Source organism: Photobacterium carnosum (assembly GCF_002849605.1).
GTDB classification, from domain to species: Bacteria; Pseudomonadota; Gammaproteobacteria; order Enterobacterales; family Vibrionaceae; genus Photobacterium; species Photobacterium carnosum.
On record NZ_NPIB01000028.1, the window covers coordinates 1 to 57,671 of the forward strand.

A 57,671-nucleotide genomic window follows, 5' to 3' on the forward strand; every position below is an offset into this window, starting at 1 on the left:
CAACAACAAACATTGAGGTCTGCTGCTTTTAAATGATGGTGCGCGCGGGAGGATTCGAACCTCCGACCGCCTGGTTCGTAGCCAAGTACTCTATCCAGCTGAGCTACGCGCGCACTAATTCTGTTACAACAACAAACATTGAGGTCTGCTGCTTTTAAATGATGGTGCGCGCGGGAGGATTCGAACCTCCGACCGCCTGGTTCGTAGCCAAGTACTCTATCCAGCTGAGCTACGCGCGCACTGGGTTTCTTTAATTAGGAATTTATTCCCAGAAACCATTCCTTTTAGCTATAAAAGGAATTATGCAATCGCCAAATCTTACCTTTCGATAATCTTTAGAAAAAACAAAGAATGGCGGTGAAGGAGGGATTCGAACCCTCGATACGGGATAAACCATATACTCCCTTAGCAGGGGAGCGCCTTCAGCCTCTCGGCCACCTCACCACACAAATTGGTATAAGTAACACGTTAATAATCACAATTAACCTATTGCTTAAATAATGGTGCGCGCGGGAGGATTCGAACCTCCGACCGCCTGGTTCGTAGCCAAGTACTCTATCCAGCTGAGCTACGCGCGCACTGGGTGTTTCTTGCTAAAGAAAACACCATATTGATATCAACATCGTTGCCATCAATAAAGAATGGCGGTGAAGGAGGGATTCGAACCCTCGATACGGGATAAACCGTATACTCCCTTAGCAGGGGAGCGCCTTCAGCCTCTCGGCCACCTCACCACACAATTCGGTGCAAGTAACAAGTAACATTAGCTGCTAAAGGCTAACAATACTCATTGCTTAAATAATGGTGCGCGCGGGAGGATTCGAACCTCCGACCGCCTGGTTCGTAGCCAAGTACTCTATCCAGCTGAGCTACGCGCGCACTGTGCTTTATTACCGTTTCATTATCCCAAATTAAGATAATTAAATCAACAAGAAAGCGTCACAATATCCATTAAAAAATAATGGCGGTGAAGGAGGGATTCGAACCCTCGATACGGGATAAACCATATACTCCCTTAGCAGGGGAGCGCCTTCAGCCTCTCGGCCACCTCACCGTGTTGTGGAGGCACATATTACTGTTAGCCCAAAATAAGTCAAACACTTTATTGCAAAAAACCAATACTCGCCGCACGAATGAACACTTAGTAAGCAATGCGATAATTAATGCAACGTGGGCATGGAAATATTCACTTTATCAGACTAATAATCCATTCAAAGACAAACCTAAAAAACAGCATCTTTGGAATAGATTTAATTACAACTTATAGGATGTTACTTTTCTACAGGCACAAAAAAGGCCAGGATAATTATCCTAGCCCTCTTCGAATTAGTAGTTACCAGTACTCGGAGTACCAGCTTCTTTTTCTGCTTGAATTCGCATGTATATTTCTTCACGGTGAACAGATATTTCTTTAGGTGCGTTAACACCAATACGTACCTGATTTCCTTTAACACCAAGAACAGTGACAGTTACTTCGTCACCAATCATTAGAGTTTCACCTACACGACGTGTTAAAATTAGCATTCGAGTGCTCCTTGAGTAATCTCTGTCTTATAAGAATTTAACGTTTTATCCAATAAAATTCACAATTTCGTAAATAGCCGTGGCTCAAGAAACAGCAAGATGCGATAGATTACCTAAACACTGGCCATCGACCACAAATTTTTCATGGATTAAATCAACAGCAACAAGATGATCATCTTCATTAATCAATAAAGATAAACACTTATTATCGCCCTGATATGTATGCACTGTAATGCCAGCCTCATGCAGAACCATTTGGATAGACTCCAAATGTTGCTGAATATCCTTTCCAATCAAGGAAAGTATAGAGACCATACCAATATGGCGCATTTTGTTATTAAACACTAGCCTTAAACGAGCTAAATCATCATTAGAAATAACGATTTGTGACATCTCATCACTAGAATTAGTTGATAAATTCCAAGCTGTCAAACCATAGAGGTCCAACTGTTCATTAAGAACAGCCGTTGGTAGCATAATATTAACTAAAACTTGCTGCCTTTGAAGCGCAACGCCAATGATGTTCTGATTATTCATTACATCAAAATTCACTAACGTTCCCTGCCCTTCTTCAAATGAAGAAAGAACACGTAATGGAACGCGATGCTGGCACGCATACTCTACAGACTGTAATTGTAGCACTTTTGCCCCTAGGCGCGCCATGCAAGTCATGTAATCAAAGTGAATAACATCTAAACGAGCCGCACTTGGTACAATTCTTGGATCAGTAGAATACACTCCGTCAACATCTGTAAAAATCTGACATTCATCTGCATTAAGAGCACTAGCAATAGCAACCGCAGTGGTATCTGACCCGCCACGTCCCAAGGTTGTGATATTGCCATCAATATCACGCCCTTGAAAACCAGCCACGACAACAATGCTGCCTTGGCTAAGTAATGTGGTCATATTATGGGTTTCAACCTCATTGATTGTGGCATTATTAAAATTGCTATCGGTATGAATAACAACTTGATCTGCCGTCAAAGAGGTTGCGCTATGGCCTCGCTTATTCAACGCCATAGCCAATAAGGCAATTGACACTTGCTCACCAGCTGCGAGTAAAACATCTAACTCGCGAGGGGTGGGTATCGCATCAATTTGCTTAGCTAGGCCCAATAACCGATTAGTCTCACCGGCCATTGCAGACAATACAACAACAACTTGGTGGCCACACTGGCGAGCTTTTATTACTCGCTCAGCAACAGCTTCTATCCGTTCAATACTACCAACTGACGTACCACCAAATTTCTGCACTAATAGTGCCACATTACCTCTCCAGTGATTACAGTTTGTCAGCTAGCCATGGTGCAACAGTCTCTAATGCCGCAGGCAATGCTGCTGCGTCAGTACCGCCAGCTTGTGCCATATCAGGACGACCGCCGCCCTTACCACCAACTTGCAATGCCACCAAATTAACTAACTCACCCGCTTTTACTTTGCCAATTAAATCTTTAGTTACACCAGCAATTAAACCGACTTTACCTTCGCTAACATTACCTAATAACACCACACCGCTACCTAGCTGATTTTTTAACTCATCAACCATGCCACGTAATGCTTTGTTATCAGCACCATCAAGCTTCGCAATTAATACTTTAACGCCGTTAATTTCTTGCACTTGATTAATAAGACCCGCACCTTCTTGTGCCGCTAGCTTATCTTTCAATTGTTGAATTTCTTTTTCTAGTTGTTTGCTGTGGGTCACTAACGCATCCACTTTGCTAACAACAGAAGCCACGTCAGATTTCACTAAACGAGCAGTTTTCGCTAGCATCATATCTTCAGTGTGCATTGCCGCAATCGCGCCAGCACCAGTAACCGCTTCAATACGGCGAATACCCGCAGCGATACCACTTTCAGATAGGATCTTAAACAGACCGATATCACCTGTACGTGTTGCGTGAACACCACCACAAAGCTCAGTTGAGAAGTCCCCCATGCTCAATACACGTACTTCATCATCGTACTTCTCACCAAACAATGCCATTGCACCGTTTGCTTTCGCCGTGTCGATATCCATGATGTTAGTATCAATACTATGGTTAGCACGAATTTGTTCGTTAACCATATTCTCAACAGCACGTAACTGTTCAGGTTTAACTGCTTCTAGGTTTGAGAAGTCAAAACGAAGACTATCCGCTTTTACTAATGAACCTTTCTGGCCAACGTGATCACCTAAAATAGTACGCAGTGCAGCGTGCATTAAGTGAGTTGCAGAGTGGTTTGAACTAATCGCTTGACGACGCTCTGAATCAACAGCAGCAGTCAATTGTTGACCAACCGTTAATGAGCCTTCAACTAATTGACCTTTATGGCCAGATGCCGCGCCAAACTTCTGTGTATCTGCAACGTTAAACACCACGCCTTCAGCCGTTAGTAGGCCACTGTCACCACATTGACCGCCTGATTCTGCATAAAATGGTGTATTTGATAATACAACCAATGCATCTTCGCCAGCATTAATGGTGTCAACAGCATTACCATCGCGGTATAACGCAACAATCACACCTTCGCCATCCGTCGCGCTGTAACCACAGAACGTTGTTTCAGCATCAACTTTGATTACGTCATTGTAATCAACACCAAAGTTACCCGCGTCACGCGCACGTTGACGTTGAGCTGCCATTGCTGTTTCAAAACCATCTTCATCGATTGAGAAACCACGCTCACGAGCAACGTCGTTAGTTAAGTCAGCAGGGAAACCGTAAGTATCATAAAGTTTAAATACTGTTTCACCATCAAGTACATTACCGTCGATGTTGTCTAATGCTTCATTAAGAATCGTTAGACCACGATCAAGCGTACGACTGAAGTTATCTTCTTCAATCTTTAACACTTTCTCTACTAGCTCTTGCTGTGCTTTTAGATCTTCACCCGCAGAACCCATGATCTCAGCTAATGGACCAACAAGTTTGTAGAAGAATACGCCTTGTGCGCCTAGCTTGTTACCGTGACGTACTGCACGACGAATAATACGACGTAATACATAACCACGGCCTTCATTTGAAGGCATAACACCGTCAGCAATCAAGTAAGCACAAGAACGGATATGGTCAGCAACAACACGTAATGATTGGTTAGAAAGATCGTCATAACCAATAACAGCAGCGGCTTCTTTAATTAAGGTTTTGAAAATATCGATTTCGTAGTTTGAGTGTACGCCTTGCATAATTGCAGCAATACGCTCAATACCCATGCCTGTATCAACAGAAGGCTTAGGTAGCGGTTCCATTGTACCGTCAGCTTGACGGTTGAACTGCATAAATACGTTATTCCAGATCTCAATAAAGCGATCGCCATCTTCTTCTGGTGTACCTGGACGGCCACCCCAGATGTGATCACCGTGATCATAGAAAATCTCAGAACATGGACCACAAGGACCAGTATCACCCATTTGCCAGAAGTTATCTGAAGCAAATGGTGCACCTTTATTATCACCAATACGAACAATGCGATCAGCTGGAATACCAATTTCTTTATTCCAGATTTCAAACGCTTCATCATCACTTTCATAGATAGTAACAACTAAACGATCTTCAGCAAGTTTAAGCTCTTTTGTCAGAAACTCCCATGCATAACCAATAGCATCATGCTTGAAGTAATCGCCAAAACTGAAGTTACCTAACATTTCAAAGAAAGTATGGTGACGAGCAGTAAAGCCAACATTTTCAAGGTCGTTATGTTTACCACCCGCACGAACACAACGCTGAGCGCTTGTTGCACGTGTATAGTTACGCTTCTCAAGACCTAGGAATGTATCTTTAAACTGGTTCATACCTGCGTTAGTGAATAACAACGTTGGGTCATTCGCAGGTACAAGAGATGAGCTGTCCACGATCTGGTGGCCTTTGCTCTCGAAAAATGCAAGATACGCGCGGCGAATCTCATCAGTGCTCATGTACATAGGCAAATCCTGAATTAATACTTGGAATAGAAGGACAGAAAAACACCTCATGGCGATTTTCTTCGATAACTGTTCACCCCTTAAACCATAAGGAACAATGAACAATCACCATCTAATAATAAAGCTAAGATAAATTTTTTGGGGGCTATTGTAAAACAACGGTAGCTATTACGGGAAATGATATGTGGCAAAATGTATCAAATAATCCCCCGGCGCACGCCGTACAGTAATATTATTTCTTAATTTCTTTTTCTGATAGCCCTTGTACTGAATGCAATAGCGACGCCACAATCGAATCACTATCGATACTTTCGCCATTTAATAATCGAGCCAGAATATCACTCGCAAACTGTTGCGGTGAAATTACAATGTCAGGATTAACACTTTTTACTTTATTAATATTTTTACTTTCGTTCACCAATGCCACAGTACGTGCAGAACTGGCTAATTCAATTGCAGATAATACAATAAACGCGTTATCGGCATCATCATCACTCAGCGCAAGTACCGCTTTAGCATTCATAACGCCAGCTTGGGTTAAAATAGCACCATCACTATAATCACCAATCACCAATCACCACATCAAGCCCTTCTAATTGATCTTTAGCTGCTTGTTGTATTCGCGGTGAAACAATAACCGTAATGGGCTGCTTACGCTCCGTTAATTGCTTGATGGTATTAATGGCAAGGCTTGATAAGCCACAAATTATAAAATGATTTGTACGATCCATTTTTTTACTATTCCCTTTAACAAGTCGCTCAAAACCACTATGAACAACAGGACCTAACACTGACGTTGCCGATGTGGCAAAGACGGTAATACCAGACACTATAACCGAAATAGTAAATAATCGCGCAGGTTCAGAAATAGGAACAATATCACCATAGCCAACAGTAGACATGGTTTCTATCGCATAATAAAACGCGGTCAATAAACTGGTGATCTTCGGGTTAAAACCATCACCAAAATACAGCGCACCATAGGTGGAGGTTAACAATAAAGTAATCACACTGATTAACGCAAAGATACTACCGGCGGCAACACTGCTTTTAGAAAAGTATTTGCGCACCATAAATAATAAAATTAATGACGCAATACCATAGTGAATATTATGCGTTTGTTGCGGATGAATATGGGCGGTATAAAAAATATTGATCAACATTAATGTAAAACTGATCATCCATGAAATTCGTGCTCTAAAAAAGAGTCCTACCGAACTCATGACGATAAACACACCTAACATAAAATAAGGTGCATTAGTCAAAAAACTGGCATTTATTTGATCATAATCGCTAACATTAAACAACGTCCATAAGTTAATAGGTAAGCCATAAATCGTATGAAAAATAAGACCACTATTACCTAAAACAAACAAAGCCACAAAAATATGGCGAAGAGTGTAAAGCCACTTAGTAAATCGTCGAATAGTTTGTCCCATCCAACGTATCAACGATACGTGTTTTTTCATTGCAAATATGCCTACCTAATAAATACGATAACTCAATTCAATAACAAATAAATATAAAGTTAAAACTATAATCTGACATATTAAAGCAGAAAATACGGTAAATTTGTCAATTAAATTAGCCCTTTTCAATATAATCAGCACTTAAAATAAAGCCATAAAAAAACCCAGCACGAAGGCTGGGTTAATTATAGATGTACAATATAAATGAGATTGATTCGACTTTAATTAAAAAGCTTCACCATCTTCAGCATCTTTTTTTGCGGCATCTTTTGTGTCAGTTTCAGCAACAACAGGTGCTAACAGTAAATCACGCAGTTTCTTTTCAATCTCAGCAGCAATCGCAGGATTTTCAACTAAGTATTTACAAGAGTTTGCTTTACCTTGACCAATTTTATTGCCTTGGTAGCTATACCAAGCACCCGCTTTTTCAACTAATTTATTTTTTACACCAAGGTCAACCAATTCACCATTACGGTTAAAACCTTGGCCATATAGAATTTGGGTTTCAGCTTGCTTAAACGGTGCAGCAATTTTGTTCTTAACGACTTTAATACGAGTCTCGTTACCAACAACCTCATCACCATCTTTGATTGCGCCAGTACGACGAATATCAAGACGAACAGAAGCATAGAACTTCAGTGCATTACCACCGGTTGTGGTTTCTGGATTACCAAACATCACACCAATCTTCATACGAATCTGGTTAATGAAGATACACATACAGTTAGACTGTTTAAGGTTACCCGTTAATTTACGCATTGCTTGCGATAACATACGTGCTTGCAGACCCATATGAGAGTCACCCATTTCGCCTTCGATTTCAGCTTTTGGTGTTAGGGCTGCAACGGAGTCAATAACAATTACATCAACGGCACCTGAACGTGCAAGTGCATCAACAATTTCTAGAGCCTGCTCACCAGTATCAGGTTGCGACACTAATAATTCATTAATATCAACGCCTAGCTTTCCTGCATAAACGGGATCAAGAGCGTGCTCAGCATCAATAAAAGCACAGGTTTTACCATTTTTCTGAGCTGATGCGATAACTTCAAGTGTCAGTGTTGTTTTACCTGATGATTCTGGACCGTAGATTTCTACGATACGTCCCATTGGTAAACCACCAGCACCTAGCGCGATATCAAGGGACAATGAACCTGTCGAAATAGTTTCGATATCCATTGTTTTATTATCGCCCAATTTCATAATTGAACCTTTACCGAACTGCTTCTCAATCTGGCCTAACGCTGCGGCAAGAGCCTTCTGCTTGTTGTCGTCCATTTGACTCTCCAACGGATGCTAAAATAAAGTTACTGATCTGGATATGAGACTTAGTATACTGTCTATTCATACAGTGTCTAGTTCTGGTTTAATTTTTTTTGTTAAATGCGATCTTTATAAAAGAGATCACTCTTCTATTACCTTGTTTACTCGAGTAATCAAACCCGATAACGCTTCCGCTATTGCTTGTTGTCTAACCTGTTGGCGTGAACCACTGAATAAACAACATTGTGTCTGCTGCCATCCGGTTGCATCAGCCCAAGCAAACCATACTGTACCTACAGGTTTATCTTCACTACCACCATCAGGACCAGCAATACCACTGATAGCGACACTAATATCTGCACGTGAAGCCGCTAAAGCACCGCAAGCCATTTCAAAAACAACCGCCTCACTTACCGCACCAAATTCTGTCAGAGCTTGTTCACTTACACTAAGCATTTGCTTCTTAGCTTCATTGCTATAAGTAATAAATGCACGGTTAAACCATGCCGAGCTTCCTGAAATATCGGTAATAGCAAATGAAACCCCGCCACCAGTACAAGACTCAGCCGTCGTTGCGACCCACTGCTTAGTATTTAATGCTTCACCAAGTTCATAAGCCAATTGTTCAATATTTACCATTAATGCCTCCAAGCTGGTTTCTATTTATTGTCTTTTAATACATTGATGTATGTAAGCTAACTTTACGCTTGTTCAATACCATTGCAAAGATGATAAAAAAAGTTCAATGGCTACTTTGACCGATCCGCTGATTCACGTATCCTTAGACTCTATTATTTTATTGGTCGAGCTATTCCAAGTAGCCGACGTTGAACCAGCAAGAGTAGGCAATATCGTGACGATAAAAGGCTTAGAAAAACATACTCCTATGATGCAGCAGTTCCTTCGGATCAAAGCTGAAAACCCTGATATTTTATTGTTCTACCGCATGGGCGACTTCTATGAGATGTTTTTTGATGATGCCAAGCGAGCTTCACAATTACTTGATATCTCTCTGACAAAACGTGGCGCGACCAATGGTGAACCAATACCAATGGCTGGAGTACCTTACCATGCAGTTGAAGGCTACTTGGCTAAATTGGTTCAACAAGGGGTATCCGTTGCTATTTGTGAGCAAATTGGCGATCCAGCCACCAGCAAAGGCCCTGTAGAGCGGAAAGTTGTACGTATCGTCACCCCAGGTACCGTCAGTGATGAAGCTTTACTGAACGAACGTCGTGATAACCTTATTGCTGCTATTTATACTGCCAATAATAAATTTGGCTACGCAACGCTTGATATTACCTCAGGCCGCTTCATGTTAACCGAGCCGACAACTGAAGAAGAAATGCAAGCCGAGCTACAACGTACGAGCCCCGCTGAACTGCTTTATCCTGAAGATTTTACGTATCTACATTTAGTTGAACCGTTCAAAGGTAAGCGTCGTCGTCCGATTTGGGAATTTGAATTAGAAACGGCACGCCAACAACTGACATTACAATTTGGTACCCGTGATTTAGTAGGCTTTGGCGTCGAAAAAGCCAATCTTGGTTTATGTGCTGCTGGTTGTTTGATGCAATATGTCAAAGATACTCAACGCACCGCATTACCTCATATTCGTGCGATCACCCTCGATACCCAAGATCATGCAGTAATTTTAGACGCCGCCACTCGCCGTAATTTAGAATTAACCCAAAACTTAGCCGGTGGTTTTGATAACACCCTTGCCGCCGTACTCGATCATACCGCGACCCCTATGGGTAGCCGCTTACTAAAGCGCTGGTTACATCAACCCATTCGCGATCAACACCAATTAAATGGCCGTTTAAATGCTATCGAGGCGTTTAAAGACAGTGGCATGTTTGTCGATATGGCAAGTGTCTTACGTCATATGGGAGATTTAGAGCGTATCGTGGCACGATTAGCTTTACGCTCAGCTCGACCTCGTGATTTAGCGCGTATGCGCACTGCAATGCAATACTTACCTGAGCTGGCACAATTATTAGCAGAAATTCCACAAGCACGTATTGGTGAATTAGCCCAAGATTCAGCACCTATGGATGATCTGTGCCAATTGCTTGAACGCGCTATCATTGAAAACCCACCGGTTATTATTCGTGATGGCGGTGTATTAGCCCCTGGCTATAATGCTGAATTAGATGAATGGCGAGATTTAGCCGATGGTGCTAAACAATATTTAACCGACCTTGAAACTCGCGAACGTGAGCGTCACGATATTGATAGCCTTAAAGTAGGTTTTAATCAGGTTCATGGTTTCTTTATTCAGGTCAGTCGTGGTCAAAGCCACTTAGTTCCTGATCACTATATTCGCCGCCAAACGCTTAAAAATGCTGAACGCTATATTATTCCTGAATTAAAAGAGCACGAAGATAAGGTGCTAAATTCAAAATCAAAAGCATTAGCGCTTGAGAAAAAGCTGTGGGAAGAATTATTTGATCAATTATTACCGCATTTAGAACGATTACAGTTAGCAGCAAGTGCCTTATCTGAATTAGATGTACTAGCAAACTTAGCAGAACGTGCTGATAGCTTAAACTATTGCCGCCCACAATTGACGACGACAACAGGGATTAATATTACTGCGGGTCGTCACCCTGTGGTTGAGCAAGTCTTAAGTGAACCGTTTATCGCTAATCCAATTACGTTACATCAAGATCGTCGTATGTTGATTATTACTGGTCCTAACATGGGCGGTAAATCAACTTACATGCGCCAAACTGCACTGATTGCCTTACTGGCACATGTTGGATCTTTTGTTCCTGCAGAAGCGGTAACTATCGGTCCACTGGATCGTATTTTCACCCGTATTGGCGCGTCAGATGATCTTGCGTCTGGTCGTTCAACCTTTATGGTCGAAATGACAGAAACCGCTAATATTCTCCATAATGCAACCAAACACAGTTTAGTGTTAATGGATGAAATTGGCCGTGGTACCAGTACCTATGATGGCCTCTCTCTCGCGTGGGCAAGTGCAGAATGGTTAGCGGATAAAATTGCGGCAATGACATTATTTGCTACTCACTATTTTGAGCTCACCGAATTACCTTCATTACTTTCAGGTTTAGCCAATGTCCACCTTGATGCGATTGAGCATGGCGACAATATTGCATTTATGCATAGCGTTCAAGACGGTGCTGCCAGCAAATCTTATGGTTTAGCGGTTGCTAGCCTAGCGGGTGTACCAAAAGCTGTAATTAAACGCGCTAAAATAAAACTCAAGCAATTAGAGGCGCTGGGGCATCAAAAAGCCCAACCATCAGCTGAAATCACAGGGCAAGTGCCGCGAGAAGAACATCAGTTAAGTTTGATTCCAGAGCCAAGCGACGTCGAAGAAGCATTAGCAAAGGTTAATCCTGATGAATTAACCCCTCGCCAAGCATTAGATGAGCTGTATCGTCTAAAAGCGTTATTAGCGTAATCACGGCCAGATAACAGCCATTAAAAAAGGACGCTTTAGCGTCCTTTTTTATTATTAAAGAGTCTCTATTATCGATAGCGTAAAAGTGATCATTAAAAAGACGGTTATCGATGATTGATTACTACATTTCTTGATTAAATAACGATTCAATACTTAACCCTTGGTGGGTTAACATATCACGTAAACGGCGTAAGCCTTCAACCTGAATCTGACGTACTCGCTCACGCGTTAAGCCGATTTCACGACCAACATCTTCTAATGTCGATGCTTCATAACCTAACAAACCAAATCGTCGTGCCAGCACTTCACGCTGTTTAGGGTTAAGATCTTGCAACCAATGAACAATAGAATTTTTAATGTCATCATCTTGAGTGGAGGTTTCAGGACTACCGCCTTTTTCATCGGGGATTATATCTAATAGTGCTTTATCAGAATCACCACCAATCGGATTATCAACCGAACTCACTCGCTCATTAAGACGCAGCATACGGTTAACATCATCAACGGATTTTTCAAGTTGCAGTGCAATATCTTCAGCAGTTGGCTCATGATCAAGCTTTTGTGCTAATTCACGTGCAGTACGTAAATAAACATTAAGCTCTTTCACAACATGGATGGGCAAGCGAATAGTACGGGTTTGATTCATGATCGCCCGTTCAATAGTTTGACGGATCCACCATGTTGCATAAGTTGAAAAACGGAAACCTCGCTCAGGGTCAAATTTTTCAACTGCACGAATAAGACCTAAATTTCCCTCTTCAACTAAATCAAGTAAGGCTAAACCACGGTTGCTATAACGACGGGATATTTTCACGACTAACCGAAGATTACTTTCAATCATCCGTTTACGTGACACCTCATCACCGCGTAATGCCCGACGTGCATACAACACTTCTTCTTCGGCAGTGAGCAATGGAGAATATCCAATTTCACCAAGATAAAGTTGGGTTGCATCAAGTACTTTAGCGCTTGTCTCATATTTGGAGATATCAGCAGCTTCTGTCGATGCTGACGTATCAGAATTATTATCAGTGGACACCACTAAACTATTACGTTCAATGCTGTCATCTAATGTCAATGATTCAAGTTTTTTGGCTGTGCTGCTTCTACTCATAGCGCCTCCCAGATGGCGAGTTAAAGACATTACAACGTCATGATGTCATCTCTGATTTATACGTTTCTCTATTTTTATTATGGCGAACTACTTAGGAAGAAAGCGCATTGGATCGACAGACTTTCCTTTATAGCGGATTTCAAAATGCAATCGAACACTTGATGCACCAGAACTCCCCATCGTCGCTATTTCCTGACCAGCTTTAACTGATTGTTGCTCTTTAACTAATATTTTATCGTTGTGCGCATAAGCACTAAGGTAATCTTCACTGTGCTTAATGATCACTAAATTACCGTATCCTCGCAGTGCATCACCGGCATAAACCACTTTTCCAGCTGATGTTGCGCGAATTGGCGTACCACGAGCGGCAGTAATATCGATACCTTTATTGCCATTATCTGCGTTTGAGAACCCTTCAATAATTTTACCTTTCACAGGCCAAGCCCAGCCAGAACTTGAAACATGTGACGTTGGTTTTGTTACTGGCTTATTTGTTACGGGTTTGTTAACTTTTGTTTTTTCAGAGTACTCTTTTGCTTCTTGCTTAGCAACTGGTTTATTGGTTGTTTTTTGCACTACTGGTTTTTTGATGACGGGTTTATGTACGGTCTGGGTTACCGTTTTTGCAGCTGATGGTGCAATTATTGGCATTACAACGACGTTATTAGTACGCCCTTGACTATCCGCTGTTGGAATCGCCAATCTTTGCCCAGGATAAATCGTATAAGGGTAAGGTAAGCGGTTTAGCTTAACGATATCTTTAACATCACGCCCGGTCATATAAGAGATAAAATACAGCGTATCTCCTTTCTGAACAGTGTAATAACTGCCATGAAAACTGCCACGTTGCAATTGTGAATAATCTTTAGCAAGATTTGAAACAGGCGCAGGCGTATGACTACTACATGCAGATAACAGCACCACACAGGTTACTGCTAGCAAAGAAGGTTGAATTATTTTTTTTATCATACGCTCAATACTCATGATTTACGCCAAATCTCCAGCCACTAACGGCACAAATTTAACAGGTTCGATATCCGTTTCAATAAACTGTTCGCCATTGCGAACAATCAATTTTAACACTTGCTCTGAATACCCTACGGGTAATATTAATCGACCACCATCGGCAAGTTGGGTTAATAGGCTCTGGGGAACCTCACTTGGCGCGGCGGTAACAATAATAGCATCAAATGGGCCTTTACTTTCCCAACCTTGCCATCCATCACCATGTTTAGTCGAAATATTATATAATTCTAATTGTTTAAAACGTCGTTTTGCTTGCCATTGCAGGCCTTTAATTCGCTCAACAGAATAAACATGATCAGCTAATTGCGCTAACACTGACGCTTGATAACCGGATCCAGTACCAATTTCTAGCACCGATGATTGCGGCGTTAATGCTAATAGCGAGGTCATCTTTGCAACAATATAAGGTTGTGAAATCGTCTGACCACTGCCTATCGGTAACGCATTATTCTCATAAGCTTGATAAGAAAATGCTTCATCAATAAAAAATTGGCGAGGTATCGCAGCAATAGCTTGCAGCACTCGCTGATCGGTAATACCTCGATTAACTAATAACGCAATTAATTTATCAACTTGCCTCTGATAACGCATAGTTATCGAATCTCCACCGCATGCATCCAGCTTTCTAGCCCAACTATTGCATCATGCGCAGTCAGGTCGACTTGTAACGGAGTAATAGAAACTTCTCCATGTTCAATCGCAAAAAAATCAGTGCCTTCGGTAGCATCTTGTGTATCACCCGGAGGTCCTAACCAATATAATGGATTCCCACGAGGATCGGTTTTTTTAATCATACTCACAGCCCGATGACGTGCCCCTAAGCGGGTTGTTTTCCACCCTTTTAGTTGATCAAAAGGCACATCAGGAACATTAACATTAATAATTTTTTGAGTAGATGTAGATAATGGCTGCATGACCATTTTTTCAATCAAGATCTTTACAACTTGAGCAGCAGTATCAAAATGGGTATCACCCACTAATGAAACAGCAATCGCAGGTACACCTAAAAAATAACCTTCAGTCGCCGCAGCAACCGTGCCAGAATAAAGTACATCATCGCCTAAATTTGCACCATGATTAATCCCCGCCACCACAATATCGGGCAAGTTATCTAACCATTCAGTTAATGCAAAATGGACACAATCTACTGGCGTACCTTGAACCGCGACTTTATTGTCACTTTGCTGACGAATACGTAATGGGTAATCAATCGTTAATGAATTGGATGCCCCTGATCGATTACGATCAGGGGCAACTACCGTTACTTCACCAAGCTCACTTAGAACCTCAGCTAACGTATTAATACCTTCAGCAAAAATACCATCATCATTGCTGATCAGTATTCTCATCATTCATACCTTCTGATTCTAGCGGCATGATCAACTCACGCACGACCGAAGTCGCAAAACTGCCAGCAGGTAAAGCAAAAGAAAGGATCACGCCATTATCATCAAACTGCCATTGCATATCTTGTGGTAGTAATAATAATGAACGACGATCATGACGCATACGATTATCACGTACTAATGCTACAAGTGCAGGTTCTTGCTCAACAATCGCTAATTCAAATGCTTGTGCATCAGCTGTTGTAGGTAAAGCGTTATCACCTAGCAATGGGCCTGTAATTGCTACTTCACCTTGCATTACTTGTTGCTGTAATTCAGGGGTAATAGTTTCAGCAATAAACGTGCGATCATCACCAGCGGCTTGTAGGCAATCACCTAGCATAATTTCACGGGTAAGATTTTGCTCAATACGCGCAGACAATACTTGGTTAAACATCCATGAGCGTGCAGCTGATAAGTAAAAACTACGCTTGCTCTTATCACGAACACGGAATTCATTATTACCCCAAGCGCGAGCTTTAATGACGTTATTGCCGCCATAACCAAAACGTTGCTGACCAAAATAGTTTGCAACACCTTGTTGCTTTACTAACTCTAAACGTTCAGCTAATGCTTGAGGCTGATCTAAATCAGTTAAGCGCAATTGGAACCAGTTACCTTGCAAATCACCAGGGCGTAGTTTTTTATCATTGCGAGTCGTTTCAAGAATTTCAATTCCAGGGTGCTCTGCTTCAAACTGAGTTAAATCAGGATCAGCTTTACCTGGTAAATGAACACTTATCCATTGATCAGTGACTGCGTGGCGATCTTTAAGACCGGCCCAACTCACATCACGCGATTTCACACCACACGCTTTGGCTAATTCATTAACCACATATTTAGTATTTTCGCCTGTTTTGCGAATTTTAACCATTAAGTGCTCGCCAGTACCTGTAAAGGTAAAACCTAACTGCTCGTTAACGATAAAATCTTGTGGATTTGCCTTAATATTTCCATGGCAAGTTGGCTGTTCATGAAGCCACTTAAAACAATCCATTACGTTTGTTGAGATGTTATTTGTCGACATGATGTCATTATACCTTTTTAATTAAAACAACGGCTTCACAAGCAATACCTTCTTTACGTCCAGTAAATCCTAGGCGTTCAGAAGTAGTTGCTTTAACATTAATATTGGCGATATCTGTTTCCAGATCGTCAGCTATGGCTTGGCACATCGCCGTAATGTGAGGTGCCATTTTGGGTGCTTGGGCAATAATAGTGACATCGAGATTACCAAGACAATAGCCCATTGCCTTAACCTTGCTGTAGACATCACGTAATAAAAATCGACTATCGGCACCGGCCCACTCAGCGTCAGTATCAGGGAAATGACGACCAATATCACCCGCACCGATTGCCCCTAACAACGCATCACAAACAGCGTGTAAAGCGACATCACCATCAGAGTGTGCGATTAGACCTTGTTCATAAGGAACAGCAACACCACCAATAATAACGGGGCCTGCACCACCAAATTTATGCACATCAAACCCGTGACCAATTCGCATTAATGTTGTTCCTTTAATAAGAGTTGTAGATAAAACTCAGCCAAGGCTAAATCTTCTGGCTGTGTCACCTTCAGATTATCACTCCGTCCAGCAACGAGGATCGGGGTATAACCACAAAATTCTAATGCGGATGCTTCATCAGTGATCGTCGCACCTTGAGCTAAAGCTGTCGTTAATGATTGGCGTAATTGTCCAACACGAAACATTTGTGGTGTTAACGCATGCCATAAGTTTTCACGATCGACCGTATGAATAATCTGAGATTGTGTTGCTTTATTATGCCCACGTTTCATGGTGTCACGTACAGGAGCTGCTAAAATCGCACCACAATCACTATTAACAGCGGCTGTTATCAAAGCCGTTAAGTCAGTTAACCTAACACATGGCCGCGCAGCATCATGCACTAATACCCATGCATTGTTATTATCAATCGCCGCTAAACCCGCAAACACTGAATCAGCCCGTTCAGCACCACCATCGACCACGGTGATCCGTGAATCAGTCGCTAATGGTAACTGTGGAAAATAAGGATCATCTGCACTAACAGCAATTATCACCCGTGTAATTTCAGGTAAGCTCAATAGACGATCAACGGTATGCTCTAAAATCGTTTTACCTGCAATATGAAGATATTGCTTCGGACGATCAGCAGCCATTCGACTGCCAACTCCAGCCGCAGGTACTACGGCAATAAATTCTTCAGCGATCATTAGCTTTATTACTCACAACAAAAAACGCTAACGTTAGTTATTATCACCTAACACTCGAACAAAAGTTTCACCGGGTTTAATTAAACCTAAATCATTGCGCGCGCGCTCTTCTACGGCTTCTTTACCGCCATGAAGATCTTTAATTTCTGCGTACATTTGTTGGTTTCGTTGTTGTAATTCAGTATTAGCAGCTTGCTGTAAAGCAACGCTTTCTTTTACTGCGGTATATTCGTTCATACCGTTTTTACCATCCCAAAAATCGTACTGCAGCCAAGCTAAAACCACTAGCAGGATAATAATAAACAGACGCATGATTCCCCTTTAAAATTAGCGTAGATGTCAATACCAACAATATACATTCCAATCAATCACTGATCGTAAACCATTGGAATGCATGTTGCGAAAGCGTAATAATCCCATAATCAGCTTATTGTGACCACTATTATGGCTATAGAGTTGATACAGTGCTAGTTACGTGTCAATTTTGCTGTTAAATCAAACAAAAGCTGTTTATTTAGCGTTATTTACAGCAGTATCACTTTTTCAGAAAAAAAAACCGCCTCCTAAGAGACGGTTTGATTTAGGCTCATTGAGCAAGCTCAATGATAGGCTTAAAAGAATTAAGCTTGACCTTTAACTTCTTTAAGACCGTTGAAAGCAGCACGTTCACCTAGTGCTTCTTCGATACGGATAAGTTGGTTGTACTTAGCAACACGGTCAGAACGGCTCATAGAACCAGTTTTGATTTGACCTGCAGCTGTACCTACTGCTAAATCAGCAATAGTTGCGTCTTCTGTCTCGCCTGAACGGTGAGAGATAACAGCAGTATAACCAGCATCTTTAGCCATTTTAATACAAGCTAGAGTTTCAGTTAGAGAACCGATTTGGTTTAGCTTGATTAGGATTGAGTTAGTAATACCTTTCTCAATACCTTCAGCAAAGATCTTAGTGTTTGTAACGAATAGATCGTCACCTACTAGTTGAATCTTGTCACCTAGTAGTTCAGTTTGGTGCTTGAAGCCAGCCCAATCTGATTCGTCTAGACCATCTTCGATAGAAACGATAGCTGGGAACTTGTCTACTAGATCTTTAAGGAAGAAGTTAAATTCTTCTGAAGTAAATTTCTTACCTTCACCTTTAAGGTCGTAGATACCTTGTTCTTTGTTGTAGAACTCAGAAGCAGCACAGTCCATCGCTAGAGTAATATCTGTACCTAGCTCGTAACCTGCAGCTTCAACAGCTTCTTGAATTGCTTTAAGAGCAGCTTCGTTTGACTCAAGGTTTGGAGCGAAACCACCTTCGTCACCTACAGCTGTGCTCATGCCCTTAGACTTAAGAACTTTAGCTAGGCTGTGGAAGACTTCAGAACCCATACGTACAGCTTCACGAAGTGTCTTAGCACCTACAGGCTGAATCATGAATTCTTGAATATCAATAGTGTTATCTGCGTGCTCGCCACCATTGATGATGTTCATCATAGGTAGAGGCATAGAGAACTGACCAGCAGTACCGTTTAGCTCAGCAATGTGCTCGTATAAAGGCATGCCTTTAGATGCAGCAGCTGCTTTTGCGTTCGCAAGAGAAACAGCTAGGATTGCGTTAGCGCCAAAGTTAGATTTATTTTCAGTACCGTCAAGGTCGATCATAAGTTGGTCGATTGCAGCTTGATCAGTCGCGTCTTTACCCATAAGGACTTCAGCGATTGGACCGTTTGCAGCAGCAACAGCTTTAAGAACACCTTTACCAAGGAAACGAGATTTGTCGCCATCACGAAGCTCAAGAGCTTCACGAGAACCAGTAGAAGCACCAGACGGTGCAGCAGCCATACCAACGAAACCACCTTCTAGGTGAACTTCAGCTTCAATTGTTGGGTTGCCACGTGAGTCGATGATTTCACGAGCTAGAACTTTAACGATCTTAGACATTGTGTTTCCTCTGCTTTATCTTCAAATTAAAAGCTAAATAAAATAGCTGCAGCGATAACTGCTACAGCTATCAGTAATCCTTACTTATCAGATTCACCGCGGTGATATATGCCCGCAGCTTTAACAAAACCTTCAAATAATGGGTGACCATCACGAGGTGTTGAAGTGAATTCTGGATGGAACTGTGCAGCAACGAACCAAGGATGATTCGGAATTTCAATAATCTCAACTAGCTTCTTATCAGCTGATAAACCAGACACTTTTAGGCCTGCTTTTACTAGCTTCGGTAGCAAGTTGTTATTAACTTCGTAACGGTGGCGATGACGCTCATGGATTGACGCTTGAGCGTACAATTCACGTGCTTTTGAGCCTTCTTGAAGATGACATAACTGAGAACCAAGGCGCATTGTGCCACCAAGATCAGATTTTTCAGTACGCTCTTCTACGTTACCTTCGCTATCAACCCACTCAGTGATCAAGCCAACCACTGGGTGCTTAGTATCAGCGTTAAATTCAGTTGAGTGTGCATCCGCCATGTTTGCTACATTACGAGCAAAATCAATTAATGCGACTTGCATACCTAAACAAATACCTAAATAAGGAATTTTGTTTTCACGTGCATATTGCGCCGTTAGAATTTTACCTTCAATACCACGATGACCAAAGCCACCAGGTACTAAGATTGCATCAAGGTTAGCAAGCACTTCGGTGCCTTTAGACTCAACATCTTGAGAATCAATATATTTAATTTGTACTGAAATGCGATTTTTCAGACCTGCGTGTTTAAGCGCTTCGTTAACTGATTTATATGCATCAGGCAATTCAGTGTATTTACCAACCAGACCAATAGTCACTTCTGCTGTCGGATTAGCTTCTTCATAAATAACTTGTTCCCACTCAGATAAATCAGCTTCTGGTGCAGTAATACCAAAACGCTTACATACCAAGTCATCAAGGCCTTGAGCTTTAATAAGTTGTGGGATTTTGTAGATTGAATCTACATCTTTCATTGAAATAACCGCTTTTTCCTGCACATTACAGAACAGCGCAATTTTTGCACGTTCGTTTGCAGGAATAACACGATCACTACGGCATATCAAAATATCTGGTTGAATACCGATAGAAAGTAATTCTTTTACTGAGTGTTGAGTTGGCTTAGTTTTCACTTCACCAGCAGCAGCAAGGTAAGGAACTAACGTTAAGTGCATAAACAAAGTGTTTTCACGACCTTGTTGAATTGCAAGTTGACGAATAGCTTCCATGAACGGTAGTGATTCAATATCACCAACTGTGCCACCGACTTCAACAATCGCTATATCATGACCCGCAGAACCAGCAATAACACGCTCTTTAATTTCGTTCGTGATATGTGGAATAACCTGAATCGTTGCACCTAGGTAATCACCACGACGCTCTTTGCGTAATACGTCTGCGTACACACGACCAGCAGTAAAGTTATTACGCTTTGTCATTTTGGTACGAATAAAACGCTCGTAGTGACCTAAGTCAAGATCAGTCTCTGCACCGTCTTCCGTAACGAATACTTCACCGTGCTGAGTAGGGCTCATTGTGCCTGGATCAACGTTAATGTAAGGGTCTAATTTCATCATGGTCACATTAAGACCACGTGCTTCTAGAATGGCTGCTAATGATGCTGCAGCAATGCCTTTACCTAGAGAGGATACTACTCCGCCCGTAACAAAAATATAATTCGTTGTCATGTTAAACCTGGAAGATTGGTGTAGAGGAAAAAGTGTATCTGGACGGGAAATTAGTATACCAGACACCATTTATCGCCACAACGTGAAAACTATCATACACCCCTAAGATTTTTTTTGTCTCAAATCAAGGAAGTGATATGTGTGCAATTTTCACCCCATATCGCTGCTTTTAGCTGATAAGTTATCATACTACTACCGTATAACTATGCCAAGTGGGAATAATTATTTATTGCATTCATGCTGTTTTACTCTATCCCACTCAAAATCTAGCTCAGTTAATGAACATTGATTTAAAGACTTACCTTGTTCTAACACATTTTTTTCGACTTGGCGAAAACGTCGTTCAAATTTTTTATTTGCTTGTTGCAGTGCATGTTCGGGTTTGACATCAAGATGACGACTTAAATTTACTACTGAAAAGAGCAAATCTCCCATCTCTTCAGCGATTTTATGCTGATCTTGTGGCGTTTGAATGACTTCTGCCATCACTTCATCGAGTTCTTCAGTAACTTTATCAACCACTGGTCCTAACGTATCCCAATCAAAACCTTGACTGGCACAACGTTGTTGAATTTTATCAGCGCGAGTCAATGCGGGTAATGCTAGTGGGATATTAGCGAGCAAACTTTCATCTTGTAATTTTTGTGCTCGTTCTTTGGCTTTTTCAGCTTCCCAGTTTTGTTTTACCGCCATCTCATCTTCAAATTTCTCATCATTAAAGACATGCGGATGACGACGAGTTAATTTTTCACTAATGCCAGCAACGACATCATTAAAATCAAATAAATCTTGTTCTTTGGCTAATTGGCTATAAAACACCACTTGAAACAATAAATCACCGAGTTCTTCTTTTACATCAACCCAATTTTTTTGATCTATCGCATCGGCAACTTCATACGCTTCTTCAATGGTATAAGGTACGATTGAATCAAAATCTTGTTTTAGATCCCACGGACAGCCGTTCTTAGGATCACGTAACTGCGCCATAATGGTTAATAGATTATCGATATCAAGTGTGGTTTTGTTATGCATTATTATCTCCCTAAATAAAAAAATAGGTAGCCGAAGCTACCTATTGCTGTATTCGATATTATCTATCACGACTAACTATATAAACGCTTAGCTTCTGCGACGTCTTTGACTTGTTCAATACGATTTAATACTCGTCCTAAGACCTCTAAATCTGTTAATTCAAGTTCAAAATCCATGATCGACATTTGTTTTTTATAATCGACTCGGCTCTTCATACCTGCAACTTTGACTTTTTCGTTCATCAAAGTATTGGTCAATTCTTTAAGTAAACCGTTACGCTCAGAAGCGGTCACGCGAACGGTAATGGTATAATTACCAATAAAACCACCACCCCAAACCGTATCAATGATCCGTTCAAGTGCATGATGACGCAATTCTTCCAATTGCTCACAATCATTGCGATGAACAGAAATACCCCGCCCTTGAGTGACAAAACCTTGGATATCATCACCAGGAATAGGCTGACAACAACGTGCTAAATGGGTCATTAAATTATCGACTCCTTCAACCACGACAGAATCACGACGAGGCTTCTTCGAGACATGTGACGCTTTATCACTTGCTTCAGACAACTTATCAAGCAGTTGCTGATCTTCTTCTTCTGCTGTCGGTTTGTTAATCAGGGCATTAATATGATTGATAATTTGGTTTATCCGCAGATCACCACTACCAATTCCTGCATATAGCTCTTCTGGCGAATTAACATTAAAACGTTTGCTGGCGTAAGAATGAGCATCTTTTAGCGTTGCGTTGATCCTACTTAGCTCAGCTTCAAGAATTTCTTTACCCGCAATAATGTTTTTATCGCGATCTTGTTTACGGAACCACGCGTGCACTTTGGCTCGGGCACGGCTTGAGGTTACAAAACCTTGATTAGGGTTTAACCAATCACGCGAAGGATTTGGCTCTTTTTGAGTAATAATCTCAACTTGATCCCCCATCTGTAAATGGTAAGTAAACGGCACAATACGGCCTTCTACTTTTGCCCCTATACAACGATGCCCCACTTCTGAGTGAATGTGATAAGCAAAGTCTAATGGAGTTGCATTTGATGGCAAATCAACCACGTCACCTTTTGGGGTAAACGCATAAACACGATCATCAAATACTTGGCTACGTAATTCATCGAGCATTTCACCAGAATCTGACATCTCTTCTTGCCATACCAGTAACTTACGTAACCAATTTATTTTTTCATCATACGCAGACTGAGCACCACTAGACGCAGCGGGACCTTCCTTATATTTCCAGTGCGCAGCAACGCCGAGTTCAGACTCTTCATGCATTTGCTTAGTACGGATCTGAATCTCAATCGTTTTGCCTTCAGGACCCAGAACTACTGTATGAATCGATTGATAACCATTCGGTTTAGGATTAGCGACATAATCATCAAATTCTTTGGGCAAATGACGATATTTAGTATGCACTACACCTAATGCTGCATAACAATCTTGCAGCTCTTCTGCCACAATACGTACCGCACGCACATCAAAAAGCTCATCAAACTCTAAACTTTTCTTCTGCATCTTGCGCCAAATGCTATAAATATGTTTAGGTCGACCTTGCACTTCTGCGCGAATATTTGAAGCCCGCATTGCGTCAGATAAATCATCAACAAAATGCATGATGTAGCCTTCACGATCAATGCGGCGCTCTGAAAGCTGCTTGGCTATTTGCTTATAAACTTCGGGATGCTGATAACGGAAAGCGTAATCTTCAATTTCCCATTTTAATTGTCCGATGCCCAATCGGTTTGCCAATGGCGCATAAATATTGGCACACTCTTGCGCTGCAACACGACGAATCGCGTCTGGCTCATTTTTAACTTCACGTAGATTACAAATACGTTCAGCTAACTTGATAACCACGCAACGGAAATCATCAACCATCGATAGCAGCATTCGGCGAATACTATCCACTTGCGTAGATTGCGCTGTTTCTTCAGCCGTCGATTTAAGCTGATTAATGGCACACATTTGCTCAACACCTTCGACCAAATGCAGAATAGTGCCGTTGTAATCTTCTTTTACTTGCTCATGGTTATAACAACCCGCTTCAACTAATGGATATAGCATTGCCGATATTAATGTATCGGCGTCCATGCTTAACGTCACCAGAATCTCAACCATTTCACGGCCACGCCATAACAACAACGTACCGTTTTCTTGATCAACAACCAGTTCCTGACAACGTAGATAAGTTCCTTCTAAACGTCCAAACGTTTTTGCATCCAAACGTAAACTTTCGACCCATGAGGCTAACTCAAATATCGTGTTTTCTTTTAGATGTGCTCCACGTACTGCGACCATGTCTCTGTCCTGTCTTCTATTTAATGGCAATAGCAGTCATTGCTATAACTATTTTTTATGCTTTTTTTGAACCTTTACAAATAATGCCATTGATTCTAAATGCCCCGTATTTGGGAACATATCCAACATACCAAGACGCTCTAACTGATAACCTTTTTGTAATAATACTTGGCTATCACGCGCCAATGTTGCTGGATTACATGATACATAAACCACTTTATTTGGTGCTAGCTTAACCACATGATCCATCACACCAGCAGCACCAGCGCGCGCAGGATCTAATAAAATCTTATCAAATTGCTCTTGCGCCCACTCTAATTTCGTCACGTCTTGTTCTAAATTGGCTTGATAAAATGTGGCATTATATTGCGCGTTAACCTGAGCATTGTCTGTGGCGCGTAAAACCATATCATCAATACCTTCCACGCCAACCACTGCTTTAGCACGCTTAGCTAACGGCAAACTAAAGTTTCCTAAACCACAGAATAGATCTAACACCCTATCTTGAGGCTGAACATCAAGCCATTCGATAGCTTGTGCGACCATTTTAATGTTTACATCACGATTAACTTGAATAAAGTCTTTCGGTGAAAACATCAATTTAAGGCCATCAATCTCATAATAAGGTTGGTCACCATGGCTCTGAATGAGTTCATCGGTTTCTGGCGCTAAAAATAACATCACATTATGTTTGGCAGCAAATGCCTGAATAAGTGCACTATCATCCGCATTAAAAGGCGCTAAATGACGAATCAAGACTACACAGCCATTATCTGCATGGGTCAATTCAAGATGCCCAATAAAGCGACGTCCTTTTAAACTATTTAATAACTCGCGTAATGGCGCTAATAAATCATTTAATGGTTGGGCTAATACTGGGCACTCGTTAACATTAACAATGTCATTACTTTGCTTTTTACGGAAACCAAACTCCAACTGACCATTATTTTCAACGCGAACTGCAAAGCGAGCACAACGACGATAATGCCATGATTCACTGATAATCGGTGGCTGTTGAATACAATCAACTTGATCAATAACAGCAAATTTTTCCATTAATTCGCCCAGTGCTTGCTGCTTAGATACCACTTGAGCTTGATGAGATAAATGCTGTAAATTACAACCACCACACTGGTCATAGATCGCACAATGGGGTTTAATACGAGCACTGCTGTCTGAAAGGCGTTTAATCACTTTAGCACGAGCGTAATTTTTTTTATCTTCCGTCAACTGCACCACGGCGGTCTCGGTGGGAAGTAAACCATCAACAAAGACAGATTTACCGTTTAGATGACCAATACCAGCACCAAGGTGATCTAAGCGATTAATGGTGATTTCTTTATGCTTGGTGTCAGTTGTACGTTTTTGAGGCTTAAAAAAGCGTGCCATAGTGTTTTGCTCACTGTTCAGACATTGAGTATTTGTCGCATAGCCCTAGTTTATTTACACTAGGAATATAGATGGGTGCTAATTCTCCCACAGAATCGCTTGCTTGTAATTAAGAGAACCATGACCAAATATGGACTTCGTGCCAGGGTCTTTACCCTGACATTAGCACCAACACTGATAATCGGCCTGTTATTGAGCGCTTTTTTTACTATGAATCGCTATCAAGATCTCGAACATCAATTGATTTCGACAGGTACCAGCATCATAGAGCCGTTAGCGATTTCGGCAGAATATGGCATGACCGAAAAAAATCGGGAAGCCATTCGACGTCTGATTGGTTACACCCATCGTAAGCATTCCGATATTATTCGTAGTATCGCTGTTTTTACTGATCACAATAAAATTTTTGCGACCTCTAACTTTCACCGTAACTTTGCGTCTTTTATGTACCCCGATGATAAGCCGATCCCGCGCTTACTTGATACTCAACTTAATGATAATACTCTTATTTTACGCACACCCATTTTAACTGAAGGCCAATTTGGCACCAACACCAGTACCAACGCATTAGGTAAACCATTAGGCTATATCGCCATCGAGCTTGATCTCAGTTCATTACGGTTACAGCAATATCAAGAAGTCTTTACTGCCTTAATGGTGTTACTACTTGGGCTAAGCTTATCGTCCTTATTTGCTTATCGTTTAATGCAAGATGTCACTCGTCCCATTTCACATATGATCAGTGTCGTTGATAGAATTCGACGCGGCCATCTTGATATTCGTATTGAAGGTCAACTACTCGGGGAGCTAGATACGCTTAAAAATGGTATCAATGCGATGGCAATCTCGCTGTCTGAATACCATATTGAAATGCAGCAAAGTATTGATCAGGCCACTTCTGATTTACGCGAAACCTTAGAACAACTTGAAATTCAAAACGTAGAATTAGATATTGCTAAAAAACGGGCCCAAGAAGCCGCGCGGGTTAAATCCGAATTTTTAGCCAACATGTCACACGAATTACGAACACCACTTAATGGTGTGATTGGCTTTACCCGTCAAATGCTTAAAACTAAGCTCAATACTAACCAGCAAGATTACCTCCTAACAATTGAGAATTCAGCCAATAACCTATTGACGATCATCAATGACATTTTAGACTTCTCAAAATTAGAAGCGGGTAAATTATTACTGGAAAATATTCCTTTTGATTTTTCTGATGCCCTTGATGACGTGATGCGTTTACTTGCGCCAAGTGCACATGAAAAAGGCTTAGAATTAACCCTTAAAATTGATACTCGCATTCCACCAGGCTTAATTGGTGATCCACTTCGTATTCAACAAGTGGTTACTAACTTAATCGGCAATGCAGTTAAGTTCACCGAAACTGGCAATATTGATGTCTCTGTCGAACTCAAATCTGAGCATGATAATAATATTGAATTACAATTTATGGTACGTGATACCGGTATTGGTATTTCAGAACGTCAACAAGCACAATTATTTCAAGCCTTTAGCCAAGCTGATGCCAGTATCTCGCGTCGTTATGGTGGTACAGGGTTAGGACTAGTCATCACCCAAAAATTGGTTAGCCAAATGGGTGGGCAAGTCAGTCTTACCAGTCGTCTCCATCAAGGTTCCACCTTCTGGTTTAGCATTCGTATGCACAAAACGGATCTACCCGTATCGCATCTAATAGATACCTCATCATTAATGGGTAAAAAGTTACTGTTAATTGAACCTAACATGCAAGCAGCTGCAGTTGTGCAGCAACGATTAATTAATGCGGGGGTTCATGTTACTTATCGCTCAACCATGCCTGATGACATCGAACATCATGATTTTGCTTTATTGTGCTTATCTCCGTGTGAACAACCACCAACAGCAGTACTGTTTAACCATGTCTTTAAAGCTGAACAGATTGCCGATAAAGTACTGGTTTGTTTACCAACAACTGAACTTGCATTGTCGGAAAAACTCACTAATACCGGCGTTGAAATCTGTCTTGGTAAGCCGATTGCATCACGTAAATTATTTGAAGCATTATGTGATAGTGATGATGATGGGAAAGAGCCAGAATTACCTGTATTAACTACACCACCAGAACCAGTGCAACCATTAACAGTGATGGCGGTTGATGATAATCCTGCCAATTTAAAATTAATTTCAGCGTTATTAGGTGAGCGCGTTGAAACCGTTATTACTGCCACGGGTGGTAAAAAAGCAGTTGAGTATGCACATCAAAAAGCCTTTGATTTAATCTTTATGGATATTCAAATGCCAGAAATGGATGGCGTTACCGCTTGCCAAGAAATACACAAAACTAACCTTAATCATCAAACGCCAATTATTGCCGTTACTGCCCATGCGATGGCTGGCGAACGTGAACGATTAATCAATGCAGGGATGGATGATTACCTTACCAAGCCCATTGAAGAGCATATTCTGCAACAAATCTTAGCGAAGTGGGTCACTCCAACCGGTGATCAGAGTGCCATGTTAGCAACTCAATCAACGACAATAACTGAGATTATTCAATCACAACAAGACGTGCGACCAATCATTGATAATAGTATTAGTTTTGATTGGTCTTTAGCGCTTAAACAAGCCGCTGAAAAGGAAGATTTAGCGCGTGATATGCTACAAATGTTATTAGATTATATGCCAGAAGTAGAATTATTAGTCAATGAAGCGTTAGATGGAAAACAAGTAGAACTGTGGCCTTCAATCCACAAACTACATGGTAGCTGTGCTTATAGTGGTGTTCCACGTCTAAAATACCTCTGCCATACCATTGAAACTGAATTAAAAGCGAATACGTTAATAGTTGATATAGAACCCGAGCTATTAGAACTTATTGATGAAATGGATAATGTTGTTAAAGCATCAAAACAATACCGTCGTTAAAATTACGCTTATTTGACACCGCTATATTGTCACAAAAAAATAATCAAAAAAAAACGCTAGCCTTATCAGCTAGCGCTTTTTTATATAATAATCTTCATGATAACGTTAACTTTCGATGATCACTGTCGCTACCGCATAACGACGTTCATCAGCAATAGTAAGATGCACATGTTGCCCACCCATTGCAGTTAGCAATATCAAAGCTTGACCTGAAAAGGTAACGAGAGGCTTACCTCGCGCATCATTGGTAACGGTAAAATCTTGAAAAGACACCCCACAGGCAATACCAGTGCCTAACGCTTTAGAGGCGGCTTCTTTAACCGCAAACCGTTTGGCCACAAACTGCGCGCGTAATTTTAACCGATAGTATTGTTCAAGTTCAGAGGCCGATAACACTCGTTCAGCAAAACCATCACCAGCACGAACGAGTACTTTTTCAATTCGTTCAATTTCAACGATATCAGTCCCTAAACCTAAAATAGCCATTAATTACGCGCTTCCTGCATCAATAAACGCATATCAGCAACTGCTTTCTCAAGGCCATCAAACATCGCCCGTCCCATAATAGAATGGCCGATATTAAGCTCATACAGTTCGGGTAACGCTGCGATAGCTTTAACGTTATGGTAGGTTAAACCGTGTCCTGCATTAACTTTAATACCCAGACTTACAGCATACGTTGCTGCCACTGCGATTTTTTCAAGTTCAGCAGCTTGGATTTCTTCCGTTGTCGCATCAGCATAATGACCGGTATGTAATTCAATAAATGGCGCCCCCGTCGCTAGCGCAGCATCAATCTGACGTTTATCGGCATCAATAAACAACGATACTTTAATCCCTGCCGCAGCAAGTTTAGTCGTGGCCGCAGTGATTTTTTCACATTGCCCGGCAACATCTAAGCCACCTTCAGTGGTTAGTTCTGCACGTTTTTCAGGCACTAAGCATACATATTCAGGTTGAGTTTCAATTGCAATCGCCACCATTTCATCAGTGACAGCCATTTCTAAGTTCATCCGTGTTTGCAATGTTTCTCGTAAAATTCGAACATCACGATCATTAATATGACGACGATCTTCACGCAAATGTACTGTAATACCATCAGCACCAGCACGCTCTGCCACTTCTGCGGCATGCACAGGATCGGGGTAACGCGTACCACGGGCATTACGTAACGTTGCAATATGATCGATATTAATACCCAGTAGAATGTTGTTCATTTTCTGATACTCCTTGTTCGAGGGAGAAACAATTCCCGACTTTTTAATGGCTTTGAGCCAAGATACGGCTTTAAGGCCATCCTTGTAAAGCGTTTCGCCGCACGAAGTTGTTCAGGAGTTTCAAAGCATCTCGCTGCAATTGCTTTTAATTCATCACCTCGAAAAGTCAGTTGGGTTATTTTTATTGAGGCAATAAAACCATGCTGTTCGCGATAGTTATAGGTCATGCGATCATCTACCGCTAACCCACTGCCAGCGCAATGCAAAAAATCAATACCGTAACCAAGATGATGTAATAAGGCGAGTTCAAAACGACGCAATGCTGGCTCTGGATTATCCGCTTGTGCAAGCTCTCGTAACACATTCAAATAATCAAGAAACAACACCGGATAAGGGGTGTGCTTTTCTAATACTCGCGCTAAGACTTCATTAACGTACATCGCGGAATATAAAATATAGCTGCGCAGTGGCAAGCCAATACTGATAGGTTCAGCATGGGTGAGGACAGGCATACTCCCTTTACCACTCCATTTAATAAACAATGGCGTAAAAGGTTGTAATGTACCTTTGAGATTAGAACGCTTACGACGCGCTCCTTTTGCTAATAGGGTAAGACGGCCATGATCCTCGCTAAACACATCGAGGATCAGGCTCGTCTCACTATAATGACGATAATGAAGGACAAAACAACGCTGTAAGCCCTCCATTATTTTCCTTATAGATCGTCAATGTAACCTAAGCTGCGCAATGCACGTTCGTCATCTGCCCAACCTGATTTCACTTTAACCCAAAGTTCTAGATACACTTTACGTTCAAATAATTTTTCCATATCTAAACGGGCTTCACGGCCAATCACTTTGATCTTATCGCCGCCTTTGCCGATCACCATTTTCTTCTGGCCATTACGCTCAACCAGAATCAAACCATTGATATCAAAACCATTAGTTTGAGGATTGAAATCAAAACGCTCAATTTCAACCGTAACAGAATAAGGTAATTCTTCACCCGTAAAACGCATTAGCTTTTCACGAATAATTTCTGACGCCATAAAGCGTTGAGAACGATCCGTTACATACTCTTCAGGGAAGTAGTAAACACTTTCAGGTAAATGTTGACGTACAATTTTTTCAACCGCTTCTATATTCGTCCCTTTCTTTGCAGAAATAGGCACAACATCAACAAACGGCATTTTTTCAGCTAATGCCTTGAGATGAGGAAATAGATCGTGTTTTTCTTTAATATTGTCAACTTTGTTGATCAACAGTACTGTCGGTAGCCCATTTTTTATCAGCTTATTCAGTACCATCTCATCATCGGCAGTCCACATCGTGCCATCAACAAGAAATAACACAAGTTCTACATCTGTTAATGAACTGCTAGCAGCACGGTTCATTAAGCGGTTAATCACACGTTTTTCTTCAATGTGCAAACCTGGAGTATCAATATAAACAGCTTGATATCCATCACGAGTGTCAACACCCATAATACGGTGACGTGTCGTTTGCGGTTTACGTGAAGTGATAGACAGTTTTTGTCCCACTAAACGGTTAAGCAAGGTTGATTTTCCGACGTTCGGTCGACCAACGATGGCAATAAAGCCACAATGTTGTTTATCTGTCATGATTCCAACTGATTAAGTGCAATTTCTGCTGCTGCCTGCTCTGCCTTGCGCCGACTGCCGCCCTTACCGATTACAGGTTCATCCAAACCTGTGACATCACACTGTACAGTGAAGTCTTGGTTATGAGCTTCACCTTGTACCTTAGTTACAGTATATACAGGTAATGGTAAACGGCGACCTTGAAGGCATTCTTGCAAGCGTGTTTTTGGATCTTTTTGGTTGATGCCTGGTTCAATTGTATCAAGTCGTGATTTATACCAAGCCAATACGACTTGACGCACTGTCTCAACATCACTATCTAGATAAACCGCGCCAATGATTGCTTCAACACAGTCAGCCAAAATAGAATCACGGCGGAAACCGCCACTTTTCAATTCACCTGGACCTAATAGTAAGTAGTCGCCTAGTCCGAACTCACGTCCTAACTCTGCCAATGTCTTACCACGGACTAGTGTTGCGCGCATTCGGCTCATATCACCTTCATCCACAAAAGGAAAACGGTGATATAAGTCATCAGCAACAACAAAACTTAAAATAGAATCGCCTAAAAATTCTAGGCGCTCATTGTGGGTGCCATTAGCACTGCGGTGTGTCAGTGATAATGTCATCAACTCAGAGCTATTAAATTGGTAGCCCAGCTTACGCTGCAGCCTATTCGCTGGAGTTGTCATTTTCTCTCGATTATTTTATTTAATGCTACCGATACGATTAAAACGTACGCCGGTAGGGATCCAAGATGGAAGAAAACTATCAGGCTTGCGATCAAAATCAAAGCTCATCCAAATAGCAACTGCCTTGCCGACTAAATTCGCTTCTGGTACAAAACCCCAGTAACGACTATCAGCACTATTGTCACGGTTGTCACCCATAACAAAATATTCACCTTTTGGTACAATCCACTCACCAACGCCAGGGCGAGGTACGTAAGCCATACGGTTATCACGTCGTGATGGATTGATCAAAATATGATGATTTATATCACCAAGGTGTTCGTTATACTCAATCAGACGTGTCATACCTTGGGTAAAATCACTGTCTTTCATGTCCGTTAATTTTACTAGTTTACAGACAGAAGTGCCTTGCGGCTGAATGCATAATTTTTTATCTGCGCTGTAACGAATCAGATCACCGGGTAAACCAACTACACGCTTAATGTAATCAATTGTAGGGTTTGGTGGGTAACGGAATACAATTACATCACCACGTTTAGGCTTTCCAGTATTTAAGAATTTATGGTCAAAAACAGGATCTCGAAGGCCGTAAGCAAATTTTTGAACAAGAATAAAATCACCAACATACAGCGTTGGTAGCATTGATTTAGATGGGATCTGAAACGGCTCATAAATAAATGAACGGAAGATCATGATCAATGCAATCACAGGGAACATTGAGCTTGCTGACTCAACCCAACTTGGCTGAGGCGCAACACGTGCAATTATTTCAGCATCAACTTGACTACCGGCTTTTTCAGCGGCGGCTACAATTTTTAATTGTCGCTTTGGTGCCCATAGAAATTTATCTAGCGCCCAAATAATACCAGTAAAGATCGTCGCTAAGACCAGTATTATTGAAAATGTATTTGCCATGTTATCCCTTAGGTTTAACGCAACTAACACCAACGGTTAGTTTATTAGGTCTACTTTAAAACGTCTAAGTATCTAAGTATCTAAGTATCTAAGTAAAAGAAAGTGCTATTTAACGAATTAAATAAGCACTTTCTAATTATATCTCTAGACAATTATAAACAAAGAAAGATTACTTATCTTTGCCTACATGAAGAATCGCTAAGAAAGCTTCTTGTGGTAATTCAACATTACCAATTTGCTTCATGCGTTTCTTACCGTCTTTCTGTTTTTGTAATAGCTTTTTCTTACGGCTAATATCGCCACCATAACATTTTGCGATTACGTTTTTACGCAATTGCTTCACGGTTGAACGTGCAATGATATGAGCGCCAATCGCCGCTTGAATCGCAATATCAAACATTTGACGAGGAATAAATTCTTTCATTTTCTCAACAACATCACGACCACGAGTCTGTGAGTTTTCTTTATGAGTAATGATTGCTAAGGCGTCAACACGCTCGCCATTTAGCAGAATATCAACCCGAACCATCTCTGATTCTTGATAACGTTGGAAATTGTAATCAAGCGATGCATAACCGCGGGATGTTGATTTCAGACGGTCAAAGAAATCCAGTACTACTTCTGACATTGGAATGTCATAAGTCAATGCGACTTGATTACCGTGATAAATCATATCAACCTGCATACCACGCTTTTCAATACATAGCGTAATAACATTACCTAGGTATTCACTTGGTACCAGAATATTACAGCGAGCAATCGGCTCACCCATAATTTCAATATCATTTACCGCAGGCAATTTTGATGGGCTATCCACATATATCATGGTGCCATCGGTTTTCTTCACTTCATACACTACCGTAGGAGCCGTAGTGATCAAGTTAAGATCATATTCACGTTCTAGACGCTCTTGAATAATCTCCATATGGAGCATACCCAAGAAACCACAACGGAAACCGAAACCTAGTGCAGTCGAACTTTCTGGCTCATAAAATAATGACGCATCATTGAGGCTTAATTTACCTAATGCATCACGGAAGTTCTCGTAGTCATCAGATGATACAGGGAACAAACCGGCATATACCTGTGGTTTTACTTTTTCAAAGCCAGGTAATGGTGTCTCACAACCGCCTTTTGCTTGCGTTAGCGTATCACCAACAGGTGCGCCAAGGATGTCTTTAATACCACAAACAACCCAGCCAACTTCACCTGTGTTTAATTCATTGGTATCAACTCGTTTTGGTGTAAAGATACCAAGACGATCAACACCCCAAATTTGGCCGGTGTTCATTACTTTAATTTTGTCGTTTTTCTTTATTTTGCCGTTTTTAACACGGACTAAAGAAACAACACCTAAGTAATTATCAAACCATGAGTCAATAATCAGTGCTTGTAGTGGCGCATCAGGGTCACCAATAGGTGCCGGAATTGCTTCAACAATTTTTTCTAGAACCTCGTCAACACCAACACCTGTTTTTGCTGAACAACGCACAGCATCAAGAGCATCAATACCAACAATTTCTTCAATTTCTTCGGCTACACGCTCAGGATCGGCTGCTGGAAGGTCGATTTTATTTAAAATCGGCACCACTTCCAAATCCATTTCCATTGCAGTATAACAGTTAGCGAGAGTCTGAGCTTCTACGCCCTGACCCGCATCGACCACCAGTAATGCACCTTCACAAGCGGCAAGTGAACGCGATACTTCATACGAGAAGTCAACGTGTCCAGGGGTGTCGATAAAGTTTAATTGATAAGTTATACCATCTTTAGCCGTGTAATCGAGCGTCACGCTCTGGGCTTTGATGGTGATACCGCGTTCGCGTTCAAGATCCATTGAATCTAAAACCTGTGCAGCCATTTCTCGATCAGAAAGGCCGCCACAGACTTGAATTAGACGGTCGGATAAGGTCGACTTACCATGGTCGATATGTGCGATAATCGAAAAGTTACGAATGTGCTTCATGAATGGCGTGACTGCTCGTGGTTAAAATGAATGGGATCTTAAGATCAAGTTGACGGATTCTACCGAATTTAAACGCTAGTCGCTATCTTTCGATGCGGCATTTATCAGCTTATCTGCTGAAATGGGTAATCCTAGCACTCGAATAAGGCTTGGTTTGTAGGCTGAGTCCCCATCTAATCTCTTGGCATAATACCGTGCAATCATCAATCCTACCGTTGTAGCAACAGCAGCAGATACAATAACTCCGAGTTGATTACTCGCAGCTAAATCAATAAAGACATACTGGCCTATTAAACTACCAACCACTAAAAATAACAGTGGTAACATATAAACCAATAGTGCTGAACTGAGCATACTACGCTCAGACAGGCCAATTTCAACCACTTGTCCAAGCAATACTTTCTCTTTAGTGTCGATATTTATCTGATGTGAACGTCCAGGCATCGCTTTTGTAACAATACCCGTGCCACAACTGTCGCTTGAGGCACAATGGCCACAGCTGGTTTGTTGCTGACAACTCACAGTTATATGGCCAGTATCAACAGCGACAACCGTCGCTAATGTTCGCATCATGATTATTTACTCGTTTGGGTAACCTCTGCTTTAGTCTTATCAAAAGTTACGCTTTTTGCTATTTGTCGGGCCGTTTCTGGTGGTATATCACCCACAACAGTAATTTCTTTATGACCATCAACGCGAGTGGTTAATGTACGACGTCCTTGGCGAACCAATTGACCTCGGCCAACAAAATTATCAATATCAGAAACATAAACAGAAAAACTAAACAGACCATCACTGTACATACGGCTTTCAACCGCACGTTCAGTTAATAATAATCGGTGACGGTTACCAGCAATTAATGTGAAACCATTAGGTAACCAATTTACGGCCCATTGAAGTTTTTTCTGCGGCTGTTGCGGTAATTGTACCACAGCCGGTAATTTAACTTGATCTAGCTTACTGAGCATTTCAGCAACTTTAGGATTCACCACAAATGACACGACTCTAAATTGCTCAAGTAAATCACCATCACGATCCAATAAATCTGCCCGCATCACCAGATGAGAGGCTTGATCAATCCATAATAAGTAAGAATAGCGATTACCATCTTTAGGTGCGATACGAACAACATCACAAGCAACACCCGCTTCGCGAGCACGTCCCATTGCAATAAAATCATAAAAATCAGCCAATTTATCAATATTAGCTGTCGTCAATGGTAATGTTGGAGCGACCATTTTATTACTTTTAATCGTAAAAGGATCGAGCCCAGGTTCAAAGTAACTAACTTCTTCACCTCGTTGAATAACCTCTTGTGGCGGACCACTAAGAAACAACAAGTGAGCATAACTTTGACCATTTTCTAGTGCATGTCGATAACGCAATGTATCAATACTATTTTTCTTTACCCAAATATAAGACATCTCATAACTAAGATCGCGACTGGCTTGGCCCATTTGATGCAACAAAGCCTCTGTTGAAGGTTTAACCGCTTCAGCAGAGGCTTGGAGTGGCAACAATAGGCTGACCAATGCAAGCGCACCGACCAGTATTTTTTTCATTAATCCGCCACAGAATTATTAGAATGTAATCGTGAATGATCGATACTGCCATCTTCAGCATTAAAGCGAAGCTGCAGTTCATAATCTTGTAACATCGAGTTAATTCGACGTCGTTGTTCCATTAACTGTGATTCAGATGGTGTCTGATTATTATCAACCATACCCGTATTTAAACTTACAGGTTCAGCTTTACCTAAAAATGGAATAGTTTGTAGCACCGGAACATCATTGCTAGTTGTCGCCGTTAGATTGCTACCATTGCCATCATATTGTTGAACACCAACAATAACAGCTAATGACACGCATGCCGCCACTGCAACCTGACCAAACTGGGATAGCCAAACGGGTAACGTCCGTTTCGCTTTAAATGGGGTCGGTTGTTCTTCAGTAATCATTGGCTGAGCGACAGTCTCAATATGAGTGATCACAGCACTTGTATGTGCGGGTTCTGCCTCTAGCGCTAACGCGACATTTCCTGCAATATTCCATTCTTTGCATTGCGGCACATCGCCACGCATGACATCACCAATCAGGTTGAAGTCATGCCAACTTTGCTCGCTATTTTTGTCAACAGTCAGCGCATTAATAATGCTCTGATCCAAATCTTCGCCATCAAGCAATGCCGAAATTTTTTCTTTATCAGCCATTTTTTCCACCGTTGGGTGCAACATGATTATTGCTGCAGAAGAGGTCGAATGCGTTTTTCAACAATCTCTCGTGCACGGAATATACGTGAGCGAACTGTACCGACTGGGCATCCCATTACTTCAGCGATTTCTTCATAGCTTAGACCATCCAGTTCACGCAATGAAATCGCTGTTTTAAGATCGTCAGGTAACGATTCAATCGTACTAAAAACAACCCGCTTCAATTCTTCAGACAGCATTTGGTTCTCAGGGTTCGAAATTTCTTTAAGCGCATTACCACTTTCATAATATTCCGCATCTTCAGCATCAACATCGAATGCTGGCGGACGACGTCCCTGAGCAACTAAATAATTTTTAGCGGTATTAACAGCAATACGGTAAAGCCATGTATAGAATGCACTTTCACCACGAAAGGTGGGTAAGGCTCGATACGCTTTAATAAATGCTTCTTGGGCTACATCTGGTACATCACCAGAATTACTAACGTAACGAGAGACAAGATTACAAACTTTATTCTGGTACTTAATAACCAGAAGGTTGAATGCTTGCTTATCTCCCCGCTGTACTCGCTCAATTAATACCTGATCAGTTTGCTGCTCGCTCATTCGAGCGTTTACTCCCATGTCTAACTATTCGTCATATTGCATTCATCTCACGATAACCAGCACCGATAATGGCGACGATTCGTTATTGATGTGCAATGGTTTATTTAGATTATCCTGCCACTAATAAGCGTTAGTCTCACCGTAAATAAAACACTGACTTATGAAATATTTATAAGCATGAGCACTATGTAAGACCGATGGATAATGGCAAAGTTCCACCGTTAATGAAATAATTTTATCATTTCGTTATCGTTACGTTATTACCTGTAACAAATAGAAATAAATATAAAGTGTAATAACACTCATCATTTTACCTTAAATAATAACATTAACGAGGTTCTGTCATTGAAAAAAGTAAAACAATCACAAAGATATGACATAGTGCCCCTGTTGATATTTAACAGTAATACCACTAAAACATTCCATATTAGTGATATTTACACCACTAAAAGTCAAACAAACATGCGCTTTTATAACAATTTTGATAGCATGAAATAAGATTATCACATGGACATGTAATCACTATGAACCAATCACATCAATACGATAGCGATATTTTAGTCATTGGTAGTGGCGCTGCAGGATTGTCACTCGCGCTCCACTTAGCTCACCTTGGTAAAGTCACCATTTTATGTAAAGGTCCACTCAGTGAAGGCGCTACCTATTATGCTCAAGGAGGTATCGCTGCCGTTTTTGATGAATCAGACAGTATTGCGTCTCATGTTGAAGACACCTTAATTGCAGGTTCTCATCTTTGTGATCAAGATGTGGTGCAATTCATTGCTGAAAACGCCAAGCAATGTGTGCAATGGTTAATTGATGGTGGTGTTCCCTTTGATCGCGAAGCATCAGACTCAGATGATCACCCACGCTATCACCTCACACTTGAAGGTGGTCATAGTCATCGTCGTATCCTTCATGCTGCAGATGCCACTGGAATGGCAATGCAAACCTCACTCCAAGAACAAGCTCGTCATCATCCTAATATCACTATTCTTGAACGTCATAATGCACTCGATATCATTACTGAGAAAAAGATTAATCCGCAATCAGCAACCAATCGCGCCCTTGGTGCTTACGTGTGGAACCGAGATAAAGAATGTGTTGAAACCCTTGCTGCTAAATTTATCGTCTTAGCCACAGGCGGCGCATCGAAAGTCTATCAATATACCTCAAATCCTGATGTGTCATCAGGAGATGGAATCGCAATGGCATGGCGCGCAGGCTGCCGTGTTGCCAATCTCGAATTTAATCAATTTCATCCAACGTGCCTGTTCCACCCTAAAGCACAAACCTTTTTATTAAGTGAAGCTCTACGCGGTGAAGGTGCTTATTTACGTCGTCCTGATGGCAGTCGTTTTATGCTCGATTTTGATGAACGCGCTGAACTAGCCCCTCGAGACGTCGTTGCCCGTGCTATCGACTATGAAATGAAACGTCTTGGTGCAGATTGTATGTATCTCGATATTAGTCATAAGCCCGCCGATTTTGTTAAAAGTCACTTTCCAATGATCGCCGAAAAACTACATGGTTATGGCATTGATCTCACCACCGATATGATCCCAATTGTTCCAGCAGCGCATTATACCTGTGGCGGAGTCATGGTTGATAAATCGGGAAAAACAGACATTGAGGGTTTATATGCTATTGGCGAGGTGAGTTATACCGGCTTACATGGCGCTAATCGTATGGCATCGAACTCACTGCTTGAGTGCGTGGTTTATGCATGGTCGGCTTCACAGAGTATAGAACAGCAATTTAATGCCATCTTACAACCGCAACAGTTACCTTATTGGGATGACAGCCAAGTCACCAACTCTGACGAAGAAGTGGTGATCCAACATAACTGGCATGAATTACGATTATTTATGTGGGATTACGTTGGAATAGTACGCTCGACCAAACGACTAGAGCGAGCAATGCATCGAATTGAATTACTTAAACATGAAATTGATGAGTATTACAGCCATTTTCGTGTTTCAAATAATTTATTAGAATTGCGTAATTTATTGCAAGTTGCAGAGTTAATTGTTCGTTGTGCGATGGAACGAAAAGAAAGCCGAGGGCTACACTACACGCTTGATTATCCGAAGCTTGATGAACAAGCAACACCAACAATTTTAGTGCCAAATAATTATTAACCACTAACGAACAACTGTTGTTGTAGTCAATACTATGGTGCTGATTTCAATATTAGCATCATGGTTTATCAACTGAAGGATTCGGTTTTAATAACCCTAAATGGATCATCATTTTTAAGTGCCGATACTGAGCCACATCACAGCCGTCATAGCAAATAATTAACCACTGATTTCTATCGTGTGCTACTGACAATACCACCAGCCATCGTGTAACCAGTTTTACCGCGATTAACTCCCCAGCTTGATCATGCCAACGAAGATTACCGTCACTATAAAGTCGTAATGGCCCTTGTTGACGCAAATAATAATGATACGTTTGTTGCCATTCAAACAGCAGTGCTTCGGCAAAAAAATAACTTAATGGCAAAAAAACAGGGGGCGCAGACAATAATAATAGCACTGCACTAAAGTAACAAAGACTCAGTGCAGTGTTCAGTCGCGGGGATAAGTTAAGCTTTAGATCAACGTAGCTTGCTGTTGTTATGGGCAACAATTTTATCAACCATCATCGCATAAGCCGCATTATCACTGCGACCATGCTGCATCATCCATTTAAATAAATCAGGATCATCACACGTTAGTAGAGAAATAAAATCACGTTGCTGCTGTTCTGATAAATCATCAAAACACTCTTCAAAAAATGGCATCACCAACACGTCTAATTCAAGCATACCACGACGACATGCCCATTTAACGCGGGATTTCTCTTCTGCACCTAACATACATAACCTCATGTTGCGCGCCTAATGGCTCACTGATAATCGAATACTAAGCGTATTTCCGTTACAAATAGAGTAACAGTCAAGCCCCATAACGACCATGCGCTAGCACAAATAATCCCTCAAGATGAGACCTAGCCCACCATAATCGCACCCAACAAAAACATCCAATTAACCCATCGTGTAACCATAGTTAATTATTTTGTTCAGTTGGTATAACATAGCGCAATCATTACAGCATTTGTGGATACCATTATGAACACTTGGTCAACTCAACACACCTTTACCCCGTTCGCGTTAAGCACAACTGATTCGCTACCCGAGTTAGCGATGATCAACCTCAGTGATTGGGGAATGGTGACACTCGTTGGCCCTGACAGTAAGTCTTACTTACAAGGTCAATTAACGTGTGATGTGGTGTCATTAACAGCTGATAAATCAACCTTTTCAGGCCACTGTGATGCCAAAGGGAAATTACGTACAATTATGCGCGTTTTCCATTATCAAAATGGTTATGGTTTAGTACAACGTCAAAGCGTAATGGCAAGCCAACTTCCCGAATTGAAAAAGTATGCGGTATTTTCTAAAACAGAAATAACCCAAACTGCAGCAGTTGTTTTAGGACTTGCAGGTGCGCATGCTCAAGCAACCATTGATCACCATTTCAATGGCGATGCTGATGTTCGTCATAACGACACCACTACCGTAGTAAAAGTAGATAACGAACGTTGGTTAATCATTACTACAGCGGAACATGCCGATACCATTATCACAACACTGGCACCTAATGCTGTTTATGCCACCACGGAATTGTGGAATCTATACGATATTAAAACAGCGATGCCACGGATTGATAGCATCACTGAACTTGAATTCATTCCTCAAGCAGTAAACTTACAAGCGGTTGATGGCATTAGCTTTAAAAAAGGCTGCTATACCGGCCAAGAAACTGTCGCGCGAGCTAAATACCGCGGTATTAATAAACGCGCCATGTATATCGTTGCCGGTGCCGCAACACAATGCCCACAAGCAGGTGATGCCTTAGAGCGCAGCGTCGGTGAAAATTGGCGTAAAGGCGGCACTGTTATTTGCGGTTATCAATACAGTAATAATCAAGCCATTGCTCTGGTGGTGCTACCTAACGATCTTGATGACGATAGCCAATTCCGTTTTGCTGACACTCCAGAGGCACTCTGGCACAAACTCGATTTACCGTATGATCTTAATGCCGAATAATCCTATTGATATTGTGTGATCCGATGGTCGCTGATATTTATCGAGTTCAAACTTAATTAGTGATAACAATAACTAAACCTGTGACATTGATTAAAATGCCGCAGGTTTAATCAAACGGGAAAGGAAAAGGCAATGGCTAACCATCAGAATCACGATATTAATTGGCGTGGTGTCGATCTTAATTTATTAATTGCCTTTGCAGCACTAATGGACACCCGCAGTGTGACTAAAGCGGCCAATGAATTAGCAATTGGTCAGTCTGCGATGAGCCATAATTTATCGCGATTACGTAATTTATTAAATGATCCCTTGTTTGAACGTCATGGTCATCAGATGTTGCCGACTCAAACAGCATTAGAACACGCGACTACTGTTGATACGATTTTGTCATTAGTGACCAATGAACTGCTACGACCCAGTACATTTATTCCCGCTGATTTTTGTGGCACCTTTAAAATAGGCCTAACCGATTATGCCGAGTTGTTATTTGCCCCCGCACTGTATGATGCAATTCATCATCAAGCCCCGCAATGTCAACTGAGCTTTTTTAATGTTGATCGTCACAGTTATCACTCTGATTTTAATCAACATCGTATTGATGTAGTGATTGGATCAATGACCGATATGGGCAAAGACATTGAGCATCAATACCTCTATACCGAAGATCATGTTTGTCTTTATGATCGACGTGCAACAGGGCTTAATAATAACGTTACGCTAGATCAATATCGCCATCACCCACATGCACTGGTTAGCCCAGATGGAAAATTAACGACTCAGGTTGATGACCAATTACAACGACAAGGATTTGAGCGTCAAGTCGCGGTGGGATCGCATAACTTCCTCACAATTCGACACTTATTAAGCGGACGCGATTTAATTTGTGTGGTATCACGATTAATGGCGCAACTGGATATTTTCAACGACCAATTAACCCAATGTCCGCCTCCTGTAGCCATTGCGGATTTTGATATTCGATTATTATGGCTCCATCGCAACAGCAACCATCCTCGCAACCAATGGTTACGCCAAGTCGTTGCAAAAACAGTAATAACCCAAGTGGAACAACTTCGATCGGGTCAATTAAGCCAATAAATAAAGCAGAGAGCGGCAGAGCTGTTTACTCTGCCAATGGCTGTTGTATCTATACCAATGCAATTACTGCGCGCGACTATTCGGCTCTTGAATCTGATAAAGTTTGTGTTCATCGCAAGGTTCATCGCAATTACACTCTTTATCTACGCCAACATTAGCCAACCCGCCACAGCTACCACTGATTGTTTGACGTTTTACAAACCATCCAATCGCCATCGCTAAAATCACGATTAAAAAAATACCCAACGTTAATAAAAATGTGGTCATAATTTTAAGCCGCCAATCTTACCAAGACCCTTAATCATCGGAGCTAACATACCCACTTTTACAGCAGTTGGTGTTGATTTCTTCGTCCCACAACCGCAACCACACGCACCTTTTTCACGCTTACATGCTCGACCTTGCTCGGCTGTCACTAATGCTTCTTTGTTAATCCCCCCCGCTAAAAAAGCCACCAATGATGTTCTTAACGGTACACGACTAACACTAAATCCAGCTTGTAATAAACGTGCTAAAGATCGTGTACCAATATTACCTAATACAATTTCAGTCACGTTCATAGCGGCTAATTGTCGTTGTAATATTTTTTTATGTTTACAGCCTAACTCTCGACTACCACTGTTTTGAATTCGATCGATCAATTGACCTTGTTGATCATAAATAGCAAACGTAGCCGCTTTACCAAAATGGCCTGCAATTTGATCTCTTGGCGTTAACGCAATCGCAATTAACATATATTAATCCTCTGTATTATTAGTATTATCTGTTACTAATTCTAATGCCATTCCCATCACTAATGCCTGCGCAACCTTGTGCCGTCCTCGTGCAACAATATTGCCCAAAGTTTGCCGAGAAACACCTAATTGTTGCGCAGCTTCAAGTTGTTGCAAGCCTAACATATCGACCAATCTTAGCGCCTCTAACTCGTCACTTGCTAACACAATTCGAGGTAATTGCGTCATCGGTACACCATTAGGTTTAAAACAGCTATAAGCTGGACGACAACTGATCTTTCTTACAATTTTAGGTCTTGCCATGATGATAATAACCTCTCTCAATCAAGTTTCATTATTGGCGTATGCCAATAACTCGGTATTGATCTAGAATCATAAATACTGATCTAAACAATAAATTTAATAAATACATTCCGTAATGAATCGTTATCGCATTAAAAAATCAGCATAAAATATCGAAATAGTATTCAATTTATTATTAACTTTGTTGCTTATAAATAACACCAAGGGAACAAAAAACAATCATAACCAACTAACTTAACGCAAACATCTTCAAACAGGTTGCTATCATCGTAAAAAAAACACCTTTTAGAAAGTGGTCATAATATTTATAAACACAAAATAAATACCATTATCAAAATATTATTCTGAATACTGAATTTAAACTTATTCAATCTGCCGACAAATGAAATTTATCGTTTAATTTGTGCTAATAATGTCACAGAAGTGTCATGCGATTTAGCGTATACTTAATCCCGTTAATCGCCAGGATGGTCGGAGTTAAACTGTATTATGCGGATGTTCAAACGCTACTTGCCTAAACTAATCGCCAAGCATGTTAGTCGTATATTTAAAGGAAGAATTTATATTGATGGCCGTGGCGGCTATCATTTTGAGGAAGGAATATTGTTGGTGCCATTAAAAGCTCAACAACATCATTATGATACGGTTAACGAGGTTAACTTAGAAATCAAACGTCTACGTGAAGTTTATTAAGTCGATACTAAAAATCAACTAAACAAAGATAATAAAGCCCACTTCTGCATGTGGGCTTTGATATTATTCATCATCAGCAATAATCGCCAAATAATCTTCCGCACCAAGTAGCTCATCAATATCAGCTTCAACATCGATACGAATTTGAAATAACCACCCATCGCCATAAGGATCATTATTGACTAATTCAGGCGCAGCATCGAGATCATCATTAATGGCTATAATAGTGCCCGTACAAGGCGCATAAATATCAGATGCCGATTTTACTGATTCAATAATGGCACATTCTTCGCCACCATCAACAGCATCGCCACTATCGGGAAGATCAATAAAAACCATATCGCCTAATAATGCTTGAGCATGATCACTAATACCAACGGTATAGATCCCATTGCCTTCATCACGCAGCCATTCATGAGTATGGGTAAATTTTAATTCTGAGGGCACATCGCTCATTCTCACGTCCTTTTTAAGTTCACAATTAATGGGTAATTAATACTCTATTTACTGTAGGTTAAAAAAGATGTTTTGCTCAATCTGAAAACAAAAAACCGTAACAAAAAAATCATTACGGTTTAATACACCATGACCCGAACATGCAAAAAATCAAAGACTACTTATAACGTGCCAATTCAGGTAATTCACCACTTAAACCTAATGCTCGACGCATAAATTCATCTTTAACACCAGGCGCAGTATTGGCGAATAACATGCCTAAATCACGGACCAATTTCTTCGCTGGATGTGACCCATCAAATAACGATTTAAAGCCTTGCATCGCCGTTATCATTTTGGCCGCTTCTGTTTTACGCCAGCGTTCGTAATGACGTAAATTAACTTGCTTACCAATGTCTTTTTCCGCTTGCCATAAACTAATAATCTCTTGCGCTAAGGCCGCGGCATCTAATAAACCTAAGTTAACCCCTTGCCCTGCTAGCGGATGAATGGTGTGAGCGGCATCGCCGACTAAAGCCACCCGTTCACGGACAAAATCTTGGGCATAACGCATTTTTAGTGGAAATGCTTGGCGATTACCTTCCACACGGCACAACCCTAAACGGTGATCAAAAGCCGTAGTGAGATGCTGATTAAACTCTTCATCACTGATATCACAAAGCTGCAATGCTTGCTCAGGCGGTAATGACCACACAATCGAACATAAGTCTTTTTCAGCTAATGGCAAAAAAGCCAACGGGCCATCAGGACGGAAAATTTGACGTGCTATTTGCAAATGCGGCTCATCACAACGGATATTCGCCACCAGCGCACTATGACCATAATCCCAATGTGTCAGTGGAATATCTACATGCTGACGTAACCATGAATTAGCACCATCAGCACCGACGACCAATTTAGCGGTTAAATTTTTACCTGACTCCAATGTGATCCATGCTTCAGTTTCACCAAAGGCAATATTTTGGCATTTATCAGGCGCAAATAAGGTCACATTGTGTTGCTTACAGACCTGATCAAGCAACGCTAATTGAATCACTCGATTCTCAACAATATGACCTAAATCAGGTTGTGCTAATCGTTCAGCATCAAACTCAATATGAGCAAAACTGTCTTGCTCCCACACTTCCATTTTGCAGTAAGGACTCATGCGACGATCGCAAATGCCATCCCAAGCGCCAACACCACGTAAAATACGCTCACTAGCACGACTTAAAGCCGACACTCTAATATCTGGTAATGCTGCTAATTCAGGCTCAGGTAATTGACCTTCAATCACCGCCACGCGTAATTCAGTATCGGCTAACGCTGCTGCCAGCGTTAAGCCCACCATTCCACCACCGATAATGGCGACATCAACATTTTGCATCATAGCTATCGTTTTACCTGTCCCATCGCACGGCGTAATAGCGGTGCTTGAAGAGTGTTAGAAAGGCTCATTGTCATCAAGCCCAGATTACGCCCAACAATGAGCGCAGGATTATCATTAGCAAACAAATTAACCAAGCCAGCCGTCATCGCAATAGTGGCTTGTCGATCAGGTAAACGTCGTTCACGATAACGGCCTAATACCGTCGGTAAACCAATATCAGCGCCACGTTGAACCCCTGCCGTAATTTCTTCCGCCAAAGTCATGACATCGCGTAAACCAAGGTTAAATCCCTGTCCAGCAATCGGATGGAGCGTTTGGGCAGCATTACCAATAACAGCAGTACGATGTGATACTAACCGCTGCGCTTGACGTAATATTAATGGATAACAATGACGCTCACCTGCCACGGTGAGTGCCCCTAATCGCCAGCCAAACACAGTTTGCAATTCAGCTAAAAATTGTGACTCAGTTAATGCCATGATCCGCGCTTGCTGATGGGGTTCAACACACCATACCAATGAACTGCGTCCTTGAGACATCGGTAATAATGCCACTGGCCCATGCTCAGTAAACCGTTCAAAAGCTTGGCCTTGATGTGGCTCAGCCGTCGTGACATTAGCAATGATCGCCACTTGCTCAAAATCATGTTCATCACGACCGATATGCAATAATTCGCAACAATGTGAGGTCGCACCATCAGCAGCAACCACTAATTTGGTGCGTAACCGTTTACCGGTATTTAAACGCACTAATGCTTCTGATTGCGTACGTTCAATATGTTCGACTTTAGCGGGACAAAACAGATCAATTTGTGGGCGAGTCGCTAACTGGTGGTTAAAAATCTTACCCGCTTCAGCTAATTCAATCACATAACCTAACGCATCAACTGCCCGCTGTTGAGCAGACAACTCAACCATCCCTGCATGACCACGATCAGACACATGAATATGCTTAATCGCCGTAGCAACACTTGCTAATGCCGGCCACAGCTGGATTGAGTCTAATAAACGGCTCGAACCATGAGAGACAGCAATACTGCGGGCATCATAACCAGGATGCCCATGCTGATCCGCTGCCACCGCTTCAACGACCGCGATATGTAATTGATGCTGGGTTAATTCATCAAGTGCAATCGCTAAACACCCACCCACCATTGCGCCACCCGCAATAACCACATCATATTGCTTCACATTTTGTCCCTTTCGTCATCGAAACTCTTAATGAACGGTTGGCTTCTCGTCAGCATCATCATTTATAAGACGTTGACCTAATTCAGAATGACAACTCAATACACACATACGTACATGTTCAACCACTTGTTCAAATAATGCTGCTTGATCTTCAAGATCATCATCTTCATCAATACCCAGTTGTGAGATCTCTTGCAAATCAGCCAATACTTCGGTTATTTCCTCAGACAATTGATTTTTTTGTAAATCCATTAGTCCTAAACCTGAAATAAAACTGCTTACCCACTCAGTTAAAGCATCAGCACGATCAGCTAATGGCTCATCATCATCTGGCATCAATAATGAAAACTCAAATCCACCGCCAATTAACTCATCAGCTGTAGTGGTAAATAAAGTGCGCACCATCATTTTAGCACCATCAGTCATTGGCTCGCCTTGATTGGCATAATCACAAACAGGACCAGCCCAACTTTCATCATCCACAGCTAAACCACCACAAATCATGCCACTGAGTAAACCATGTAATTCAGCGGGCATAGCAGCTAAGCCTTGTTCTTTTAAGTCAGCTTCAACAGCTTGGTATGTTGGTAGGGTTATTTCACTCATGGCTTATCACCTTTTTGATTGCGCGATTTAAAATAATTTTTTATGTCGATTACTTAACAATGATGCCAGTAATTAACGTTACACTTTCTGAAATTGTACCAAACAATAATCACACTTATGGCTTAGTTAGTATAATAAATAGCAATGAGCGAATGACGGCACTGTGTTATGCTAACATTTAAGCTTAATTCGGCAAATGATAACACTGGTGATAACGTTCAATCCTTAATCAACTATTTAGAGAGTCTGATTAATATCTGTTTAGTCAGAAGATATTGAACCGAAACCGAGACATAGTCGCTTGCATCTTAGGCAGGGTTTTCCTATATTGACTTTAGTCGCAAGCGGAATGAATACCCATTCTGGCACGGAGCAAATCGAAGGTTTATGAGTACTCAGGCTGTAGAAATTCAAGTATTGGGCCGAAAATTAAAAGTTAATTGCCCAACAGGTCAAGAAGACGCATTACGTGCCGCGGCGGCAGATTTTGACCAACGCTTGAAAGATATGTCTGCGCGTAGTAACGTATCCGTAGAACAATTATTAATCTTTACTGCTCTCAACATCAGTAACGAGTTGCATTTAGAGCGACAAGAACATAATCGCAATGCTGAATTAATATCCAATAAAATCAATTCTCTAGAAGAAAACTTGGATAAAGTATTGCAAAATCAGCCAAAGCGTTGATAATGAATTGACCCTGGGGTGTACGTCAGTGAATGAATGTCCCCGAGCCGATAAGCAAATACCCAGGATTGGCTTTTTTATTAGCTATTGTGCATGCTCAGCTTGACTGAGAAGCCTGCGGCTAATGTTGCCAGTCCACCTTGAACATCTGGTTCAAGGGCCTTATTTCGCAACGGCACCTTGGGGCATCCCTCTCATGTATTTTACTTTATTTGTGCATATTACCCACTTACAATCCCTCAACACCCACGGTTCATGGATTGGATACTCAAGTGATAACGCCTCCTGCTTCTAGCTCACAACTTTTACGCCAGCAATTACGACAACAAGTTCGTTATGCTAGACAACAACTATCACCTCAGCAACAACAACACGCAGCTCAACAATTATCCCTACGTTTACAAGCCTTACCTCTGATTCAACATAGCCAACATATTGCTATTTATCTCGCCAATGACGGTGAAATTGATCCACAACCGTTCATCGAATGGTTATGGCTCCAAGGAAAATCAGTTTACTTACCCGTATTGCATCCTTTTAGTAAAGGGCATTTATTGTTTCTGCACTACGACGCAACAACCCCAATGACCACTAACCGCTACCATATTAGGGAGCCAAAATTAGATGTCCGTCGAGTGAAACCTATCGCAGAGCTTGATATCATTTGTACGCCATTAGTCGCCTTTGATGGTACAGGTCAACGGCTTGGTATGGGCGGTGGTTATTATGATCGAACCCTGAGTCAATGGCATCAACACCGCCAAGGGCCTTATCCAATCGGTATCGGCCATGATTGCCAATATCTTTCACAACTACCCAATGAAAAATGGGATGTACCCTTACCCCTAGTTATCACCCCTAACCATCAATTTATCGAAGCATAGCCCCTTTTACGCAAACGTTTGGCTTTGTATTAAAAAAAACTGAATGTAATTGTATGTTATTCAAAAAGTTATATTTTTAGTTTTAAATTTGCACACTTTAACCATAGAATCCAACTGACGAAATCACTTCGGTTCGTTATAATCACCTTTCGCATAATTGAGGTCATTACGAGGATAGCAGCATGACACAAGATGAAATGAAAAAAGCAGCGGGATGGGCAGCACTTGAGTACGTAACGAAAGACAGTATTGTTGGTGTCGGTACTGGTTCAACCGTTAATCACTTCATCGATGCCTTGGCAACCCGTAAAGAAGAGATCAAAGGTGCAGTATCAAGCTCTGTTGCTTCAACTGAACGTCTAGAACAAATTGGCATTACGGTTTTTGATGCTAACGAGGTTGCTAGCCTTGATATTTATGTTGATGGTGCAGACGAAGTTAATGCTCAGTTTGATATGATCAAAGGCGGCGGTGCGGCATTAACTCGTGAAAAAATTGTCGCAGCAATTGCAGAAAAATTTATCTGTATTGTTGATAACACCAAACAAGTTGATGTCTTAGGTCAGTTCCCATTACCAGTAGAAGTCATTCCAATGGCACGATCTTTTATTGGGCGTGAACTTGTAAAACTTGGTGGTGATCCAGTCTACCGTGAAGGTGTTATTACGGATAACGGCAATATCATTATTGACGTTTATAATATGGCGATCACAGATCCAAAAGCAATGGAAGACAGCATTAATGCTCTACCTGGCGTAGTCACTGTCGGCCTATTTGCTCATCGTGGCGCAGATGTATTACTTGTCGGCTCACCTGAAGGTACTAAAATCATCGAAAAATAATGATTAGTTCGTTATTTGATTACAAAACGGCAGCTATTGATCGCTCACAAATCATTAGCTGCCGTTTTTTATTGGCTTTTCTGTAATATTCTTACCCATAATGGTTAATTTTTGATACTTTATTAAACGAACAGCATCAAACATTTAACTATTTAGCTACTGAAAGACAATATTTATCGCAGCCAAACTAAGGCAATATTGTCATTATCAGTCGCCACGTTTTTAAGGATAAGAACTTATGGCAACCGTATCACTCAATAAAGAAAAGATAAAAATCCTCCTCCTTGAAGGTCTCCATCCTTCAACAATAGAAGTCTTGCAGCAAGCTGGCTATAGCAATATTGAATATCACAAAGGCTCTCTCGATGGCGAACAACTATTAGAAGCAGTCAAAGATGTTCACTTTATTGGTATTCGCTCGCGCACTCAATTAACACCAGAAGTCTTTGCGGCCGCTAAAAAACTAACCGCAGTTGGTTGTTTTTGCATTGGTACTAACCAAGTTGATATCAAAGAAGCAATGATACGTGGCATCCCTGTTTTCAATGCCCCTTTTTCAAATACTCGTAGTGTTGCTGAGCTTGTTCTGGGTGAAATTCTATTATTATTACGAGGTATCCCTGAAAAAAATGCCAAAGCGCATCGTGGCGAATGGTTCAAATCAGCTGATCATTCATTTGAAGCTCGCGGGAAAACACTCGGTATTATTGGTTATGGGCATATTGGTACTCAATTAGGTATTTTAGCTGAGAACCTTGGAATGCGAGTTTGTTTTTATGATATTGAAAGCAAGCTATCGCTAGGTAATGCCACTCAAGTGAGTTCTTTATCTAAATTACTCAATAAAGCCGACGTAGTGAGCTTACATGTACCAGAAACACAAGGTACGGCTAATCTCATGGGCGTCGAAGAATTTGCACGTATGAAGCCTGGCGCTATTTTTATTAATGCCGCTCGTGGAACAGTCGTTGATATTGATGCGTTATGTAGTGCATTAGAAAGTAAGCATATTGCAGGTGCTGCAATTGATGTATTCCCTATTGAACCACAAACCAATAACAATCCCTTTAAATCACCATTGATGCAGTTTGATAATGTATTGTTGACCCCACACATTGGCGGTTCAACTCACGAAGCACAACAAAATATCGGCGTTGAAGTTGCAGGAAAATTAGTAAAATACTCTGACAATGGCTCAACCTTATCAGCGGTAGGTTTTCCTGAAGTGTCACTGCCAGAACATCATCGTGGTTGTTCTCGATTACTGCATATTCACTACAACCGTCCAGGCGTATTAAATCAAATCACCACAATTTTTGCATCGGAAGGGATTAACATCGCCGCCCAATTCTTACAAACGGGTGCAGAAGTCGGTTATGTCGTCATTGATGTTGAAACTGAGCGTTCAAAAGAAGCACTACAACAACTGAAATCCATTGATGGTACGATTCGTGCGCGTATCCTGCACTAATTGTTAACCGTTTAACAACGACAAAGGAGAGCATCATGCTCTCCTTTTTATGACCATTGAATCTATATCGGTATTATTTTTATATTTAGATTATTTTTCAGCTAATTTAAAAATCACATTCACGCTGTCTTTAATAATAATGCTGTTATCCGTATAGCTTTGATCAACAGATCCTTTGCTCATGCTGCTATACATCACCGCATCATTACTACGACGGTATGGCATCGGTTGGCTATTGGTATTGTAATCAATCTGCCATACTCCATCGATCTTATTACCAAATCCTTGCGCTAATGATGCTGCTACTTGCTTGGCATTTTCAATCGCTTTTTGACGCGCTTGCTGTTGGTACTTTTCAGTATCTGAGACCTTTAAATCAATATTATTAATTTGATTAATACCATCACCCAATGCGTCATCTAAATACGTATTTAGCATCGTTAGTTTATGTACCGTGACAACAACATTACGGCTGGCTTTAAAGCCTGACAACACGGGTTTTTTATCTTTAGGATAAGCGTACTGTGCCGACAATGAAATATTGGCGCTATTAATGTCTTTTTTATCAACACCAGCTGTTTGTAAACGTTCAATAAACTTTGTAACCGCTTGATCGGTTGCTCTCTTAGCATCAACGGCAGTCTTTTTAGTTTCGACCACATTGACGGAAAATACTGCCATATCAGGCTGTACGACAACTTCGCCACGACCGGTTGTTTCTAAGTGAGGAAATGGAATATCTGCCGCCATTGCAGCAGTTGAAACAAACGCACTAGCGCCAAGTACCATCATCGCTAAACATTGTTTTTTCATTATTCATCCTTTTTATTAAACGCACAACAGAGGGTATTTATTTATATAAACATCAATAACCATATCAATAAATACAGAATTGTTTATCTGTAAATTATGGCTCTATGCTAACAAACCTTTATTATAATGAACACTGTTTTTTAGCGGTGCTTCAGTAACCATTCAGTAACAGTAGCGTGTTATAAATATGATTACTGCGGCCATTAGCTGTCTTTCAAATAAAAAAAAGAAGCCCGTAGGCTTCTTTTTTAGTGTCATACAATTAAAGATTGAGCGAATTAAGCAGCAGCTTTATTTACATGAACATCCATCTGTGGGAATGGAATTTCGATACCTTCTTTATCAAGCTCTTCTTTGATCGCTTGGTTAAGATCGAAATATACAGCCCAGTAATCAGGCGTATTAACCCATGGACGTACCACAAAGTTAACAGAAGAATCAGCAAGCGCAACCACACCAATAGTTGGTTCAGGATCTTGAAGTACGCGAGCGTCAGCGGTTACTACACGGTGCAAGACTTCTTTAGTTTTCTGTAAATCAGCATTGTAAGAAACACCAATCACTAAATCGATACGACGGGTATCATTACGAGAATAGTTAGTAATTGGGTTACCAATAATATGTGCGTTTGGTACGATAACCGTTTTATTATCAGGCGTACGTAATTCAGTAGAGAAGATCTGAATAGATTCAACTGCACCAGCAACACCAGCTACTTCAACATAGTCGCCAGATTTGAATGGGCGGAAACTAACAATCAACACACCTGCTGCAAAGTTTGATAATGACCCTTGAAGTGCAAGACCAATAGCAAGACCTGCGGCACCAATAACCGCAACCACTGATGCAGTTTGAACACCAATACGACTTAATGCTGCAATTAGAACAATAACAAATAATACATAACGTACTAAACCATGAACAAATTCAACAACGGCATTATCCATGTCTTTTTTGCGTAAAACTTTCGCAATCGTACCAGCGATCATTTTAACAATGATATTACCAATAAATAAGATCAGTAATGCTGAAACGATATTTACTGCATATTGAACCAATAGATCTTGGTTTTTAGTGATCCAATTCCCTGCGTGCAATACACCATTCGTTAACGAATTATCGGATATATGTTCAACAACCTTATCGGCAACGCTTTCTGTCATGAAGGTATCTCTCTCAAAATATAATAATAATAAAATGTTGCTTAATGCGCAGATCATACCAAAAATGGAAAAAATAACACCTATGCAACATATTTGAAATTAGATCACAATAACTGACAATATTATAATTAATATAAGAATCAGCATTGATAATGCTAACATCAAAGAAACAGTGCATTATTAATCTTTTATTAGCTAAATGGCTAGTAAAAACAATCGAACAATCATAAAAAAATATAAATCAGGGCGAACTAATACCAATACCATTAATTAATGGGCCATATTAAAAAGTATACATTCCCTATCTCGTTAGTAACCTCATGATAAGGAACGATGAAAGAGGACTTAAATTAAGTCATCAACTTATAAAGATTAATATAAAACAGAGAATAAGCCGCTAACTGTTTATAAAAGACAAAAAAAAGCCCACCGAAGTGGGCTTTTCACATTTTATCTAGTGACGAAATCGAAATTATAGAACGTCGATTGCGTTTAGGTCAGAGAATGCTTTCTCTAGACGCTCAACCATAGATACTTGACCTGCACGTAACCATACGCGTGGATCGTAGTATTTTTTGTTTGGCGCTGACTCACCTGTTGGGTTGCCGATTTGACCTTGTAGGTAATCGTGGTTAGCAGCTTCGTAACGACGGATACCATCCCATGAAGCCCACTGTGTATCAGTATCAATGTTCATTTTAACAACACCGTAACCGATTGACTCTTGGATTTCAGCTTCAGAAGAACCTGAACCACCGTGGAATACGAAGTTTAGAGTGTTAGTCGGTAGACCAAACTTCTCTGAAACGTATGTTTGAGAATCACGTAGGATAGTTGGAGTAAGTACAACGTTACCCGCTTGGTAAACACCGTGTACGTTACCGAAAGATGCAGCGATAGTGAAACGTGGGCTAACTGCGTTTAGTTTCTCATATGCGTATGCAACATCTTCAGGTGAAGTGTATAGGTCAGATGCGTCCATGTGAGAGTTATCAACGCCGTCTTCTTCGCCACCAGTACAACCTAATTCGATTTCTAGTGTCATGTTCATCTTAGCCATACGCGCAAGGTATTTAGCTGAGATTTCGATGTTTTCTTCTAGAGGCTCTTCAGAAAGGTCAAGCATGTGAGAAGAGAATAGAGGCTTACCAGTTTGAGCGAAGAACTCTTCACCAGCATCTAGTAGACCGTCGATCCAAGGAAGAAGTTTCTTAGCTGCGTGGTCAGTGTGAAGAATTACAGGAACGCCGTAAGACTCAGCAACCGCGTGAACGTATTTAGCACCAGCGATAGCACCAAGAATTTGAGGGCCTTGACCTTCAAGTTTAAGGCCTTTACCGCCGAAGAATTGTGCGCCACCGTTAGAGAACTGAACAATAACTGGTGCTTTAACTTTAGCAGCAGCTTCAAGAACAGCGTTTACTGAATCAGTACCGATACAGTTAACAGCAGGTAGAGCAAATTTGTTTTCTTTTGCTACAGCGAATACTTTCTGTACGTCGTCGCCAGAAATAACACCAGGTTTTACAAAATCGAAGATCTTAGACATAACAATAGTCCTATATTTACTTTGTTGTCTGTGGAAAAATTCTTGTGCAAACGTTTGCGATAAGCGGCTATTTTACGGAAACATAAGCGCTATCACAAACATTTAAACGCGGAAACTATCACTATTATGATAAATACATCCAGTTTCCACGCCAAATAAATTATGCTTTAGAGCGAGCTTCTAACATTTCAACAGCAGGCAATTTTTTGCCTTCAACGAACTCAAGGAAAGCACCACCACCAGTTGAGATGTAAGATACTTTGTCTTTGATGCCGTATTTGTCGATAGCTGCTAGTGTGTCACCGCCGCCGGCAACAGAGAAACCTGCAGATGCTGCGATAGCGTTAGCTACAACTTCAGTACCTTTACCGAATTGCTCAATCTCAAACACGCCAACAGGACCATTCCAAAGAATAGTTTTTGCGTTCATGATGATATCTGCAAGTGCTTGAGCTGAATCAGGACCAAGGTCAAGAACCATGTCGTCATCTGCGATATCTGTTGATGCTTTGATAGTTGCAACAGCAGTATCAGAAAACTCTTTTGCACATACAACATCAGTTGCTACTGGAATAGCAGTGTTTGCCATCAGTGCTTTTGCTGTTGGGATAAGATCAGCTTCGTAAAGTGATTTACCTACATTGTTGCCTTCAGCAGCAATGAATGTGTTAGCAATACCACCACCAACAACGATTTGGTCAGCAATTTTAGCTAGTGACTCAAGAACGGTTAGTTTAGTTGATACTTTAGAACCACCAACGATAGCAACCATTGGACGTGCTGGGTTATCCATTGCTTTACCTAGCGCTTCTAGTTCGCCAGCTAGCAGTGGACCTGCACATGCTACAGGTGCAAACATACCAACACCGTAAGTAGATGCTTGTGCACGGTGAGCCGTACCGAATGCATCCATTACGAATACGTCACAAAGTGCAGCGTATTTTTTAGATAGTTCGTCTTCGTTCTTCTTCTCGCCCTTGTTAAAACGTACGTTTTCAAGAACAACAAGCTCGCCTGTGTTTAGCTCAAGACCATCAAGGTAATCTTTTGCTAATTTAACGTCACAATCTAGTGCGTCGTTTAAGTAGTTAACTACAGGCTGTAGAGAGAATTCTTCTGCGTATTCGCCTTCCGTTGGACGACCTAGGTGAGAAGTAACCATTACTTTAGCGCCAGCTTCTAAGCAGCGTTGAATAGTAGGTAGAGATGCTAGGATACGTGCATCTGAAGTTACTTTACCGTCTTTTACTGGCACATTTAGGTCAGCACGAATAAATACACGCTTACCAGCTAGATCCAGATCAGTCATCTTGATTACAGACATTTTTTGCCCTCTCAACATTATTTAAAATAAAAGTTCATAAATTTCACGGCCCGGCGTCACTGCCAAACCCAATAATTCTTACTACTTATTTTTGCAGCGTCGCAGCAGAGTTATCTGTTGCCGCCATTGCTAACGCAGTATCTAACATGCGATTTGCAAATCCCCATTCATTATCACACCACACCAACATTTTTATTAAATGCTGACCACTCACTCGGGTTTGGGTGCCATCAACAATCGCGCTATGAGGATCGTGATTGAAGTCTATCGATACCAAAGGTGCTTCGGTATAAGTCACTATACCCTGTAATGTACAACGAGACGCATTCAATAATGCTTGATTTACGTCATTAACTTTCACGTTTGTTGTAACAGTAACCGTTAAATCCATGGCGGTGACATTTATTGTGGGCACCCTCACAGAAATAGCTTCAAATTTGTCAGAAAACTTCGGAAAAATACGACCGATACCTAAATGTAGTTTGGTATCTACTGGAATAATGGATTGGCTAGCAGCACGCGTTCGGCGTAAATCAGGATGATAAGCATCAATAACTTGCTGATCAT

55 protein-coding genes, 7 tRNA genes and 1 other RNA gene (1 of these 63 running past the window's edge) are annotated in these 57,671 nt (G+C 41.1%); 11 read left to right on the forward strand and 52 right to left on the reverse strand.

Features of this window, described 5'->3' with window-relative positions; all coding sequences use genetic code 11:
• Nucleotides 1-36: 36 nt before the first annotated feature.
• From CIK00_RS17660 to pncC, 14 genes are all read right to left on the reverse strand, one after another.
• Nucleotides 37-113, reverse strand: a tRNA-Arg gene (locus tag CIK00_RS17660).
• A gap of 49 nt (nucleotides 114-162) precedes the next feature.
• Nucleotides 163-239, reverse strand: a tRNA-Arg gene (locus CIK00_RS17665).
• Between the two features lie 113 nt (nucleotides 240-352).
• A tRNA-Ser gene (locus CIK00_RS17670) sits at nucleotides 353-444 on the reverse strand.
• Between the two features lie 57 nt (nucleotides 445-501).
• Nucleotides 502-578, reverse strand: a tRNA-Arg gene (locus CIK00_RS17675).
• 64 nt (nucleotides 579-642) lie between these two features.
• Nucleotides 643-734 (reverse strand) — tRNA-Ser (locus CIK00_RS17680).
• A gap of 68 nt (nucleotides 735-802) precedes the next feature.
• Nucleotides 803-879 (reverse strand) — tRNA-Arg (locus CIK00_RS17685).
• 83 nt (nucleotides 880-962) lie between these two features.
• Nucleotides 963-1,054 (reverse strand) — tRNA-Ser (locus CIK00_RS17690).
• Nucleotides 1,055-1,326: 272 nt separating this feature from the next.
• Nucleotides 1,327-1,524, reverse strand: coding sequence for a carbon storage regulator CsrA (csrA, locus tag CIK00_RS17695; protein ID WP_101769952.1), 198 nt, complete (start codon nucleotides 1,522-1,524; stop codon nucleotides 1,327-1,329).
• Between the two features lie 84 nt (nucleotides 1,525-1,608).
• The gene (locus CIK00_RS17700; protein WP_101769953.1) at nucleotides 1,609-2,793 is read right to left on the reverse strand and encodes an aspartate kinase; all 1,185 of its coding nucleotides are present in this window, start codon (nucleotides 2,791-2,793) and stop codon (nucleotides 1,609-1,611) included.
• A 16-nt stretch (nucleotides 2,794-2,809) separates the two neighbouring features.
• Entirely contained in the window at nucleotides 2,810-5,431 is a 2,622-nt protein-coding gene (alaS, locus tag CIK00_RS17705) for an alanine--tRNA ligase (protein WP_101769954.1), read from the reverse strand.
• Between the two features lie 232 nt (nucleotides 5,432-5,663).
• On the reverse strand, nucleotides 5,664-6,002 hold the full coding sequence (locus tag CIK00_RS21565; protein WP_233426575.1) for an NAD-binding protein: 339 nt from the start codon (nucleotides 6,000-6,002) through the stop codon (nucleotides 5,664-5,666).
• Nucleotides 5,992-6,900 (reverse strand): ion channel, encoded by a 909-nt coding sequence (locus tag CIK00_RS17710; RefSeq protein ID WP_233426576.1) that lies wholly within the window; start codon nucleotides 6,898-6,900, stop codon nucleotides 5,992-5,994. The genes CIK00_RS21565 and CIK00_RS17710 overlap by 11 nt, the downstream gene beginning before the upstream one ends.
• Nucleotides 6,901-7,125: 225 nt before the next feature.
• Complete coding sequence (recA, locus tag CIK00_RS17715) at nucleotides 7,126-8,178, reverse strand: recombinase RecA (RefSeq protein ID WP_101769955.1); 1,053 nt, start codon at nucleotides 8,176-8,178, stop codon at nucleotides 7,126-7,128.
• Between the two features lie 126 nt (nucleotides 8,179-8,304).
• Nucleotides 8,305-8,802, reverse strand: a complete 498-nt coding sequence (gene pncC, locus CIK00_RS17720) for a nicotinamide-nucleotide amidase (protein ID WP_101769956.1) — start codon at nucleotides 8,800-8,802, stop codon at nucleotides 8,305-8,307.
• Nucleotides 8,803-9,016: 214 nt separating this feature from the next.
• On the opposite strand from pncC, the gene mutS reads away from it, so the two are divergent.
• Nucleotides 9,017-11,599, forward strand: a complete 2,583-nt coding sequence (mutS, locus tag CIK00_RS17725; protein ID WP_101770005.1) for a DNA mismatch repair protein MutS — start codon at nucleotides 9,017-9,019, stop codon at nucleotides 11,597-11,599.
• A 121-nt stretch (nucleotides 11,600-11,720) separates the two neighbouring features.
• Here mutS and rpoS read toward each other — a convergent pair whose 3' ends face one another.
• The 13 genes from rpoS to rlmD all read right to left on the reverse strand — a co-directional run bounded on the left by rpoS (nucleotide 11,721) and on the right by rlmD (nucleotide 25,718).
• On the reverse strand, nucleotides 11,721-12,713 hold the full coding sequence (gene rpoS / locus CIK00_RS17730; protein WP_101769957.1) for an RNA polymerase sigma factor RpoS: 993 nt from the start codon (nucleotides 12,711-12,713) through the stop codon (nucleotides 11,721-11,723).
• Between the two features lie 87 nt (nucleotides 12,714-12,800).
• Nucleotides 12,801-13,697 carry a peptidoglycan DD-metalloendopeptidase family protein gene (locus tag CIK00_RS17735; RefSeq protein ID WP_101769958.1) on the reverse strand — a complete coding sequence of 299 codons (897 nt, stop codon included), beginning with the start codon at nucleotides 13,695-13,697 and terminating at the stop codon, nucleotides 12,801-12,803.
• Nucleotides 13,698-13,700: 3 nt separating this feature from the next.
• Complete coding sequence (locus CIK00_RS17740) at nucleotides 13,701-14,330, reverse strand: protein-L-isoaspartate(D-aspartate) O-methyltransferase (RefSeq protein ID WP_101769959.1); 630 nt, start codon at nucleotides 14,328-14,330, stop codon at nucleotides 13,701-13,703.
• A gap of 2 nt (nucleotides 14,331-14,332) precedes the next feature.
• Nucleotides 14,333-15,088, reverse strand: a complete 756-nt coding sequence (gene surE, locus CIK00_RS17745) for a 5'/3'-nucleotidase SurE (protein WP_101769960.1) — start codon at nucleotides 15,086-15,088, stop codon at nucleotides 14,333-14,335.
• Complete coding sequence (gene truD, locus CIK00_RS17750; protein ID WP_101770006.1) at nucleotides 15,066-16,121, reverse strand: tRNA pseudouridine(13) synthase TruD; 1,056 nt, start codon at nucleotides 16,119-16,121, stop codon at nucleotides 15,066-15,068. The genes surE and truD overlap by 23 nt, the downstream gene beginning before the upstream one ends.
• A gap of 37 nt (nucleotides 16,122-16,158) precedes the next feature.
• Nucleotides 16,159-16,632 (reverse strand): 2-C-methyl-D-erythritol 2,4-cyclodiphosphate synthase, encoded by a 474-nt coding sequence (ispF, locus tag CIK00_RS17755; RefSeq protein ID WP_101769961.1) that lies wholly within the window; start codon nucleotides 16,630-16,632, stop codon nucleotides 16,159-16,161.
• Nucleotides 16,632-17,342 carry a 2-C-methyl-D-erythritol 4-phosphate cytidylyltransferase gene (ispD, locus tag CIK00_RS17760; protein ID WP_193435486.1) on the reverse strand — a complete coding sequence of 237 codons (711 nt, stop codon included), beginning with the start codon at nucleotides 17,340-17,342 and terminating at the stop codon, nucleotides 16,632-16,634. The genes ispF and ispD overlap by 1 nt, the downstream gene beginning before the upstream one ends.
• A gap of 33 nt (nucleotides 17,343-17,375) precedes the next feature.
• A complete protein-coding gene (ftsB, locus tag CIK00_RS17765; protein WP_036793329.1) occupies nucleotides 17,376-17,654 on the reverse strand; it encodes a cell division protein FtsB in 279 nt (92 codons plus the stop codon).
• A 308-nt stretch (nucleotides 17,655-17,962) separates the two neighbouring features.
• A complete protein-coding gene (gene eno / locus CIK00_RS17770; RefSeq protein WP_101769962.1) occupies nucleotides 17,963-19,267 on the reverse strand; it encodes a phosphopyruvate hydratase in 1,305 nt (434 codons plus the stop codon).
• An 80-nt stretch (nucleotides 19,268-19,347) separates the two neighbouring features.
• Nucleotides 19,348-20,988: a CTP synthase gene (locus CIK00_RS17775; RefSeq protein WP_101769963.1), complete on the reverse strand. Its 1,641-nt coding sequence runs from the start codon at nucleotides 20,986-20,988 to the stop codon at nucleotides 19,348-19,350.
• Nucleotides 20,989-21,210: 222 nt separating this feature from the next.
• The gene (gene mazG / locus CIK00_RS17780; protein ID WP_101769964.1) at nucleotides 21,211-22,020 is read right to left on the reverse strand and encodes a nucleoside triphosphate pyrophosphohydrolase; all 810 of its coding nucleotides are present in this window, start codon (nucleotides 22,018-22,020) and stop codon (nucleotides 21,211-21,213) included.
• A gap of 71 nt (nucleotides 22,021-22,091) precedes the next feature.
• On the reverse strand, nucleotides 22,092-24,329 hold the full coding sequence (gene relA, locus CIK00_RS17785) for a GTP diphosphokinase (RefSeq protein ID WP_101769965.1): 2,238 nt from the start codon (nucleotides 24,327-24,329) through the stop codon (nucleotides 22,092-22,094).
• A gap of 48 nt (nucleotides 24,330-24,377) precedes the next feature.
• A complete protein-coding gene (rlmD, locus tag CIK00_RS17790; RefSeq protein ID WP_101769966.1) occupies nucleotides 24,378-25,718 on the reverse strand; it encodes a 23S rRNA (uracil(1939)-C(5))-methyltransferase RlmD in 1,341 nt (446 codons plus the stop codon).
• 120 nt (nucleotides 25,719-25,838) lie between these two features.
• On the opposite strand from rlmD, the gene barA reads away from it, so the two are divergent.
• Nucleotides 25,839-28,625 carry a two-component sensor histidine kinase BarA gene (gene barA, locus CIK00_RS17795; RefSeq protein WP_101769967.1) on the forward strand — a complete coding sequence of 929 codons (2,787 nt, stop codon included), beginning with the start codon at nucleotides 25,839-25,841 and terminating at the stop codon, nucleotides 28,623-28,625.
• 105 nt (nucleotides 28,626-28,730) lie between these two features.
• On the opposite strand, the gene acpS is transcribed toward barA, so the two are convergent.
• The 11 genes from acpS to rpoE form a co-directional block, all read right to left on the reverse strand.
• Complete coding sequence (gene acpS, locus CIK00_RS17800) at nucleotides 28,731-29,111, reverse strand: holo-ACP synthase (protein WP_101769968.1); 381 nt, start codon at nucleotides 29,109-29,111, stop codon at nucleotides 28,731-28,733.
• Complete coding sequence (gene pdxJ, locus CIK00_RS17805; protein ID WP_101769969.1) at nucleotides 29,111-29,842, reverse strand: pyridoxine 5'-phosphate synthase; 732 nt, start codon at nucleotides 29,840-29,842, stop codon at nucleotides 29,111-29,113. The genes acpS and pdxJ overlap by 1 nt, the downstream gene beginning before the upstream one ends.
• A complete protein-coding gene (gene recO / locus CIK00_RS17810) occupies nucleotides 29,839-30,552 on the reverse strand; it encodes a DNA repair protein RecO (protein ID WP_193435488.1) in 714 nt (237 codons plus the stop codon). The genes pdxJ and recO overlap by 4 nt, the downstream gene beginning before the upstream one ends.
• 5 nt (nucleotides 30,553-30,557) lie before the next feature.
• The gene (gene era, locus CIK00_RS17815) at nucleotides 30,558-31,463 is read right to left on the reverse strand and encodes a GTPase Era (RefSeq protein ID WP_101769971.1); all 906 of its coding nucleotides are present in this window, start codon (nucleotides 31,461-31,463) and stop codon (nucleotides 30,558-30,560) included.
• Nucleotides 31,460-32,134, reverse strand: coding sequence for a ribonuclease III (gene rnc / locus CIK00_RS17820; RefSeq protein ID WP_101769972.1), 675 nt, complete (start codon nucleotides 32,132-32,134; stop codon nucleotides 31,460-31,462). The genes era and rnc overlap by 4 nt, the downstream gene beginning before the upstream one ends.
• A gap of 15 nt (nucleotides 32,135-32,149) precedes the next feature.
• On the reverse strand, nucleotides 32,150-33,049 hold the full coding sequence (lepB, locus tag CIK00_RS17825) for a signal peptidase I (RefSeq protein WP_101769973.1): 900 nt from the start codon (nucleotides 33,047-33,049) through the stop codon (nucleotides 32,150-32,152).
• Between the two features lie 169 nt (nucleotides 33,050-33,218).
• A complete protein-coding gene (gene lepA / locus CIK00_RS17830; RefSeq protein WP_101769974.1) occupies nucleotides 33,219-35,015 on the reverse strand; it encodes a translation elongation factor 4 in 1,797 nt (598 codons plus the stop codon).
• A 75-nt stretch (nucleotides 35,016-35,090) separates the two neighbouring features.
• On the reverse strand, nucleotides 35,091-35,588 hold the full coding sequence (locus CIK00_RS17835) for a SoxR reducing system RseC family protein (protein WP_101769975.1): 498 nt from the start codon (nucleotides 35,586-35,588) through the stop codon (nucleotides 35,091-35,093).
• Between the two features lie 2 nt (nucleotides 35,589-35,590).
• Complete coding sequence (gene rseB / locus CIK00_RS17840) at nucleotides 35,591-36,577, reverse strand: sigma-E factor regulatory protein RseB (protein WP_101769976.1); 987 nt, start codon at nucleotides 36,575-36,577, stop codon at nucleotides 35,591-35,593.
• Nucleotides 36,577-37,224: an RseA family anti-sigma factor gene (locus CIK00_RS17845; RefSeq protein ID WP_167388581.1), complete on the reverse strand. Its 648-nt coding sequence runs from the start codon at nucleotides 37,222-37,224 to the stop codon at nucleotides 36,577-36,579. The genes rseB and CIK00_RS17845 overlap by 1 nt, the downstream gene beginning before the upstream one ends.
• Nucleotides 37,225-37,250: 26 nt before the next feature.
• Entirely contained in the window at nucleotides 37,251-37,829 is a 579-nt protein-coding gene (gene rpoE, locus CIK00_RS17850; RefSeq protein WP_101769978.1) for an RNA polymerase sigma factor RpoE, read from the reverse strand.
• 524 nt (nucleotides 37,830-38,353) lie between these two features.
• On the opposite strand from rpoE, the gene nadB reads away from it, so the two are divergent.
• Nucleotides 38,354-39,970 carry an L-aspartate oxidase gene (gene nadB / locus CIK00_RS17855; protein ID WP_101769979.1) on the forward strand — a complete coding sequence of 539 codons (1,617 nt, stop codon included), beginning with the start codon at nucleotides 38,354-38,356 and terminating at the stop codon, nucleotides 39,968-39,970.
• Between the two features lie 58 nt (nucleotides 39,971-40,028).
• On the opposite strand, the gene CIK00_RS17860 is transcribed toward nadB, so the two are convergent.
• Nucleotides 40,029-40,463 carry a protein YgfX gene (locus tag CIK00_RS17860; RefSeq protein WP_167388582.1) on the reverse strand — a complete coding sequence of 145 codons (435 nt, stop codon included), beginning with the start codon at nucleotides 40,461-40,463 and terminating at the stop codon, nucleotides 40,029-40,031.
• Nucleotides 40,432-40,692, reverse strand: a complete 261-nt coding sequence (locus CIK00_RS17865) for an FAD assembly factor SdhE (protein ID WP_045040230.1) — start codon at nucleotides 40,690-40,692, stop codon at nucleotides 40,432-40,434. Before CIK00_RS17865 ends, CIK00_RS17860 begins: the two co-directional genes overlap by 32 nt.
• 252 nt (nucleotides 40,693-40,944) lie before the next feature.
• On the opposite strand from CIK00_RS17865, the gene ygfZ reads away from it, so the two are divergent.
• Together ygfZ and CIK00_RS17875 are read left to right on the forward strand one after the other, a co-directional pair.
• Nucleotides 40,945-41,925, forward strand: a complete 981-nt coding sequence (gene ygfZ / locus CIK00_RS17870; protein ID WP_101769981.1) for a tRNA-modifying protein YgfZ — start codon at nucleotides 40,945-40,947, stop codon at nucleotides 41,923-41,925.
• A gap of 132 nt (nucleotides 41,926-42,057) precedes the next feature.
• Nucleotides 42,058-43,020, forward strand: a complete 963-nt coding sequence (locus tag CIK00_RS17875; protein ID WP_101769982.1) for a LysR family transcriptional regulator — start codon at nucleotides 42,058-42,060, stop codon at nucleotides 43,018-43,020.
• Nucleotides 43,021-43,083: 63 nt separating this feature from the next.
• On the opposite strand, the gene nqrM is transcribed toward CIK00_RS17875, so the two are convergent.
• The 3 genes from nqrM to CIK00_RS17890 are packed head-to-tail and all read right to left on the reverse strand — an operon-like array spanning nucleotide 43,084 to nucleotide 44,057.
• Nucleotides 43,084-43,287 carry a (Na+)-NQR maturation NqrM gene (gene nqrM, locus CIK00_RS17880; protein ID WP_045037826.1) on the reverse strand — a complete coding sequence of 68 codons (204 nt, stop codon included), beginning with the start codon at nucleotides 43,285-43,287 and terminating at the stop codon, nucleotides 43,084-43,086.
• Nucleotides 43,284-43,754 (reverse strand): NifB/NifX family molybdenum-iron cluster-binding protein, encoded by a 471-nt coding sequence (locus CIK00_RS17885; protein ID WP_101769983.1) that lies wholly within the window; start codon nucleotides 43,752-43,754, stop codon nucleotides 43,284-43,286. Before CIK00_RS17885 ends, nqrM begins: the two co-directional genes overlap by 4 nt.
• Nucleotides 43,755-43,757: 3 nt before the next feature.
• Nucleotides 43,758-44,057 carry a DUF134 domain-containing protein gene (locus CIK00_RS17890; protein ID WP_101769984.1) on the reverse strand — a complete coding sequence of 100 codons (300 nt, stop codon included), beginning with the start codon at nucleotides 44,055-44,057 and terminating at the stop codon, nucleotides 43,758-43,760.
• 489 nt (nucleotides 44,058-44,546) lie between these two features.
• Between CIK00_RS17890 and CIK00_RS17895 the strand changes: the two genes are divergently transcribed.
• A complete protein-coding gene (locus CIK00_RS17895; RefSeq protein ID WP_101769985.1) occupies nucleotides 44,547-44,750 on the forward strand; it encodes a DUF1107 domain-containing protein in 204 nt (67 codons plus the stop codon).
• 63 nt (nucleotides 44,751-44,813) lie between these two features.
• On the opposite strand, the gene gcvH is transcribed toward CIK00_RS17895, so the two are convergent.
• From gcvH to CIK00_RS17915, 4 genes are all read right to left on the reverse strand, one after another.
• Nucleotides 44,814-45,206, reverse strand: a complete 393-nt coding sequence (gene gcvH / locus CIK00_RS17900) for a glycine cleavage system protein GcvH (RefSeq protein ID WP_101769986.1) — start codon at nucleotides 45,204-45,206, stop codon at nucleotides 44,814-44,816.
• A 157-nt stretch (nucleotides 45,207-45,363) separates the two neighbouring features.
• On the reverse strand, nucleotides 45,364-46,575 hold the full coding sequence (locus tag CIK00_RS17905) for an FAD-dependent 2-octaprenylphenol hydroxylase (protein WP_193435487.1): 1,212 nt from the start codon (nucleotides 46,573-46,575) through the stop codon (nucleotides 45,364-45,366).
• A 2-nt stretch (nucleotides 46,576-46,577) separates the two neighbouring features.
• The gene (gene ubiH, locus CIK00_RS17910; protein ID WP_101769987.1) at nucleotides 46,578-47,765 is read right to left on the reverse strand and encodes a 2-octaprenyl-6-methoxyphenyl hydroxylase; all 1,188 of its coding nucleotides are present in this window, start codon (nucleotides 47,763-47,765) and stop codon (nucleotides 46,578-46,580) included.
• Nucleotides 47,766-47,792: 27 nt separating this feature from the next.
• On the reverse strand, nucleotides 47,793-48,371 hold the full coding sequence (locus tag CIK00_RS17915) for a YecA/YgfB family protein (RefSeq protein ID WP_101769988.1): 579 nt from the start codon (nucleotides 48,369-48,371) through the stop codon (nucleotides 47,793-47,795).
• A 387-nt stretch (nucleotides 48,372-48,758) separates the two neighbouring features.
• Between CIK00_RS17915 and CIK00_RS17920 the strand changes: the two genes are divergently transcribed.
• The 5 genes from CIK00_RS17920 (at nucleotide 48,759) to serA (ending at nucleotide 52,255) form a co-directional block, all read left to right on the forward strand.
• Entirely contained in the window at nucleotides 48,759-49,058 is a 300-nt protein-coding gene (locus tag CIK00_RS17920; protein WP_045037820.1) for a cell division protein ZapA, read from the forward strand.
• A 7-nt stretch (nucleotides 49,059-49,065) separates the two neighbouring features.
• Nucleotides 49,066-49,249, forward strand: a non-coding RNA gene (gene ssrS / locus CIK00_RS17925) — 6S RNA.
• Between the two features lie 69 nt (nucleotides 49,250-49,318).
• Complete coding sequence (locus CIK00_RS17930) at nucleotides 49,319-49,942, forward strand: 5-formyltetrahydrofolate cyclo-ligase (protein ID WP_232603141.1); 624 nt, start codon at nucleotides 49,319-49,321, stop codon at nucleotides 49,940-49,942.
• A 182-nt stretch (nucleotides 49,943-50,124) separates the two neighbouring features.
• Complete coding sequence (rpiA, locus tag CIK00_RS17935; protein WP_101769989.1) at nucleotides 50,125-50,784, forward strand: ribose-5-phosphate isomerase RpiA; 660 nt, start codon at nucleotides 50,125-50,127, stop codon at nucleotides 50,782-50,784.
• Between the two features lie 238 nt (nucleotides 50,785-51,022).
• The gene (serA, locus tag CIK00_RS17940; RefSeq protein ID WP_101769990.1) at nucleotides 51,023-52,255 is read left to right on the forward strand and encodes a phosphoglycerate dehydrogenase; all 1,233 of its coding nucleotides are present in this window, start codon (nucleotides 51,023-51,025) and stop codon (nucleotides 52,253-52,255) included.
• Nucleotides 52,256-52,345: 90 nt separating this feature from the next.
• Here the strand turns inward: serA and CIK00_RS17945 are convergent, their stop codons facing one another.
• The 5 genes from CIK00_RS17945 to epd all read right to left on the reverse strand — a co-directional run.
• Entirely contained in the window at nucleotides 52,346-53,068 is a 723-nt protein-coding gene (locus CIK00_RS17945; RefSeq protein WP_101769991.1) for an oxidative stress defense protein, read from the reverse strand.
• Nucleotides 53,069-53,346: 278 nt separating this feature from the next.
• The gene (mscS, locus tag CIK00_RS17950) at nucleotides 53,347-54,231 is read right to left on the reverse strand and encodes a small-conductance mechanosensitive channel MscS (protein ID WP_101769992.1); all 885 of its coding nucleotides are present in this window, start codon (nucleotides 54,229-54,231) and stop codon (nucleotides 53,347-53,349) included.
• 472 nt (nucleotides 54,232-54,703) lie between these two features.
• Complete coding sequence (gene fbaA / locus CIK00_RS17955; protein ID WP_101769993.1) at nucleotides 54,704-55,780, reverse strand: class II fructose-bisphosphate aldolase; 1,077 nt, start codon at nucleotides 55,778-55,780, stop codon at nucleotides 54,704-54,706.
• 160 nt (nucleotides 55,781-55,940) lie between these two features.
• A complete protein-coding gene (locus CIK00_RS17960) occupies nucleotides 55,941-57,104 on the reverse strand; it encodes a phosphoglycerate kinase (RefSeq protein ID WP_101769994.1) in 1,164 nt (387 codons plus the stop codon).
• 85 nt (nucleotides 57,105-57,189) lie between these two features.
• A protein-coding gene (gene epd / locus CIK00_RS17965; RefSeq protein ID WP_101769995.1) for an erythrose-4-phosphate dehydrogenase crosses the window boundary here: on the reverse strand, nucleotides 57,190-57,671 show its 3' end. Its footprint extends 571 nt past the window's final position; only the last 482 of its 1,053 coding nucleotides appear in the window; its start codon lies beyond the right edge, outside the window; the stop codon is at nucleotides 57,190-57,192.

What these genes read in the sequence shown, in the direction of transcription:
- csrA (WP_101769952.1), bottom strand. Translation starts at nt 1,524, where the DNA reads ATGCTAATTTTAACACGTCGTGTAGGTGAAACTCTAATGATTGGTGAC.
- alaS (WP_101769954.1), bottom strand. Translation starts at nt 5,431, where the DNA reads ATGTACATGAGCACTGATGAGATTCGCCGCGCGTATCTTGCATTTTTC.
- CIK00_RS17710 (WP_233426576.1), bottom strand. Translation starts at nt 6,900, where the DNA reads ATGAAAAAACACGTATCGTTGATACGTTGGATGGGACAAACTATTCGA.
- recA (WP_101769955.1), bottom strand. Translation starts at nt 8,178, where the DNA reads ATGGACGACAACAAGCAGAAGGCTCTTGCCGCAGCGTTAGGCCAGATT.
- pncC (WP_101769956.1), bottom strand. Translation starts at nt 8,802, where the DNA reads ATGGTAAATATTGAACAATTGGCTTATGAACTTGGTGAAGCATTAAAT.
- rpoS (WP_101769957.1), bottom strand. Translation starts at nt 12,713, where the DNA reads ATGAGTAGAAGCAGCACAGCCAAAAAACTTGAATCATTGACATTAGAT.
- CIK00_RS17735 (WP_101769958.1), bottom strand. Translation starts at nt 13,697, where the DNA reads ATGAGTATTGAGCGTATGATAAAAAAAATAATTCAACCTTCTTTGCTA.
- CIK00_RS17740 (WP_101769959.1), bottom strand. Translation starts at nt 14,330, where the DNA reads ATGCGTTATCAGAGGCAAGTTGATAAATTAATTGCGTTATTAGTTAAT.
- surE (WP_101769960.1), bottom strand. Translation starts at nt 15,088, where the DNA reads ATGAGAATACTGATCAGCAATGATGATGGTATTTTTGCTGAAGGTATT.
- truD (WP_101770006.1), bottom strand. Translation starts at nt 16,121, where the DNA reads ATGGATTGTTTTAAGTGGCTTCATGAACAGCCAACTTGCCATGGAAAT.
- ispF (WP_101769961.1), bottom strand. Translation starts at nt 16,632, where the DNA reads ATGCGAATTGGTCACGGGTTTGATGTGCATAAATTTGGTGGTGCAGGC.
- ispD (WP_193435486.1), bottom strand. Translation starts at nt 17,342, where the DNA reads ATGATCGCTGAAGAATTTATTGCCGTAGTACCTGCGGCTGGAGTTGGC.
- ftsB (WP_036793329.1), bottom strand. Translation starts at nt 17,654, where the DNA reads ATGCGTCTGTTTATTATTATCCTGCTAGTGGTTTTAGCTTGGCTGCAG.
- eno (WP_101769962.1), bottom strand. Translation starts at nt 19,267, where the DNA reads ATGTCTAAGATCGTTAAAGTTCTAGCTCGTGAAATCATCGACTCACGT.
- CIK00_RS17775 (WP_101769963.1), bottom strand. Translation starts at nt 20,988, where the DNA reads ATGACAACGAATTATATTTTTGTTACGGGCGGAGTAGTATCCTCTCTA.
- mazG (WP_101769964.1), bottom strand. Translation starts at nt 22,020, where the DNA reads ATGCATAACAAAACCACACTTGATATCGATAATCTATTAACCATTATG.
- relA (WP_101769965.1), bottom strand. Translation starts at nt 24,329, where the DNA reads ATGGTCGCAGTACGTGGAGCACATCTAAAAGAAAACACGATATTTGAG.
- rlmD (WP_101769966.1), bottom strand. Translation starts at nt 25,718, where the DNA reads ATGGCACGCTTTTTTAAGCCTCAAAAACGTACAACTGACACCAAGCAT.
- barA (WP_101769967.1), top strand. Translation starts at nt 25,839, where the DNA reads ATGACCAAATATGGACTTCGTGCCAGGGTCTTTACCCTGACATTAGCA.
- acpS (WP_101769968.1), bottom strand. Translation starts at nt 29,111, where the DNA reads ATGGCTATTTTAGGTTTAGGGACTGATATCGTTGAAATTGAACGAATT.
- pdxJ (WP_101769969.1), bottom strand. Translation starts at nt 29,842, where the DNA reads ATGAACAACATTCTACTGGGTATTAATATCGATCATATTGCAACGTTA.
- era (WP_101769971.1), bottom strand. Translation starts at nt 31,463, where the DNA reads ATGACAGATAAACAACATTGTGGCTTTATTGCCATCGTTGGTCGACCG.
- rnc (WP_101769972.1), bottom strand. Translation starts at nt 32,134, where the DNA reads ATGACAACTCCAGCGAATAGGCTGCAGCGTAAGCTGGGCTACCAATTT.
- lepB (WP_101769973.1), bottom strand. Translation starts at nt 33,049, where the DNA reads ATGGCAAATACATTTTCAATAATACTGGTCTTAGCGACGATCTTTACT.
- lepA (WP_101769974.1), bottom strand. Translation starts at nt 35,015, where the DNA reads ATGAAGCACATTCGTAACTTTTCGATTATCGCACATATCGACCATGGT.
- CIK00_RS17835 (WP_101769975.1), bottom strand. Translation starts at nt 35,588, where the DNA reads ATGATGCGAACATTAGCGACGGTTGTCGCTGTTGATACTGGCCATATA.
- rseB (WP_101769976.1), bottom strand. Translation starts at nt 36,577, where the DNA reads ATGAAAAAAATACTGGTCGGTGCGCTTGCATTGGTCAGCCTATTGTTG.
- CIK00_RS17845 (WP_167388581.1), bottom strand. Translation starts at nt 37,224, where the DNA reads ATGGCTGATAAAGAAAAAATTTCGGCATTGCTTGATGGCGAAGATTTG.
- rpoE (WP_101769978.1), bottom strand. Translation starts at nt 37,829, where the DNA reads ATGAGCGAGCAGCAAACTGATCAGGTATTAATTGAGCGAGTACAGCGG.
- nadB (WP_101769979.1), top strand. Translation starts at nt 38,354, where the DNA reads ATGAACCAATCACATCAATACGATAGCGATATTTTAGTCATTGGTAGT.
- CIK00_RS17865 (WP_045040230.1), bottom strand. Translation starts at nt 40,692, where the DNA reads ATGTTAGGTGCAGAAGAGAAATCCCGCGTTAAATGGGCATGTCGTCGT.
- ygfZ (WP_101769981.1), top strand. Translation starts at nt 40,945, where the DNA reads ATGAACACTTGGTCAACTCAACACACCTTTACCCCGTTCGCGTTAAGC.
- CIK00_RS17875 (WP_101769982.1), top strand. Translation starts at nt 42,058, where the DNA reads ATGGCTAACCATCAGAATCACGATATTAATTGGCGTGGTGTCGATCTT.
- nqrM (WP_045037826.1), bottom strand. Translation starts at nt 43,287, where the DNA reads ATGACCACATTTTTATTAACGTTGGGTATTTTTTTAATCGTGATTTTA.
- CIK00_RS17885 (WP_101769983.1), bottom strand. Translation starts at nt 43,754, where the DNA reads ATGTTAATTGCGATTGCGTTAACGCCAAGAGATCAAATTGCAGGCCAT.
- CIK00_RS17890 (WP_101769984.1), bottom strand. Translation starts at nt 44,057, where the DNA reads ATGGCAAGACCTAAAATTGTAAGAAAGATCAGTTGTCGTCCAGCTTAT.
- CIK00_RS17895 (WP_101769985.1), top strand. Translation starts at nt 44,547, where the DNA reads ATGCGGATGTTCAAACGCTACTTGCCTAAACTAATCGCCAAGCATGTT.
- gcvH (WP_101769986.1), bottom strand. Translation starts at nt 45,206, where the DNA reads ATGAGCGATGTGCCCTCAGAATTAAAATTTACCCATACTCATGAATGG.
- CIK00_RS17905 (WP_193435487.1), bottom strand. Translation starts at nt 46,575, where the DNA reads ATGATGCAAAATGTTGATGTCGCCATTATCGGTGGTGGAATGGTGGGC.
- CIK00_RS17915 (WP_101769988.1), bottom strand. Translation starts at nt 48,371, where the DNA reads ATGAGTGAAATAACCCTACCAACATACCAAGCTGTTGAAGCTGACTTA.
- CIK00_RS17920 (WP_045037820.1), top strand. Translation starts at nt 48,759, where the DNA reads ATGAGTACTCAGGCTGTAGAAATTCAAGTATTGGGCCGAAAATTAAAA.
- rpiA (WP_101769989.1), top strand. Translation starts at nt 50,125, where the DNA reads ATGACACAAGATGAAATGAAAAAAGCAGCGGGATGGGCAGCACTTGAG.
- serA (WP_101769990.1), top strand. Translation starts at nt 51,023, where the DNA reads ATGGCAACCGTATCACTCAATAAAGAAAAGATAAAAATCCTCCTCCTT.
- CIK00_RS17945 (WP_101769991.1), bottom strand. Translation starts at nt 53,068, where the DNA reads ATGAAAAAACAATGTTTAGCGATGATGGTACTTGGCGCTAGTGCGTTT.
- mscS (WP_101769992.1), bottom strand. Translation starts at nt 54,231, where the DNA reads ATGACAGAAAGCGTTGCCGATAAGGTTGTTGAACATATATCCGATAAT.
- fbaA (WP_101769993.1), bottom strand. Translation starts at nt 55,780, where the DNA reads ATGTCTAAGATCTTCGATTTTGTAAAACCTGGTGTTATTTCTGGCGAC.
- CIK00_RS17960 (WP_101769994.1), bottom strand. Translation starts at nt 57,104, where the DNA reads ATGTCTGTAATCAAGATGACTGATCTGGATCTAGCTGGTAAGCGTGTA.